The organism is Bacillus sp. FSL R10-2780 (assembly GCF_038006125.1).
In the GTDB taxonomy this organism is placed as follows: domain Bacteria; phylum Bacillota; class Bacilli; order Bacillales; family Bacillaceae_G; genus Bacillus_A; species Bacillus_A cereus_U.
Genome location: NZ_JBBOUQ010000001.1, coordinates 4749557 through 4806544 on the forward strand (window position 1 = coordinate 4749557; position 56988 = coordinate 4806544).

A 56988-nucleotide genomic window follows, 5' to 3' on the forward strand; every position below is an offset into this window, starting at 1 on the left:
CATTCTTTATTATCGTACCAACGATTTTATGTGCAACATGTTTATCTGCAAAATATAGATTTACGAGCATGGCATTAATACAACGTGTGAAGGAGATGCAAAAGCATGGAGCGTAAATTAGGAATTTCACTTTATCCAGAGCATTCAACGAAAGAAAAAGATATGGCATACATTTCAGCAGCGGCACGTCACGGGTTTTCAAGAATATTCACTTGTTTACTATCTGTTAATCGTCCGAAAGAGGAAATCGTAGCTGAATTTAAAGAAATTATTGGACATGCAAAAGAGCACGATATGGAAGTTATTTTAGATGTAGCTCCGGCTGTATTCGATCAACTTGGTATTAGTTATAGTGATCTATCATTCTTTGCAGAGTTAGGTGCAGATGGAATTCGTTTAGATGTAGGGTTTGACGGGTTAACAGAAGCGAAAATGACGAATAATCCATATGGCTTAAAAATTGAGCTGAATGTAAGTAATGATATTGCCTATTTAGAAAATATCCTTTCGCATCAAGCGAATAAATCAGCTTTAATTGGTTGTCACAATTTTTATCCGCAAAAATTCACTGGCCTTCCGTATGATTATTTCATTCGCTGTAGTGAACGCTTCAAAAAGCATGGTATTCGCAGTGCAGCCTTTATTACATCGCATGCAGCTGACATCGGTCCATGGGATATTAATGATGGATTATGTACATTAGAACAACATCGTAATTTACCAATTGAAGTACAAGCGAAACATTTATGGGCAACAGGGCTTATTGATGATGTTATTATCGGAAATGCTTATGCGAGCGAAGAAGAATTAGAGAAACTAGGAAACTTAAATCGTTACATGTTACAGCTAAAAGTACAATTTGTAGACGAAGCGACTGAAGTAGAGAAGAGAGCGACACTGCAAGAATTACACGTAAGACGCGGTGACATAACAGAATATATGGTACGTTCTACAGAAGTACGTAAAAAGTATAAAGGCTATGACTTCCCTATGCGCGAAAGTGTACCACAGGAAAGAGGGCAAGTGGTGATTGGTAATAACCTATTCGGAAAGTATAAAGGTGAACTACAAATCATCTTGAAAGAAATGCCGATAGATGAACGGAAAAATATTGTCGGTACAATTGCTGAAGAAGAACTATTCTTACTAGATTATGTAGGGGCTTGGACGCAGTTTACTTGTGTGGAATAGGGAAGAGAAGGAATGTAAGAATCATAAAAAAAGAGTCAGCCTCAACGTTGAGACTGACTCTTTTTTATATAGTAATTAGTTTAAAACTTTCACTGTAACTGTTTTACGTCCCCAGTTACTTGATGTACCTTTATCTGGCATTAAAACATCAATTTTATTTCCTTTAATAGCTCCACCAGTATCACCAGCGATTGCTACTCCGTAACCTTCAACCCATACTTTTGAACCTAATGGAATTACACTTGGATCAACTGCAATTAGTTTCATGTTTGGATTAGCTGTTAAGTTATGGCCCATAGCTGATTTTACTTGATCTCCGGCTTTGTAACCATTTTCAAGTGGATCTGCTGTGTAAGCTGTTGCTTCAACTCTTAATTCACGAGAAGAAGATGGTGCACTTGTTTCAGTTTCTTTCGCAACAGGTTGTTGTGTAGCTGGTTTTTGAGCTTTAGCCGCTTCACGAGCTTTAGCTGCCTCTTGAGCCTTAGCTGCTTCGCGAGCTTCAGCCGCCTCTTGAGCCTTAGCTGCTTCACGAGCTTCAGCCGCCTCTTGAGCCTTAGCTGCTTGAGCTTCAGCTGCTTCACGAGCTTTAGCTGCCTCTTGAGCTTTAGCTGCTGCTTGAGCTTCAGCCGCTTCTTGAGCTTTAGCTGCTTCACGAGCTTTAGCCACTTCTTGAGCTTTAGCTGCTTCACGAGCTTTAGCCACTTCTTGAGCTTTAGCTGCTGCTTGAGCTTCAGCCGCTTCTTGAGCTTTAGCTGTCTCTTGAGCTTTAGCTACTTCCCCGGCTTTAGCTGTTGCTTGAGCTTCAGCTGCCTCTTGAGCTTTAACTGCTTCACGAGCTTTAGCCGCTTCTTGAGCTTTAGTTTTTGCTTGAGCTTCAGCTGCCTCTTGAGCTTTAACTGCTTCACGAACTTTAGCAGTATCTTGAACGTTAGTTACTTTTTCAGCTTTAACTACTGGCTGAACTTTAACTGGCGCTTTCCCTGTTAAGTAAGGAACGTGTACATAAGCTGTTTGGCCGTTATATTCAAATTGAATCCAATCATTTTGTACTTGGTTTGTTGTTTCGATTACATCATCTTTTTTCAATTTACCAAGAATCTCTGAATCTGTATTTGCTCCAGCACGTACGTTTAATACGTTTGCTGTTACGTAGTAAGTATCTTTTGTGTAGTCAGCGCTTATGAAAGCCTCTTTACCACTATTTAATTTAACTTTTGACCATCCGTTTTCTGTATGTAAAACGTTAACTTTATATCCATCTAATAACTTTCCGACAACTTGTGATTCAGTAGTTGGGTTTTCTCGTACATTTAGTACATCAGTCGTTACGATTGTTTCTGCTTTAGCAGATGTTGTGAAAATCCCAAGACCAAAAACCGCTGCTGTTGCTATACCCATAAATTTTTTCATAATAGCCTCCATTGCATTTGTTTTCGTTGACCTCATTATAGCAACCATTATTTTCTTATTTGCGGAAAACACAAAACTACAAAGCATTCGTAACGAGGCATTAATATTCTGTAATAATTCCATTAATATCCTGATAGCGTTTTCTTCGCGTTTTTTAGGGGATTAGAACATAGTATTCATAAAATCAATACTATTTTAATTACTAATAGATTAATAATGTATCAGTAGAGTTACACTGTCATTTCTATAACGTTACGAAATAGGGGTATTTAACTGTTTAAATTGCAATTTAGTTATAAAAATATAATTTTTTTGTGTGTGAAGTCATATATATAGGGTTAATTTTAATGAAATAGAGATATAATTGTTACAAAATAAGTTGTAGTATGGAAAAAATTACGCCTTGAATTTGTTCTTTTACATATTATTTTTGTAATAATAGGATTGCTTGATGGCTTTCGCAAGAAATGAAAGTTTAAATGATAAAAAGATATTCGTAACATGAAACATATATAATAGAAGAAACATGATTTAAAGGGACGATATCGTTATGAATTGGTTCACGAATTACAGTAGAATTATCCCGCTATTTGTGGGCAGTAAAACTCCCACCTCAAAATTTGGCTGGAGCAAAGAAGTTAGGTGGGAGACTAACTGCCCGTAAACGCCCGATTGGTGCGGGCTAATACTCAGTGGGGGATGAACAAAACTCCCACTGAGTATAGTTTCACTTTATATAATAGAAGTTAGAGGTTCTTATTTTTGTCAAAACGTCGATAAAATTGCATTTGCCTTCAATAAAATAAAAAACGTAGGAGTGTAAACTCCTACGTTTTTTATTTACTCATATCGTAAACATTCAATTGGATCAAGTTTAGCAGCTTTGTTCGCTGGTAGTAAACCGAATGCAATACCGATTAGCATTGAGATACCTACTGAAAGAAGTCCAAGTTCTTTTGAGATAACGAGTGGCCATCCGGCAAAGATTGAGACGATCCAAGCGAAGAAGATACCGAGCATGAATCCGATGAAACCACCGAGTCCTGTTAAAATACAAGATTCAATTAAGAATTGCGTTAATACTTTACCGCGCGTTGCACCAAGTGCTTTACGAATACCGATCTCACGTGTACGTTCTGTTACAGATACAAGCATGATATTCATTACACCGATACCACCAACAAGTAAAGAAATAGCAGCAATACCACCGAATACCATTTTCATCATACCGATTGATTCATCTAATTGCTTCGTAAACTCACCCATATCTTGAGCTTCAAATTTATGCTCAAATTTAGGAGCTTTCATTTCATTTAAAACGGAAACGGCTTGTTTTTCTACACTTTTACGTTCTGTGGGAGAGGTCATTGTTAATTTTACAGAGTCATACTCATTTACTCCTGAAATGACAGGCGCGTTTTCAAGTGATGTATAACCTTCAGGCATAGCCATTCCAAACTCATTTTTCGTTTCGTACACACCGACTATTTTATATGGTTTTCCTTTTATATCAGTGTATAAATTTGATTCCCAACCGTTAAATAATTTATTGAAAGCTTCTTCATTTAATATAACAGCAGGAATTGCTTGGTTTAATTCGCTATCGTTTAATTCACGACCGTGAACTAATTTTATCTTCGAATCTGTCATAAAGGCGCCTGTTCCACCTTTTAAATCAAGAGAGACATCCTTTGAACCAGAAGATGCTTTTACTTTCATACTCACATCTGGATAAACATCTTTAACACCAGGCACAGTTTGAAGACGTTTTAACATATCAGGTGTGATTTTGGCACTATCTGTTCCATAATCAGGGTTGTTGTAGTAAATCGTTACTTCATTATCTTTTCCTTGGCCTAACTCTTTTTTAAACTTTGCGTTTGTACCATCACCCATTGAAATGATAGTAATAATGGCACTAATACCGATAATAATACCTAACATCGTTAAGATAGAACGCATTTTATGAGCAAAGATAGAGGAAAGGGCCATGCGTATATTTTCACTCGTGTTCAAAATTAACCTCTCCAATCTTGGACGATATTTCCGTCACGAATTACAATTTGACGTGCTGCCGCTTCCCCGATTTCACGATCGTGGGTAATCATAATGATTGTTGAGCCTTGTTTGTTTAATTCGTAAAAAAGATCCATAATTTGTGTACTCGTTTTCGTATCAAGTGCACCCGTTGGTTCATCGGCTAAAATGAATTTCGGGTTATTTACGATTGCACGGGCAACGGCAACACGCTGCTTTTGTCCACCTGACAATTCGTTTGGTAAGTGGGTAGCACGATCAGCTAAACCTACTTTTGTTAAAGCAGCTAATGAGCGTTCGCGTCTTTCTTTTTTATCGACTCCAGCGTAAATAAGAGGTAGCTCTACATTTTGAAGTGCTGTAAGTCTCGGTAATAACATGAAGTTTTGGAATATGAACCCGATCTCTTTATTACGAACGTGTGCAAGTTCGGTCTCAGACATGTTTGAAATGTTTTGACCAGCTAGTTCGTACGTACCTGTCGTTGGTTTATCTAAGCAACCGATAATGTTCATTAATGTTGATTTACCAGAACCAGATGGTCCCATAATAGAAGTGAATTCTCCTTGGTTCAGTGTTACGTCAATTCCGTGTAATATTTGAACGGATTCTGCACCGTTTTGGAAGGATTTCGTGATGCTTTTTAAGTTAATCATTCAACGACAACCTCCATACCATCTTTTAAGTCTTTTTCAGGTTTAGAGATAATTTGCTCTCCTTTTTTCACTCCAGAAACTTTTGCTTCGCTATCTGTCTCGAATTCAACAGTAATCGCTTGTTCTTTCGCTTTACCATCTTTTACAACGAAGACAACATTTTTGTCACCTTTTTTCACGATGCTGCTTTTCGGAACAATTGTACCAGTTGCTTCGCCAGATTTACTTGTTACGTAAACGTGGAAGCCGTTTTGTAATTCTTCACTATTATCTAATGTGACAGTGAATTGATAGTTAGAAACAGTTTTATTTTCGTCCATGCTCTTTAATGGTGTAGAACCGATTTCCGTTACTTTTCCTGTCCAAGTCTTACCAGCGACCGTTTTTGATGAAACAGTTACTTCTTGCCCAACTTTCATACTAGCAAGTTCATATTCAGAAAGTTGACCTTTTACTTTAAATTGACCAGCGTGACGAAGAGTAATGCCACTCATACCTGTTTTTTCATCAGCAGTTTTTACGATATCGTCAATTACACCATCAGCAGGGCTTGTTACAGAAAGTGTGTTTACTTTCTCTTTTGCTGCTTTAATCATTTCATCAGCTTTTTCTACTTCAAACTTTTTCATTTCAAGTTGTGATTCTAATTGTTGCACTTCGATTTCCGATGCTTTTAATGCTTCCTGAGGAAGGCCGGCATTTTTATCTTTTTGTAATTTTTGTTTCGCTGCATCAATTTGTTTTTGATACAATGTTACTTCTTTTTGTGCGATTTTCTTCTGCATTTCTGCTTCCGTTACACCTTGTTTAGCGGTAGGGTCATTATATTTAAACAGAAGCTGACCTTTTTTTACTTCATCACCTTTTTTAACAGCTAATTCATACGTACCTTTTGTTGGATCGAATGAAATTGTTTCAATTCCATTTGGAATAACTTCGCCGCCAAATTTTTGTGCATTTTCAATTTGTTTTTCCGTAACTTTATAACCGCCATATGCCATTGCTACTTCTGAACTACCGCCAGCTAAAGCAAAATATGATCCAGCTGCAATTCCGATTGCTACTACACTAGTAATTAACACTTTATTTTTCTTCTTCATCTATTTATCACCTTTTCGTTCGTTTTAGTATCTACATTAAGTATAGAAGAGGTGAAGAATCTGACAAATCGTTTTAGCTTACAATAACCTTACAGTTTTGTAAGGTATGGATATGCAAATGTAAGGTAGAGGTTGTCCTAGTGAAACTTATGCTTTAAGCAGATGAATTGACTCGTTGTTTCTTTCTTACAATAATATTGTATGAAGGAGAGGAGGAAGGAAGATGGAAGCTTATTTTAGTGCGTATCCATTAAAACCATTTATTCCATACTCAAGACAACATGCCATTATATTATTTATTGTGTTGGTGGGGATAATTTTTCTGTATCAATACCAAGATGTATTACGTCAAAGTGAGTGGAATATAACGGTTCGATATGCGATTGCATTTCTATTTGTAGGAAGTGAGATTGGACTTCATATGTGGGAATGGAAAGCGGGTATTTTTGAGCTAGGCACTTCATTACCGTTTGAGTTATGTACGATAAGTTTATTGTTAGCGTCGATTATGATTGTAACGAAAAGTTATCGAATATATGAGATTGTATTTTTCACAGGAATTATTGGTGCCTCACAAGCCATTTTAACGCCAAACGTGCAATATGCTTTTCCGCATTTTCGTTTCATTGAGTTTTTTATCGCACATATATTGCTCATTTGGGCACCGCTCTTTATGACTTGGGTGGAAGGATATCGTCCAACATTACAATCTATTAAGCGTACGATGATATTTTTAAACATCTTAATTCCTATCGTTTCGTTTGTGAATTTTAAAACAGGTGGTAATTATATGTTTTTAGCTCATAAGCCAGAAACTGCTTCATTACTTGATATGTTAGGTCCGCATCCTTACTATATTATTTCATTGGAGATTACGGCTTTGATTGGATGTTTTATTTTGTATATGCCGTTTGCGAAAAGAGAAAAGCATGTGCATACGGAATCGCTGGGATCATAACCTAGCGATTTTTTATGTTTGAATATTTACAATTCAGAAAATTGAGAATAAAATTGAAGGGTAAATCATAGAGAGAGAAGGGGAAAAATGGTCAAAAAAGTATTTTTGAATGGGATGGAAATGACGATTCAATTTATTATTTCGATTTTGGGGATTATTTGTTTAGGGGCACTGCCGAAATTATTTTATGGATTTGAGCTGCATGTATCAAAGTACATAAAGAGTTTAAAAGAAGTATTTTTGAACTTAATGGATCTCTCCAATTTGCAATATGTGAGAGATAAATTTTTATTCCCACAGTTGTTTGTCCATTATAAAGAAACGATTGTTATTTTTTTGGCCGCTTTTTTCATTTCATTATTTGTAGCATTTTGTATCGTTTATATGATTATGAGTAGTTCACCGCGTATACAACATCGAATTAAATCATTTCTTATCTTCCTAGAATCCATTCCAGACATTCTTCTTATTTTAGTGTCACAAATTTTAGTTATATGGTTTTTTAAACAAACAGGTTTTTTACCTTTTCAAATTGCGTCAATCGGAGGCGAGTCGATTAGAGGATTGCCAATATTTTGTTTGAGTATACCGACTACGATTATGTTTGTAAAAATGTTAGTGCTTCGTTTTGAAAATGAGCTGGAAAAAGATTATGTACTATTTGCTAAAGCGAAAGGGCTGGATCGCTTTCATATTTTAAATCGTCATATTTTACGAAATGTGTTGCTTAGTACACTTTTCTTTGCGAAAACGAATGTTTTTTTTATGTTATCTAATTTATATATTATAGAATGGATTTTTAATACGGGTGGTATTTTTATGTTTTTGAAATCGTATGAGGGTATTAGGGTTGAGGTTTTCATCGTTAGTGTGCTGCTTATTTATATTCCAATTTTTATTTTATTTAAATTGTTTCATTACCTCATTCCAGCTGCGATGAAGGAGAGATTATAATATGTGGACGTATATAAAACGCGATAAAAGGTTTTGGATAAGCATTGGGTTTCTTCTCATATTAGTTCTTTTGAGCATCGGAAATATGATATGGAATGATGGACAGATTAAAAAAGTTACACTGCAATATGATGCGTCAGGAAACCCAGAAGTGCCACCATTTTCACCTTCATTACAATTTTTACTCGGGACAGACCGGAAAGGATATGACCTTTTACATTTAGTCATTGAAGGCGCGAAGTGGACGATTGGTATATCTATTTTAATTGCGGCACTTAGAATGGTAATAGGTGTGTTTTTCGGTGTTGTACTCGGAACATATATAAAAAGAGGCTTTTCAAAGATTGAGGCTTTTTTTGATAGTTTCACAGTTATTCCGACGGTTATGATTGCGTATTTCTTTCTTCAATCTGTGAATAGATTTGGAAGTGGAGAGGAAACAACAACTTTTTTTGAAAGGGCTTCGTTTCAAGTTGTATTACTTGTAATGCTTGTGATGCCAGTTATTGCACTGTATGTTGCGAAGGAAGTTCGTAAATTACAAACGGAAGAATTTATTGATGCCGCGCGCATATTAGGTGGATCAAGAAGACATATTGTTATAAAGCATCTTTTTCCGCACCTATATATGACGTTTATACTTGTATTTCTTCAGCAGTTTACGCAGACTCTTACTATTTTACTGCACTTAGGGTTACTGGAAGTATTCTTTGGCGGAACTGTTAAGTTTTTAGGACCGGTAGAAGAAATAGACTCTTACACACATGAATGGTCAGGTTTAATTGGAGTTTATTTTAGATCATTAACAGTGCATCCGTGGATTCCTCTCGTTCCAATTACATTTTTTGGACTTACTATCTTTTCAGGAAATATGATTGTGAAAAGCATAGAAGAAGCGATGATGAAAGTAAGGTTAGGCGGTGAGATAAAGAAGACAGATGTAGAAAAGGAACAACCTGCTGTGCAGTCAAAAGAAGAGCTATTTACGTTTAAACATACGATGTGAAAATAAAAAAGAAGCAAGCATAATCAATGCTTGCTTCTTTCTATTTTGCAGAAACTTCACCTTCAGCTTCTGTTTGCGGAATAAAGTATCCGATTATACCACCGATTATTGCCGGAACGATCCAGCCGATTCCTAAGTTATAAAAAGGAATAGTGTGTACGATATTAGCGATAAAGTTTGGAATCATTCCCACATTATCAAGTGCATGAATACAGCTAATAATGAATGCCGCGATCATCGCTCCGATATAGACAGAAGGTTTACGTTTCGTATATTTATCAATAAATGATATGAAAATTAAAATGATGGTAATTGGATATAAAATAATTAATACAGGTAATGTAATTTTAATTAATAAGCTTAAGCCTAAGTTTGAAATGATGAAGCTAAAGATACAAACGTATAGTACCAGTTTCTTGTATGAAACATTCGTTAACACTGTTGCGAAATAGTTTGCGAATGCACTTACAACACCGATTGCAGTCGTTAAACAAGCAAAGATAATTGCGATACTTAATAAAACATTCCCGCTTGTCCCAAAGAATTGATACATAACAGTAGCTAATAGCTGACCGCCGTTTTCAAATTGTCCTAAGTTTCCGTTTGAAGCGCCAATATAACCGAGTAAGAAATAAACAATTGTTAAGAAAAGGGCAGCAATGCTTCCGCAAATAATTGTATATTTCGCAATGGATTTCTTATCTTGTATACCGTTTTGGCGAATTGCATTTACAACAATTGTTGATAATACGAGAGCCCCGATTGCATCTAATGTTAAAAAGCCTTCGAGAAATCCTTTGAAAAATGGGATTTCTTTATAGTCACCAACAGGTTCTGCGAACGATCCTGGTGAAAGAATCGCCTTTGTTGCCATAATTGCAATAATTCCAAGTAAAATTGGCGTTAATATTTTTCCGATATGATCTACTAGTTTGGATGGATTTAATGATAAGAAGTAGACGACTGTAAAGAAAATCGCACTAAAGACTAACATAGAGTACCATTGATCCGGGAAGAGTGGTGCGATTCCAATTTCGTAAGATACAGTTCCAGTTCGTGGAATAACAAATAGTGGGCCGATTGAAAGATAAATAATGATAGCGAATACTGCTGCGAATTTTGGATGAACACGGCTTGCTAAAGTATTAAAACTACCACCAGCAAGGGCAACAGCCACGATAGCTAGTAAAGATAAACCGACGTCCGTAATAATAAATCCTGTAATGGAAACCCACATATTTTCTCCGGAAGAAAGACCAAGAAGGGGCGGGAAAATCATATTACCAGCACCGAAGAAAACTGCGAATAGTAGTAAACTAATCGAAAGTATTTGCGCTGGTTTTAAAGTTGTACGCATATAAAGAAAATCCTCCTAATGAGTGTTTTTGTCGAAAATTCAAATAATTTGTCGAGTAACTGTTATTATTTTAAAGGTCTGATGACTAGAAAGCAAGAGGGAATTTTAAAAATATTTTAAAATAATGCGTAAAATTGAATAAATATACTATTTATATGTTAATGAAGGAAGGATTTGACTTTTAACGTAAAAAAACACATATCGCTAGGATATGTGTATTAAAAATAAATTTGCCTATCACGTTCTTCTTTTAAAATTTCTACAGCCTCTCGGAAACGTTGAGAATGGACAATTTCTCGTTCGCGTAAAAAGCGTAAGCTATCATTTATATCGGGATCGTCTGATAAATCAATTAGCCATTGATAAGTCGCTCGTGCTTTTTCTTCAGCTGCAATATCCTCGTATAAATCTGCGATAGGGTCTCCTTTTGCTTGAATGTAAGTAGCAGTAAAAGGAACACCACCTGCATTATGATAAAACAAAGCGCTGTCATGATTCGCATAATGCGCGTCTAATCCGGCAACTTTCATTTGTTCAGGTGTTGCATCTTTTGTTAATTTATAAATCATTGTAGCAATCATTTCTAAATGGGCGAACTCTTCTGTACCAATATCAGTTAGTAAGCCAACGACTTTGTCAGGAATAGTATAACGCTGATTTAAGTAGCGAAGAGCAGCAGCTAGTTCGCCGTCCGCACCACCGTACTGTTCAACTAATAATCTTGCGAGTGCTGGATTACAAGTACTCACTTTAACAGGATATTGTAATTTTTTTTCATAAATCCACATAGTTTCTCTCCTTTATCCCACTATTTGCGGGCAGTAAGACTCCCACCTCAAAATTCGGCTGGAGCAAAGAAGTTGGGTGGAAGCCCTGCTGCCCGTAAACGCTCGATTGGTGAAGGCTAATAATCAGTGGGGGATGAACAAAACCCCCACTGATTAAAGTTTCACTTTATATTTGCCATGGCCAAGGGCCTTTGCTCCATTCCCATGGAGCGTTAGAATAACTGTTTCCAAACTGCTGAAGTGGTCCGTATCTTTCTTCAATTTTTTGTTTTAATACTCTTCGTTTATAAGAAAAATCGTTGAATTGATTTATAGCTGCAGTATCGTCGGGATGCGTATCTAAATAGAGAGTAAGTTCAACTAATACAAAGTCTAATTCTTGCAGTTCTTCAATCCATTTGTAATATTCATCAGGCAATGTTTGTGTCACGTTTTTATTCACCGTCCTTTTTTGTAAGGATTTTCATAATAATCATAAAAAGCAGGCCATAAAGTCCCTTTTCTTAAAGCCTCTTTTGGTGTGAATTGGGGTAAATTAGTTGGTTGGAAACCCATATATAAGTGCGGGGGAGTTGAATAATATTTCTTTCCAATTGGAGGACAAGGATCGTTTGGACCATGATAAGGTATGTAGGATTTCATGAATTTATCCATGTTACACTCCTCCTTTATAAATGAAATATTCATCACTACGTATTATATTCGTACATAATTGCAAATTATGACTCATATAGAAAACTAAGAGGGACAGGGGGAGTACGGATGGAAAGTATTACAACATGCATTGTATTAGAATCCAAAAACTTAAAGGAAACATTATATTTTTATGAAGGAATTTTAGGTTTTAAACCGAGCGAGGAGAGACCACAATTACGTGTAACAGGTGTTTGGTATGATGTTGGTTCAACGAGAATTTGTTTTGTTGTAAACAGGGGACTGGGAGAGCATAGAGAGACTGTTATATCATCAGTGAAGGAACTATTGTTAAAAACTACAAATATCGAGCGGTTAAAGAAAAAGTTAGAGTTTTATCAAATATCATTTGTAGAAAAGCGCCGCGGTGAAGAAGTTAGAATAATATTTCATGATCCAGATGGTTATACACTCCAATTAATTTCAATAGAGAACATGGAAAAGAGCCTTTTACAATGTAATAATCTGAATAGCGAATGAAAAAAATATTGACAAGCCCCTCCAAATATCTTAATGTGATTGTATAAAATTGTGTATATAAAGGGGAGTAACTTATTACAGTAAAGTCGTCATTACAGGGAGAAACCCTCGGCTTTATTGGCAACGATTCGTTGTTAGTGAGACCTTTACCAGCAATGGTAAAGGCCCCTTATTGTCTTTTTAGGACCCTTACCATATTTGGTAGGGTCCTTTTTGTATACAAAGAGAGGAGATAGAAAATGAAAAAACTTATTAGTAGATTAAGAGTTGTATTTCATGTCCGCCGTTTTGTTCCGTTCCTATTTGACTTTTTTACTTCAAAAGAGGTTTCCATAAAGAAGAAAATTTTATCTATTGCTTTTTTAGTTGGGTATGTTGCTATGCCACTCGATTTAATTCCAGACTTCTTACCGTTTATCGGTATTTTAGATGATATTGGAATTGTGTTATTCATTTTGAATCGAATCGTAAAGATGGCGCCAGTTCAATTGCAAGAAAAGCATAATGTGAATATAGGATAGGGGTTAAAAGTATGGAGCAAATTATTTTAGATATAATTGAGTATTTAAAGCAGTTTTCTTATTTTGGAGTTGTGTTAGCTTTAACTTTTGAGTTTATTCCAGCAGAGGTAGTTTTGCCGCTTGTTGGGTATTGGGTGTACGAGGGAGATATGAATTTTTGGCTTGCGGTGTTAGCCGGAACACTTGGTGGAACGACAGGACCATTAACGTTATATGCGCTCGGTTATTACGGCGGGCGCCCTGTATTGGTGAAATACGGTAAATATTTCTTCATTAAAGAAGAACAAATTCAAAAAGCAGATGATTTCTTTGAGAAATATGGACCGGTTGTAGCATTTGTTGGACGCTTCGTCCCGGGAGTTCGAACGCTTATTTCCATTCCATGTGGTATGGCGAAAATGAACATATGGAAATTTAGCATATATACATTTGTAGCAATGTTCCCGTTAACGACTTTGTATATTTATTTTGGAATGAAATTAGGTCCGCATTGGGAAAAAGCAGCGGGTGTTGTTGGACAATATATGTTACCTATATTAGTGGTCGTTCTTATTGTTGTAGGTAGTATCTTTATCTATAAATTTATGAAAAAACGAAACAAAACGGAATCTATCTAGTTATTAGCACTGAGTTTTGATTAATTTTTGAAAATAGATGAATAGTACAGGCAAAAGACTCTAAAGGACATACACATATAGGGAATATTAAAAGAGAGAGGGGAAACAACTATGTCTTGTGAGTGCTCAGGGTCAGCGTTAACTTGCTGTCCAGATAAAAATTATGTGCAAGATAAAGTGTGTAGTCCGTGGTCTGCTACTGTAGTTGCAACAGCAATTGATAATGTTCTCTATACAAATAATATTAACCAAAACGTAATTGGTACTGGTTTTGTTAAATATGATGTTGGACCAGGCGCGATTACCGTAGAAGCACTTGATTCTGCTGGGAATACAATTGATACACAAACGTTAAACCCAGGAACGAGTATTGCTTTTACGTATCGCCGCTTTGATAGTATACAAGTTGTATTACCTGCAACACCTGCTGGAACGTATCAGGGAGAATTTTGTATTACGACACGCTATTCACTTTCGTAGAAGAATAGGAGAGGATCGAAATGGGAATGAGAAGCTCCAGTTTGTCTTGTTGTTCTAATAAAACACTTGTGCAAGATCAAGTATGTGCAGACTGGTCAATTACAGGTGCGGGTACTCAAATTGTATATACGAATAATCTTACACAAGAAATATACGGTTCAGGTTATGTAAAATATGATACAGGTGCGAATCCAATTACAGTGGATTTTTTAGTAGGTGCTACAGTAGTCGATACGATTACTGTACAACCGCAAAGTAGTGGTACTTTCACAGTGAGGCACTTTACTACTGTTCGAATTACAACGACGGGAACGACTGTTAATCAAGGAGAGTTTTGTATTACAGTACGTTACTCAATTTCATAAAAAGGCATACCTTAAATGGTATGCTTTTTTGAATAGAGGGAGTAATGAAATATTTATTTTATAAGCAACATGTAAATTGGCAACAGTACTTGCCTTCTAAATATAGAGAAGGATTACTTTGTATATTAATAATACTGACGGATTGTAAATCTTTACCCATATAAGATATTGTATTACCAGGAAATACAGTGAAAATATTGGTTACTGCTCCGACGATTTGAATTGTAATTACTTCGGTGCTACTAGTACTATTGTAAAACGAGACAGTACTTGATATAAGTAGTATCCCATCACTTTGCCACAGTATCATCGATTGTGATGCATCTTTAGTAGAGAGAATGGTGTCATTAGTTATGAGGAAGTTCCCAGCAAATTCATTTGTTACTAGTTCACAATGGGGATTCGGAGGAGGGGATGGTGGACAAGGGTCTGGGCAAATGATAGATAAGGGAGCGAAACAGCCGATATTTTTTTTGTTTTTCAAACGAACCCCTCCTTTGCAAGTTTTTCTTTTACTATTATTAAATGTAAAAGCATGGCCGATGTGTTAAGAATGGCCGAAAAAATTAAAAATTATGATTGTCTAATAAGCTTAAAACCTTATATTAGTTTTTATTATATAGAAAAGATTATATGTAAAGGGACATTAGAAAAGAATGATTATACTCTTTTAGACAAAATGTGGTTGTTTACAATAATACAAGTAATGTTGGAGTTAATAATTAATTAACTGTATATTTACAAAAGTCTAATAAAATTAATTTGTCATTCAAACGGAGTTAATATGTTTTCGTTACAATAACCCTTGTAATTAATCAATTATTATGAGGAGGATTTACGTGGAAAGAACTGCTTTAAGAAAAGTAAAAGGACTTATTGGATTATTAATGGTTTTTGTATTAGCATTCGTGTCATTTCCGTGGAGTGCGTCGGTTAAAGCGGAAGATAAAAAGCAAGAAAAGGCACCAAGTGAGAAGAAAATCGTTTTTCCAGTTGTAAGTGATGTGCATATTAAAGATAGTGGAACAGATGATACGTTCCGCTGGAAACGAGCGATTGAGCAATTTAATACGCTTGCACCAAAGCAAGATGCGTTTGTCATTGTAGGTGATTTTACTGATTCGGGTTCAGTAAAGCAATATGATCGTTTCATGCAAGTGTATAACGAAAATGCAAATAAAGATGCGGTACGAATGAATTCTCTTGGTAATCATGATTATTGGAACGGCTTATCTGTAGAGGGAGCACAGAAGCGTTTCTTAGAAAAGACAGGAATGGAATCGATTTATTATCATAAAGTGGTAAAAGGGTATCATTTCCTTGTTATGTCTCCAGAGGATGGTACAACACATGGCTATTATTCGGACAAGCAAATTAATTGGTTAAAAGAAGAAATGGCAAAGGCACAAAAAGATGATCCAGAAAAACCGATTTTTGTGTTTTTACATCAACATATTAAAGATACAGTGTACGGTAGTCAAGAATGGGGAACGAAAGATAGTGCAAAAATTAATGCGGTATTAAAAGAATACCCACAAGTAATTACGTTTTCAGGTCATTCACATTATCCGTTAGATGATCCGAGATCGATTCATCAAAAAGACTTTACGTCTGTTGGAACATCTTCTGTAAGCTATATGGAAGTTGAAGGCGGTAAAGTACAAGGGAATATCCCCCCAGGAGCTAGCACATTAAGTCAAGGTTTATTAGTAGAAGTAGATGATAAAGAAGTAACAATTAATCGCCGTGATTTCCATACAAATTCTTGGACAGGCGAGCCATGGAAAATTCAGTTGCCATCAAAGAAAGAAACATTTACGCATGTAGAAGATCGTGATAAAGAAAAGCCATCTTTTGCGAAAGATGCGAAATTGTCAGTATCAAATGTAACGGAAAACGCAGCAACAGTAACATTCCCACAAGCGGTGGACAACCTTCTTGTTCATTCTTATCGTGTACAAGCGAAGGATAAACAAACAGGTGAGATTAAAAATAAGTTATTAGCATTCTCAGAGTTTTATCGTGATCCAGTTCCAAAAGAACTTACATTTACACTTGCAGGATTAGATGGCGGGAAATCATATACACTTGAAGTAGTTGCGATTGATTCGTTTGGCAATGAAAGCGCGCAGCCGTTAACGGCTGAAATTACTACGAAAAAAGATAATATTGATCCGAATGTAAAAGTGCCAAAGGCAGACGTTTTTGATGTGAATTTCTTAGATGGTACATTTAAAGATAACTCACCGTTTGGAACAAAAGGTGATGTGAAAGGGAATGTATCTATTGAATATGATAAAGCGTTGAAAACAAATGTAATGAAATTAAATGGAAAAGCAAATACATTTGGGTATCTTCCATTTTCAGCAGCACAAAAAGAAAAAGTAGCAAATTCATTTACGTTAGAAACTGTATTTTCAATGAATGAAATTCGCGGACAAGGTATTTTGCAAAATACAGAGAGTGGTGGAATTGGTTTTGAGTCTACAGGAAGTGGCTATGTAGAATTATGGGCTCATATTGGCGGAAGCTATAAACGTGTTGGCGTTCAATTAGAAGCAAACAAAACGTATCATTTAACAGGAACGTATAACGGAAGTGAAGTAGCAATTTATGTAGATGGTAAAAAAGTAAATAGTCAGCCAGCTAGTGGGAAAGTGTATCATCCGAACGTGCCATTTGCACTTGGTGCAGATCCAGACAGCAACGGAAATGGCGGTATTCCGTTAAATGGACAAATTGCATTAGCAAAATTATATAGTAAAGCATTAAGTTCTTCAGAAGTAGTAGCAGCATATAACGAGTTTTCTAATCGTACAAAATTAGAGCAAGTAAATGCGTTATATGAAGAGATTGCGAAAGTGAAAGAAGTATTGGCAGGTACTTATGAATTTGGTGAAAAGCCAGGTCAATATTCACAAGAAGCTTTTAATGAATTACAAAAAAACTATGACAATGCTAAGAAAGTGTTTGGGAATATGACAAGTACAGGTGAGCAATTTGTTCAAATGTATAATGAATTAAAAACAGCAAACCAAACATTTGTACAATCAAAAGTGGCAGAAGAACAGCCAAAAACACCGAAAGAAAAATTACAAGTGAATGTTGAAGCTGCAAAAGCAGTAGTGAAAAAAGCACAAGCTGCAAATGTAACGGACGGTTCAGTGAGATCATTGAGCCAAAAAATTACAGTTGCAGAAGCTGTATTAAAAGATGTGAAAGTAAAAGATGCACAGGTAGAAACGATGAATCGTACGTTAGAGCACGCTATTTCACTTGTTGAAAAAAGCATCAACAAGTAAGGTATAAGAAAAAGAAGCTTATCATGATAGGCTTCTTTTTTGTTATACTAAAAGTAGTATAGAAAAAGGGAGCGAATAATTTGGAAGAGAAAAAGCTAAAAAGAATTCTTGAATATGTATGGATCGCCGTTGTGCTCCTTGTAGGATATTATTTATTAAAAGATAAAAGTATATGGGTTCTATTTTTAATGACATTTGTATTAGCGGGATTAGGAACGCTATTTATTAACTTTTTCTTTGATAGTTTGAATGCATGGAGAAAGAAAAAGAAAGAGGCGAAGTAAGGGAGAAGAAGTATACAAAAGTTGCAGGTTATGTACGAGCTTGCATCGGTATATTTTTCCCGCTATTAACGGGCAGTAAGACTCCCACCTCAAAATTTGGTGAATACGAGGAAGGTAGTGGGGAGACAACTGCCCGTAAGAGCCCGATTGGTGAGGGCTAATAATTAGTGGGGGATGGACAAAACCCCCCACTGATTAAAGTTTCACTTTATCGTTTTACAAGCGTTAACGAAAAAACATAATAGAACGTGAAAATAGCTCGCCTTTATTATAGGCGAGCTATTTTTTATGCTTCTTTTTTCTCATCATTTGTTTTTTCAGTAGCTAAATGACTATGTTTTCTAGAGTAGAAGAAGTAGACGCATAAACCGACTATAAGCCAGACTGCAAAGCTGATCCATGTCGTTTTAGACAAATTAAGCATTAAATATAAACAACAAATAATAGCGACAACTGGTAGTGCAGGTACGAGTGGTGTACGAAAGCCTCGTTTTAAATCAGGATGAGTTTTCCGTAAAATAAGTACAGCAAAGCAAACGAATGTGAAGGCTGTTAACGTACCGATGTTTACTAAATTTGCTAGTAAATGTAGGTCTAAAAGTCCTGCTAATAAAGCTGCAAATACCCCAGTAATCCATGTGTTTAGTAAAGGGATTTTTACTTTTTTATTTACGCGTGATAACGCTTTCGGGAGTAAGCCGTCTCGGCTCATTGCATAAGAAACACGAACTTGTCCATACATAACGACCAAAAGAACGGTTGTCATTCCTGTCATCGCACCAACTGCAAGCAGCCCCGCAATAGTATCTTCGCCAACGAAATGTAGTGCAAATGCAACTGGATCAGAAACATCTAATTGCGTATAAGGAACCATACCTGTTAAAACGAAAGATACGATCATGTATAAAACTGTACAAATAAGAAGGGAACCGATAATGCCAATTGGTAAATCACGCTGCGGTTTTTTCGTTTCTTCTGCCGCAGTTGCGATTGCATCAAAACCTAAAAAGGCGAAGAAGACAGTGGCAGCACCAGTAATAATACCGTCGTACCCGAATGGAATGAACGGTGTCCAATTTTCAGGCTTTACATATTTTGCGCCTGCTATGATAAAGGCGATAATAACTGCTAATTTTATAAGGACCATAATATTATTAATGCGTGCGCTTTCGCGTATACCAAAACTTAAAAGCCCAGTAATGAGAAGTAAAATACAAACAGCCGGTAAATCAATGAGACCACCTTTTCCTGTTCCGGGGGCCGAGGAAATAATGGCGGGAAGGTGTATATTGAACCCTTGAAGCAATGATTGTAAATATCCAGACCAGCCAACAGCTACGGCTGCAACTGCGAGTAAATATTCGAGCATTAAACACCAACCAACGATGAAGGCGACAACTTCTCCTACGGTCATGTATGCATAAGTATAAACACTTCCTGAGACTGGTATAGAAGAAGCGAATTCGGCATAACAAAAAGCTACACAAGCACAAGTAAATGCAGCAATAAGGAATGATAGCATAATACCAGGACCAGAATGTTTTGCTGCTACAATACCTGTTAATACAAAAATCCCTGTCCCAATTACGGCGCCGATTCCTAAAAACGTTAAATCGAGTGCCGTTAATGTTCTATCTAGCTGCCGTGGTGATTCAGTACTAAGCGCTTTTTTTCGTAATAATGACTTCACTTTGAACTCTCCTCCTTTAGTTTTCATCTCCATAACTGCGAATATAGTACGAGCCCATCGGAAAAGAGTACGTAAGTGAATGTAGGTACAGTTATGGTATGTAGTTTTTTGAAATTTCTGGATTAATTTTATTACAATTCAGAATATTTTGTCAAATAAAACTTTAACAAATAAAATGCCGGTTGTAAGGAGAAACTATGTGCAGAAATAGATGCAGGTTAACAAAAAGGTTTACTTTATCCCGCTATTTGCGGGCAGTAAAACTCCCCCTCAAAATTCGGCTGAAGCAAAGAAGTTAGGTGGGAGTCGGGCTGCCCGTAAAAGCCCGATTGGTGAGGGCTGATAATCAGTGGGGGGATGAACAAAACCCCCACTGATTAAAGTTTCACTTTATATAGTAGGAGAAGATGCTATGTTATTTTATTTTGAACTTGTCGTCATTTTACTTTGTACGAAATTAGCTGGTGACATTAGCGTTAGACTCGGTCAGCCTTCTGTGCTCGGTAAATTAATTGTTGGTATTATTATCGGTCCTGCTGTGCTAGGTATTATAAATAGTTCTGAACTTATCGATGAACTTAGTGAAATAGGTGTTTTGCTACTGATGTTTATGGCGGGACTTGAAACAGATTTAGAAGAGTTAAATCGGAATTTAAAATCTGCATTCGCAGTAGCGATGGGAGGAATTATTTTCCCATTCCTTGGTGGGTATTTAGCAGGACTTGCGTTTGGAATGTTACAGTCGCATGCGATCTTTTTAGGTTTATTACTTTGTGCCACTTCGGTTAGTATTTCTGTTCAAACACTAAGAGATTTAGGAAAAATGAATACGAGAGAAAGTACGACGATTTTAGGGGCAGCTGTATTTGATGATGTAATTGTTGTTATTTTATTAGCATTTGTGATGAGTTTTTTAGGTACACAAGATGTAAATGTAACGCTTGTCATTGCAAAGAAAATTATCTTTTTTGTAAGTATTGTTTTCATCTCTTGGAAAGTTGTTCCATGGATTATGAAAATGCTCGTACCACTTCGCGTAACAGAAGCGTTAATTAGTGCGGCTCTTATTATTTGTTTCTCTTTTTCGTATTACAGTGAAATGATGGGAATCGCAGGTATTATTGGAGCATTTGCAGCAGGGATTGCGATTTCGCAAACAGAGTATAAGCATGAAGTGGAACATAAAATTGAACCGATTGCTTATGCGATATTTGTACCGGTGTTCTTCGTAAGTATTGGAATGGAAATTACATTTCAAGGTATCGGAAGCCAGCTTTGGTTCATTATCATCATGACGCTTATTGCGATTTTCACAAAGTTAATCGGCTCAGGTTTAGGAGCAAGATTAACAGGGTTTAATTTACAATCTTCTATTAGTATTGGTGCAGGGATGGTGTCGCGCGGAGAAGTAGCGCTTATTATCGCAGCAAATGGACTTACGGCGAATTTATTAGCGAAAGAAAATTTCACAGCTATTGTTATTGTTGTTATATTGACAACGATTATTACGCCGCCACTTTTGAAGAAGTATTTTGTATAGAGAGAAAAGGCTTATCTGATGTAGGTAAGCTCTTTTTTTATCGCAAAAAAGCAATGGTCATGTAGCGTGAATAGGTTGTAATTATGGTGAAATTTACGCATATGTTAGGGGAAGGAGAGAAATAGATGGAGAGTACGAGGGGGAAAGTTATAGGTGTAGTTATACTTTTTTTACTGTGCATACTATTTATCGTAGGAAAAAAATCAAAAGTGAAAGATTTTCCGGTTTCTATTTTTTTCCTATTCGGTATGGGAAGCTTGAAAGCATTTAAGCTAGTGATCGTTCATGAATTAACAATTGTTGATTATTATATTAATGATTTTTCAGTGGTGAATAAAGAAGATGAATCGTATGAATTGTTTAAGAAGGTGACAATATGTTAGAAAATTTATCTACAGAACATCGCAATGAAAAGACGATGAATTTAGATGAGATGAGCATAAAAGAAGTTTTACAAAGTATGAATCAAGAAGATCGAACTGTTGCGTTAGCAGTTGAAAATGAAATAGAAGAAATTGAAAAGGTTGTACAAATTGTTATTAAGTCTTTTGAAGAAGATGGACGATTAATTTATATTGGGGCTGGTACGAGTGGTCGTTTAGGCATTTTAGACGCAGTGGAATGTCCCCCGACATTTGGAACAGATGACAAAATGGTTCAGGGATTTATAGCAGGTGGATTGAAAGCGTTTACCAAGGCGGTAGAAGGTGCTGAAGATCGTGAAGAGTTAGCGGAAGAAGATTTAAAAAGTATTGGATTAAACGAGAAAGATACGGTTATTGGAATTGCAGCAAGTGGCAGAACACCTTATGTAATTGGCGGATTGAAATACGCAAATAGTGTGGGAGCGAGTACGGCGAGTATTTCCTGTAATAAAAATGCTGAAATAAGTAAATATGCAAAACTAAATGTGGAAGTGGAAACAGGCGCAGAAATATTAACAGGCTCAACGCGTTTGAAGGCTGGAACAGCGCAAAAACTAGTACTGAATATGATTTCTACAGCGTCTATGATTGGTGTAGGGAAAGTATATAAAAACTTAATGGTAGATGTTCAATCTACAAATGAAAAATTGGTAGAACGCTCAAAACGAATTATTGTTGAAGCGACCGGCGCTAGTTATGAAGTAGCTACAGAGTATTATGAAAGAGCAGATCGAAATGTGAAAGCTGCAATCGTTATGATATTGCTACAGTGTGAGTATGGGGAAGCACTGGAGAAATTAAAAGAAGCGAAAGGATTTGTGAAGAAGGCACTTTAAACTCTGGGGAGGGGGATTCTATTATGAAGAAAGAAGAGATAATGGCGAGTAGGATTACGGAGCAACTTGGGGGAGTAAAAAATATTCGTGGCATTGCTCATTGTATGACGAGGTTACGATTAACGCTTCATGATGAAAGTAAAGTGAACATGGACCTTTTGAAAAAGGTTGAAGGCGTTATGGGTGTGATTGAAGATGAAACACTTCAAGTTGTCGTTGGTCCAGGAACGGTAAATAAAGTAGCAGCTGAAATGGAAGTTTTAACAGGACTCAGAATTGGTGAAGTGGCAGATCATCACCTTGAAGATCTCGGCCGGGAGATAAAGTCAGATATGAAGAAGAAAAATAATACACCAGTGAAAAACTTTTTAAGAAAAATAGGAAGTATTTTCATTCCGTTAATACCTGGTCTTGTCGCATCAGGAATTATAAACGGGGTTGCTAACTTTGCGAAAAATGCAGGTGCTGACCCGAATGCAACATGGCTGCAAATGTTACTTTTAATTGGCGGCGGTATCTTTACATTCTTAGGTATTTTAGTCGGCTGGAATACAGCGAAAGAATTTGGAGGGACACCAGTTCTTGGGGCAATTGCAGGTATTTTAATTTTCAACCCAGCGATGGCGAATGTAAAATTATTCGGTGAAGCGCTCGTACCCGGACGGGGCGGATTATTTGCAGTTATTTTTGCAGCATGGCTTATGGTTGTAGTTGAAAGACAAGTTCGAAAAGCAGTGCCAAATGCAGTTGATATTATCTTGACACCACTCATTACTGTATTAGTGGTAAGTATAGTAACGATGTTAGCAATTCAGCCAGTTGCAGGTTTCTTATCTGAAGGAATTACAAGTGGAATTAATGCTATCTTAAATATTGGCGGAGCATTTGCCGGAGCTGTGCTTGCCGGAACATTTTTACCTCTCGTTATGGTCGGATTGCATCACGGTTTAACACCGATTCATATGGAATTTATTAATCAAACGCACGTAACGCCTTTATTACCAGTACTAGCAATGGCTGGCGCTGGGCAAGTAGGAGCAGCGATTGCGATTTATGTAAAAACAAAAAATAAACGCCTTCGTAATGTGATTAAAGGTGGATTACCAGTAGGATTTTTAGGAATTGGCGAACCGTTATTATACGGGGTTACATTGCCACTTGGGAAACCGTTTCTTACTGCTTGTTTAGGAGCGGCTGTCGGTGGTGCATTCCAAGCAGTTATGAAAACAGCCGCACTCGGAATCGGCGTATCAGGATTATCATTAATTCCGTTAATTGCTGATAATAAATATTTATTATATTTCCTTGGATTAGTAGTTGCATATACTTTCGGATTCATCTTTACGTACTTCTTCGGCTTTAAAGAAGAAATGGCAGAAAACATATAGAGAAAGGGATTCCTTTCTCTTTTTTTATATTAATAGAAGGAGAGATTTATATGATAGGAATTTCAATTTATCTTTCAAAAGAGCGAGTAGAGAAACAAGAAGCATGGGTAAAACTAGCGAAAGAAAACGGATTTTCATCTATTTTTACATCTCTTCACATTCCAGAAGATGATCCGAATACGTATCAGGAGTTAATTCAAATACTTGGGAAACAAGCTCTCGAAAATGAAATGGAATTAATGGTTGATGTCTCTCCAAAATCGTTAAACCATTTAGGAATAACATATGAAAATGTGGAAGAATTATTGGAGTGGGGCATTACTGGTTTACGAATGGACTACGGCATTGCGCCAAAAGAAATTGCACGCGTATCTCATAAGATGAAAGTGGCTTTAAATGCGAGTACGATTACAGAATCATTTTGGAAAGAGTTACTTGCAGAAAATATACAAGTAGAGAATATAGAAGCATGGCATAATTTTTACCCGCGTCCAGAAACAGGACTAGCAAAGTCATTTTTACAAAAACAAAATAAGTATTTACATGATTGCGGAATAAAAACGATGGCATTTATTCCGGGAGATGGTGAAAAACGAGGTCCTTTATATGGAGGTTTACCAACGTTAGAAAAGCACCGCAATATGCGGCCACTTGAAGCGTATTTAGAACTTGTTCAAGAGTGTGACGTCGATAAAGTGCTAATTGGAGACATAAGCACGAGTCTAGAAAGTGTACAAGAAATCGCGATGGCGCGTAATGGGATTATTCCAGTGCGATATGAGCCATTTACAAATGAAATGGAAGTATTGAAAGTGGTAGAGAAAGTACATATGAACCGGCTTGATCCAGCACGTGATGTCATTCGCTCTGTCGAATCAAGAGAAGGAAATAAAGTTGTATTACAACCGATGAATACAATTTCAAGAAAGAAAGGTAGTATTACAATTGATAATGAATTGTACGGTAGATATGCTGGGGAGATGCAAATTGTTATAAGTGATTTACCTGAAGATGGGAAAGTGAATGTTGTTGGAATGGTGATTGAAGAAGATGTGTCTTTATTGTCTTATATAGGCGCTGGGAAAAATTTTCAACTTATTCTAAGTAATAGAGCGAAAGCTTGAATTAGCACTATTTTGTAAAAAACATTATCCGCAAAAGGGGTAATGTTTTTTGGTTTCTTTAAAAAAGTATTTGACGAATGAAAAGAAATACCGTATTGTTTTGTCTTGTGAATAAATGTTCACCATAACAAAACAAAAAAAGGAGAGTTCAGAATGAATCAATATATTGGTAATTTAATTATTCGTATCGTGTTAGGAGTTACGTTTTTTGCACACGGTTTAGCAAAGTTTCAATCAGGTATCGATAACGTAGCAGGATGGTTTACAAGCATCGGCTTACCAGGTGGTCTTGCATACGGCGTAGCAACAGTTGAATTAGTTGGTGGTATATTATTGATTATCGGTTTAGGCGTGAGGTATGTAGGATTGTTATTCGCTCTTATTTTGGCTGGAGCTATCGTAAAGGTAAATGGAGCAGCAGGCTTATTAGGAGATGGAAAGAATCCGGGATATGAATTAGATCTTGCATTATTATCAATGGGTGCGTATTTATTCGTTGTAAAAGCAGAAGGATATGTAGATCGTTTCTTAAAAGAGAAAGTAATGAAAACGAAGTAAATTTCATTTTTTAAGTGTTGACTTGACGACTTGGTGTAACTATAATGATTACATCAAGTCGATTAGTAATAAAATGATTCGTATATTTTTTTATTCAAGTTGTAACTAAATTAGTTACAACTTGAATAAAGCTTAAAGAATAAAGGAATATAAAAGAGTAAATAAAAGTGGAGGAAATAACATGTCAAAATTACATTTAGAGGTTTTTACAGGATCTGAGCAAGCATTTCAAGTTACATCCACAATTGTATACGGAGAAAAAGATGCAATTCTTATCGATGCACAATTTTTATTAAGTGATGCACATCGTTTAGCAGCTCAAATTATTGAAACAGGAAAGAATTTAGCTCATATTTATGTAACTCATTTCCATCCAGATCATTATTTTGGATTAAATGTATTACATGAAGCATTTCCAGAAGCAAAGATTGTAGCGTTGCGAAATACAGTAGAAGATATTCGCAATACGTTTGAAAAGAAAGTGGAACAATGGAAACCATCTATTGGGCATAATGTTCCTCATCAGCCAATTGTTCCAGAAGTGTTAGAGGGAGATAAGCTTACGTTAGAGGGAAATGACTTAATCATTAAAGGTGGTCTACAAGGTGATACACCTAATAATAGTTACGTATGGATTCCGTCATTAAAGGCAGTAGTTACAGGAGATATCGTGTATAACAATACTTTCGCATGGACGTTAGAAACAGATGCTGAAGCTCGTCATAAATGGTTAGAAACATTAAGTGAAATTGAAAATCTTCATCCTGAAATTGTTGTAGCTGGACATCGTGATTATGATGCACCAAATACAGCAGATGCGATTAAGCATACTCGTAAATATTTAGTAGCATTTGATGAAGTTCTTGCAGGAAATCTTTCAAGTGAAGAAATTCAAACGGCAATAAAGGAACGATTCCCGCACGTTAAAGCGTTAGAAATTGGACTTGTTTTAGCGGCAAACGCATTTGGGGTGAAAAAATAATGGTACAAAAAACAAATTTAGAAATTGTTCGAAGCACATATGAAGGACCATCTTCTTCAAATGCAAAACATTTAGCGGAAGCTCTCTCTGAAAAAGTAGAGTGGACAGAGGCAGCCGGTTTTCCGTACGGTGGAACGTATATTGGTGTAGACGCAGTAATGGAAAATGTATTTAGTCGTTTAGGATCAGAATGGGATAATTATAAAGCGAGTGTAAATACGTACCATGAAGTAAACGGAAAAGATGTAATCATTGCTGAAGGTATGTATTCTGGAGTTTATAAAGAAACGGGAAAATCATTTGAAGCAGAATTCGTTCATATATGGCAGCTTGAAAATGGAAAAATCATAAAATTCAAGCAATATGTGGATAGTTATATTGTGCGAGCAGCGATGAAGGTTTAAAATGAAATAAGGAAACAAATGGAATCGGCTGTGCGCAGGCGATTCCATTTGTTTATGTGATTATTAGGGGAATGGGGAATACATAATATGAAAAAATGGATTATAGGGACAATTACAATGATTGTAATTGCGATAGGAGCTGTATTCGGTGTTACTAAACTGCTTAATTATATAGAAGAAGAGGAGAAGAGTCTTAAAGCACAAAATGTAATGGGGCAACAAGGGAAGAAAGCAAAGGAAGAGAAGCAACAAGCTAGTGAAGATGAAATTATTTCTACAATGCATAGGATGGTACATCAAAAAGTGAAATCCTCTGAAAAATGGGGATTTATTGAAATGACAAATAAGGAAATTCGTAGTGCGAAGAACGCAGTAGAAAGCAGTACGAATTTTAAACATAAATCAAAGCTACTTTCTACTTTGGAGCGTTGGGAGAAAGGAGACTTTTCACAAACGGTTGAGGAGCATAACTTTTTGTGGGAAATTCAAGGTGGTGATACCGGAAAGGCAACAGAACGCTTATCGCCAGAAGAAGAAAAACAGTATGTGAAAGAAATGAAAGGTAAATAAAAACATCGCCACTCTGGTGGCGATGCTTTTTCATTAAGAATGCTTTCGCACTAAAGTTCTAGTTGGCTGAGAAGCAACGGTTTTAAAATGAGAAAATAAATAACATCCTGTCACGACGATAATTGTCCCGGAAATTTGAATCCATGTTAGTTCTTCTCCAAGGAAAATAAATGCTAAAATAGCTGTGAAAATTGGATTGAAATTTAGAAAAATACCCGATGTAGTAGCTCCTAATTTCTGTACACCAATGTTCCAAAATACCATACAAAGGACCGTTGAAACGAGTCCTGTATATAAAAGTGATGTTATGAAGGAAGAATTAATATTGGAAACAGTGAAGTTGCCTATGTTAAATGGAAGCAATAAAATGACGCCGAAAATACCAGAATATAACGTCGCCATTAGCGGTGTAACTGTTTTTGTCGCCCATTTACTGCAAACAGAGTAAATACCCCAAATACATACTGCCGCCATCATCCATAAATCTCCGCTATTAAAATGTAGTGAAAATAAAAGTGCGAAATTTCCTTTTAAAAGGACGAGCATAACCCCGAAAAATGAAAGAATCATAGAAAGAATTTGAAGTGTATTTACTTTTTCTTTTAGAAATAGCACAGAAAATAATGCAATCGAAATAGCGTTCAATGTAGAAATAAGACCTACATTCGTTGCGGATGTTTTTTCTAGTGCTAAAAATTGAAAAATGTTAAAAAGAACGACTCCTGAAATTCCCATAAGTATTAACGGAAGTATTGCAGAGCGTGGTGGAATGATTTTCTTCTCTTTAAACCATACCATTGGTAATAAACAAATGATCGCAATTAGCCATCTTAAACTTGTCAGTGTCATCGGAGATGCATGATCGACGAGTGATTTCCCAACGACGAAATTTCCTCCCCATAATAAGCTTGTTAATAATAGTAAAAAGACATAAAAATAAGGCATGCTAAAAACCCCTTTGTTGAAATAAGAATGAACTGTAAATAATTTTAGCATTTTTCTTTATTGTCTAATATATTCTTTTGTATAATGGTGAAAATCCGATAAAATATTTCGTTAGAAATCTCATTTACAGAAAAATATTCAGTTTTATATAAGTTATGAGATGTTTCTTCGAATAATCATCGGTAAGAAAAAAGGAGGAATTTTGATGGAGTCATCTGTTATTAAAGTGCTTGATGATTTGGATGTGAAAATTTTAGATATATTGCAGAAAGAGTCACAAGTAAGTAATGCAGAGTTAGCACGCCGCGTTAATTTATCACCAGCTGCTATGCATGCAAGAATAAAAAGATTAGACGGGGAAGGATTCATTGATAAGCAAGTAGCAATTTTAAATCAAGAAAAGCTTGGATTTGATTTATTATGTTTCATTTTTATGAGCACGAATATTCATCAGTCGGAAAAACTTGAAGTGTTAGAACGAGAATTAGAATCTATGCCTGAAGTGTTAGAATGTCACTGTTTAACAGGCGAATATGATTATTTATTAAAAGTTGCGAATCGTGATCGTAAGGAGTTAGAGCAATTTATTAGAAAGTTAAATAAGCTAGGCATTACACGTATACAAACGAGTTTAGCACTTCGTGAAATTAAATATTCTACGGTATTGCCGATACGGAATGAGGAACCGAGCATCGATTAAGTTGCTTGGTTTTTTGTTTATATAAAATTCAGAAAAGTGATTGACGGAGAGAAAAGAGAGATGTATTATTATATGAAATTATGAATTAAAATTCATCTAATGTTATAAATATTAACACTGGGGCAAGGGGATATAATATGAAAATCTTTAATGCGGTTACAAGTGATGTGAAAGAAATTTATAATCTCATTGAAATGTATGCAAAAGAAGGAGTTGTTTTGCCGCGTGCTCTTTTGTCTCTCTATCAATATTTACAATGTTTATATGTTATGAAAGAAGGAGAGGAAGTCGTTGGAGTTGCTGGTTTACATGTGTTAGGAGAGGATCTTGCAGAAGTACGATCGTTAGTAGTTTCGCATACATATGCAGGAAAAGGGATAGGGCGTAAGTTAGTGAATCATGTAATGAATGAGGCGGCAAAGATAAAAGTGAACAGGGTAATTTCTTTAACATATGAAACGGAATTTTTTCAAAAGTGCGGGTTTGATTTTGTGAATAGAGAAGCATTACCAGAAAAAGTGTGGATTGATTGTAGACATTGTCCAAAAGTTGATTATTGTGATGAGGTGGCGATGATACGGTATGTTGGGTGAAATTTTTAGAGAGAAAAAAGGCCCACTATTATTTAAGAAATAGTGGGTATCTATATTTTAGTCAGAAATGAGATGTTGTTAAGAATTTGAATTCGTTTGTCTTACTGTAAAATTATAAAGCGGATCTCTAAGCTCAAAATTATACGTAGAACCATCGACAAGTCCTACAACTTTATCGTTATCATAAAGGTCAAGCATAAATTGTGCCATTTGTTTTGCAGTATGAAATTTCGGTACAACACCATCATATTGGAACTCATCAATATTAAATGAACGTTTCGCAAATTCTGTTTCAGTTGCAGCAGGAGCTAAAACTTTTGCTTGTAGTTTTGCACCTTGTTCTTTCAGTTCGTGAGATAGTCCTTCTGTAAATGCACTTACATAAAATTTCGTAGCACAGTACGTAACAGCATTAGCCACAATCGTGTATCCACCGCCCGATGAAACGTTAATAAGCTGTGTTCCATCAACCATTGAATAATCTCGAACGAAAAGAGAAGAGAGTATTGTTAGTGCTTCTATATTTACATGCAACATCGTCTCTATTTTATTTAAATTTTGTTCAGCAATTGAGGCGAAATTACCAAAACCTGCGTTGTTAATCCACGTTTCAATTTGAAAACTTTGTAGACTTTCATAAAATTTATAAACTTCTTCAGTGACGGATAAATCAGTTCTTCGAATGACAACATCCAACTCTGGATGCATTTCGTTAATTTTTAATTTTAATCCGTCTAATTCTTCTTGTCTTCGAGCTACAAGTACTAAATTTTTTCCGCGAGATGCAAAGGCTAAAGCTGATTCATAGCCAATTCCGGAACTTGCACCAGTAATAACAGTATATTTCATATAAAATCCCCCTAAGTTCAAATTAATTTAGTATGGTTAGATTCTATTTGTTAGAGTATACTCTAAGTCAAATGTTTTTTATAAAGCAGTTAAATATATGATGATAAATGGCGTGCGGAGGGAGTATGGTTATGTACACAATTAGCGAGGTAGCTAAATTATTAGGAGTGAGCACACATACATTACGTTATTATGAAAAGGAGAATATATTAATTGCAAATCGCGATGCAAATGGGAATAGATTGTATGAAGAGTCACATATAAAGTGGTTGCAGTTTGTAATGAAGTTAAAACAAACACAAATGCCGATAGCGAAAATAAGAGAATACGCTAGATTATATACAGAAGGGGAGCATACAACCGAAGCTCGTTTACAACTTTTAGAAAATCATAAAAAATCTATTCAAACTCAAAGAGAAAACTTAGTAATTACAGAGAAGATGCTTGAAAATAAAATTATTGCATACAAAGACTCGTTGGAAAGTAAATAGCGTACAAAATATTTCGTTCTTTATTGCATGTCGAAAAGGGAGTACAGGTCTTTGTTTTGGAATTTATCTATGAGTATTTTATTATACTGTGCCGATAAATTAAAAAAGAGCAGTTAGCTAAAGGCAACTGCTCGATTCAAAGGGATCTCCAAGGGGGGAATGGAGAAAATATTTTGTTACTACCATTATTGACAGATTATTAAGAAATATACACGTGGATTTAAGAAATCTAAAATATTTTTTGGTTAAGAGAATCCGGGTGTTGACACTTTATCAATTGGTCATGTAGAATATTTATGAATGACATTCAGTCATTTTTTATGTGAAAGGGTGTAGATAAGCAACTTTTATATGTAGTTAGCTTAATGACGGAACAAATATAAGGATAAATGAGGATGATATTGGCTTTTTAAATAGTAGTTAGCGTGAGATTATATTTTTTTAATCAAAAATGACTGACGGTCAGTCAGTGTATAATAGAAGGTGAGAGATATGAAAAATAAAGCTTGGTTATATGTCATATTAACATGTATTTTTGAAGTCTTTTGGGTGTTTGGTTTTAATACAGCTCATACTTGGTGGCATTGGTTCATTATTGTAGGAGTTATCGCTGTTGATTTTCACTTCCTTTCTAAAGCGTGTGAACATCTTGCGACAGGGACAGTATATGCGGTGTTTGCTGGGGCTGGTACTGTAGGAACTTTCTTAATGGATGTTTTTCTTTTCGGTGGAAGTTTTAGTTTAGGGAAATTATTCTTCATTGTGATGGTTGTAGCAGGCGTTATCGGTTTAAAATTGGCTGATAATAAAGCAGAGACTGTGGAAGAAACTATGGAAGGAGCTGCTTAAAAATGGGTTGGTTTTTCGTATTTTGTGCTGCAATTAGTGAAATAGTCGGTGTGATAGGCCTTAAGATGTATAGTAAAGATAAGACGTTAGCAAATGGAGCGATTTATATAGGTGGATTTGCAACTTCCTTCGCATTTTTATACACATCTTTCTTGTTCTTACAAGTAAGTGTGGCTTATGCGGTTTGGATTGGCATTGGAACAGCAGGCGCAGTTTTATTAAATATGTTTCTGTTTGGTGAATCGAAAAGTAAGGCACGTTTGATTAGTGTAGCTCTTATCGTATGTGGAGTTACGGGATTAAAGGCTCTTTCATAAGAAATTGATATGAAAGTTGAATCTCCTAACGATTTGTTGGGAGATTTTTATTATGAAAAGTGCACTATAATTGACAGTACAGCTAGTTATTTTATAAAATGAGTGACAGTCATTCAATACGCGTGTGAAAGGGTTTAGATGATGAATAAAAAAGAGAAAATTGTCTATGCAGCTATTGAAGTGTTTCAGGAAAAGGGCGTTGAAAAAACGAAGATTTCTGATATCGTAAAATTGGCTGGCATTGCACAAGGAACTTTCTATTTATATTTTCCTTCTAAGTTATCTGTTATGCCTGCAATAGCAGAAGTGATGGTTGAGAAGATGATACTTGCAGTGAAAGAAAAAGTACAGAACGATGCACCTTTTTCAAGTAAAGTTGCGCAAGTAATAGATGCAGTGTTTAACTTTATAGCTGAATATCGTGAAATACAAGCATTAATGTATGCGGGCCTTGCATCTACTGAACATATAAAAGAATGGGAAGCTGTATATGAGCCTCTTTATATGTGGCTAAGTGAATTTTTAAGTGAAGCAAAAGAAGCTGGTGAAATTCGTGATTCGGTTCATGCAGAGAGAACAGCGAAGTTATTTATTGCTCTTGTTGAATCAGCAGCGGAACAAGTTTATTTATATGATCATAAAGATGATGAGCAAGTCGAGCTACAAAAGGCAGAAGTACTAGATTTTTTAACACATGCACTACATATAAAGAAATAGTAAGATGAACCTGTCTGAAAAGATAGGTTCATTTCTGCGGGAAACTGAATGATAGTCATTCACCCTGTATTTATGTATGTGTGGAAGGATAGAGTGAAATTCTAATGAGTAGGGGCATCTTCACTCATTATTAGCCCACAAATAGCAGGATAAAGAAAAAGTTTCTTGGGCATTATTTTTGAGAGGAACTTACGGGAAGAGGTGTTAAAAATTGAAGAAACCGATAAAAGAACAAAAGATGGTATTGATCATTCTTTTGAGTAATATATTTATCGCTTTTTTAGGGATTGGATTAATCATTCCGGTTATGCCATCCTTTATGAATGATATGAATTTAACAGGAAAGACGATGGGCTATCTCGTTGCAGTATTTGCAATGGCTCAGCTTATTACTTCACCTATTACGGGTCGTTGGGTCGATCTTTACGGTAGGAAGAAAATGATAATCATTGGATTATTTATTTTTGGTGTTTCAGAGCTTCTTTTTGGATTAGGAAAAGATGTGTGGATGCTTTATGCAGCGAGGGTGTTAGGCGGGATTAGTGCTGCGTTTATTATGCCGGGTGTTACGGCATATGTTGCTGATATTACCTCTATTCAGGAACGTCCAAAAGCGATGGGATATCTTTCAGCCGCTATTAGTACCGGATTTATTATAGGACCTGGAATTGGTGGGTTTATTGCAGAATATGGTATACGTGTACCATTCTTTGTCGCAGCCATTATTGCCTTTATAGCATGCGTTATGTCTATATTTATTTTGAAAGAGCCTTTAACGAAAGAGGAGCTTGCAGAGATTTCTGTTAATACGAAAGACTCAAGTTTTATCGGGGATTTAAAGAAATCTTTAAATCCAATGTATGCAATTGCATTTATTATTGTATTTGTACTCGCTTTCGGTTTATCGGCATATGAAACTGTTTTTAGTCTGTTCTCGGATCATAAATTTGGTTTTACACCGAAAGATATTGCTGCAATTATTACAATTAGTTCAATCTTTGGGGTAGTTGTGCAAGTATTTATGTTTGGTAAATTGGTCGACATATTCGGCGAAAAAGTGTTAATTCAAATATGTTTAATTGTAGGCGCAGTGTTAGCATTTGTTTCAACTATAGTCTTTAATTATTGGATTGTACTTCTTGTTACTTGTTTTATTTTCCTCGCATTTGATTTACTCCGTCCAGCTTTAACGACGTTTTTATCAAAAGCGGCTGGGAAAGAGCAAGGATTTGTTGCTGGAATGAACTCAACTTATACGAGCTTAGGGAATATTGTAGGGCCGGCGATGGGCGGAATATTATTTGATGTAAATATTAATTATCCATATGCTTTCTCAGGAGTTGTTTTAATCGTTGGTCTCGGCATTACATTTATGTGGAGAGAGAAGCAGTTAGCTGAAAGTTTAGCAAAATAATTTAATAAGTAATGAAAAATCCCTTACCGTTGTAAGGGGTTTTTGTTTTATCCCGCTATTTGCGGGCTAATAATCATTGGGGGATGGACAAAACCCCCAATGATTAAAGTTTCACTTTACAAACTTAATCCAAATCGCTTTAATTCAATAAATATCCCCTCTAATTGCTTTCCTTTATCCGTTAATGTGTACTCTACACGAGGCGGAACTTCTGGATATACTTTTCTCGTTATAATCCCTTGTGCTTCTAATTCTTTTAGTCGAAGCGATAATGTTTTCGGACTAATCCCATCCATTGATTTTTGTAAATCACTAAATCGTAACGTTCCTTCGATAAGAAGGTCTCGAATAATTAAAAATGTCCATTTTGTACTAATTACGTCAAGCGTTTTAGCGATAGGGCATGGAATACCAGGTAAACCTTTCGTTAATACAACTGGATCTATGTTGTTCATGGAAATAGCCTCCATAAAATTTTTTGAATGAATTTGCTTTATCGTATCACAAAACTATCTTTTCGGTAACTATATGAAAAAAATATCACTACTTCCATAAAGGAAGTTAGTGCATATACAATAGCAATAGGAAATACAAAGGGTTTGTATGAGGAGGAGGTGATTTCCATGGTTATAAAAAAGTTGTTTACGTTCCTTAGTTTTTTTGTCATTTGCATTGTGCTTGCAGCGTGCAGTGGGGAGCAAAAAACTGAAATTCAGTTATTAAAGGAAATGCCGAAGCCAAAAGCAATGACAATGGATCCTTCATTAAGTAAAAAAGAAGCGACAGAAATTGTTCATGCTGCTCAGCGTTTTTACGCATTTTGGGATACAGGTAAGGAGGAACTTATTCCGCATACTGTTACTGAAAAATTTTTCGATAATACATTGCCGAAAGGCCGTCCACAAGGTACTGAAGGCTTAAAATTTGCGGCGCAAAATTTTCGTAAAGTCGTTCCTGATATACATTGTGAGATTGAAGATTTATTGGTGGTTGGTGATAAAGTAACAGCTCGTCTTTCTTTTACAGGAACTCATAATGGTAAAAACATTCGTTTTTTTGCAATTGATATTTTGCATGTGAAAGACGGAAAGATAACGGAAGATTGGCATTTAGAAGATAATCTTACGCTGAAACAGCAACTGGGCTTAATAGCTGAAGAGTAGATCATATAAGGGAGAGAAAAGCGATGGGAAATATATTGATTATAAATGGACATGAAAAATACGGTTCAAAGGAAGGACGATTAAATAAAACGTTAGTTGATTATATGGTAACTGTATTAAGCGAAAATCATCATGTGAAAACAACAACGATTCAAGATGGATATAGTATTAAAGAAGAACAAGAGAAGTTTTTATGGGCCGGTGTTGTGGTTTATCAAACACCAATTTATTGGTTTAGTGTCCCGGGATTATTTAAAACGTATATGGATGAAATATATGAATACGGCTTGTTCTTTAAAGGTGCAGATGAATACGGAACAGGTGGTTTATTAAAAGAGAAGCAGTATATGTTTTCCACAACTTGGAATGCACCTGAAAAAGCATTTGGAGATAAGACGAAGTTCTTTGAAGGAGAAAGTTTAGAATCAACGCTTAGTCATTTACATCGTGTGCAGAAGTTTCTCGGTATGAGTCCATTAAAGAGTTTTGCTTGTTATGATGTGGTGAAGAATCCGGATATAGAGCAATACTTATTAAACTTGAAAAATCATTTGGATGAAGTAATTAAATAATAGTTTGCATCTTTGTGTGCAAGAAGGTTCCTCTTTAAAAATGTAAAAGAAGGTATTACTAAGGATGTAATACCTTCTTTTGCATTCGTGAAAATTACTTAATTCTTATTGGCTTAAAGTCTTCATAAGCGGAATCTAATATTTTATCCCACATACCCCCACTGATTATAGTTTCACTTTATGAAATACGTTGAAAATCTTTACTCATACAGGACTGTTTTAGTTTTTTTGATTTAATCAAATATTTAATATCAGAGATGTTATCATATGAAAGCTGAATATGATAATAGTTTATATACTCAAATAATGCAAAAACATAAACAAATAGTGCGAATGATAGCCCTACTAAAGGTAATTGAGGATACCAAATTACAAAATCAATAGTAAACATAATAAGTCCTGTGATAATCAATCCAATATTTATCTTTTTTAGCATTTTTAAATATTGAATAATCACAATAGGTGTAACAGATGTTTTCTCTTTTTTTAGTCGTTTCCACTTTACGTACCAGTAAACAGTTCCTTGTAGTAAGAGAAACTCTAAAAGAAGAAATGAGATCCAAAAAGAGTATAGGGAATATAAATATAATGTAGGATAAGCATAATTAATTAAGTAACTTGTAAAAATAAAAGTAATGACTGAAAATAACTCACCTGTGTATAGATAGGAAAGCCTTTTTTCTAGGTTGCTTTTCATGGTTCTTCTCCTTTTATAAAAAACGTCACATTTTAACGCGGGGATGGCTGTATCCATAACTTCGCAAAATTCGCCCAACCGAATGAATCAATTGTTACGTTTTTTAAAGAAGAGGGATAGGTTTTTCTTTTTAAAACGTGATAGTTAAATAAAATAATGTACTCAGTTTGTAAAAACTCTTCAATCTCATACATGAGTTCATAGCGCTTTTCTTTACTTTCTTCTAATAGAAATGTATCTAGTAAGCAATTAATTTGTTTTTCATAGTGCGGATCCATGAATCGACTTATAAAACAACTTTTATTTTTAAATACATTTAAAAATGCAATTTCATGCTCGGTAGCAAAAACTTCTCCCATGAAAATAATATCAGCGTGTTTATCGATAGAACGATCCATATAATCTGAAACGAGAAATGGATGGAGTTCTACTTGTATACCTAAACTATTACAACATTCTTTTAGGAAGTCAGCGTCGTTTGCACTATCTTTAAATGCGAAGAAGTAAATATGTATCGTTTCGCCATTATAGGTGCTCTTTTTCAAATACTCTTTCGCTTTTTCTAAAGAGTAGGACCTATTAGGAGCTTGGCGGCTTCTTTCAGGAAAGAAGCTTGATGCTGTGATTGTTCGATTTCCTTCTAAATCACGGAGGATCGTTTCAACATCATATATTTCTCTCCAAGCTTTACGAAAGTAAATATCGTGATGTGGACCAGGTTTTGTAAAGTTGAAGCTAGCGTAAATACAACCTATTTCTTCTATTTGTATATTGTGTCTTTCGTTTTCCTTTTCATTTGGTAGTTCATAATCAGCATCAATTTGAACATGATCTGGAATACGCCAAAACTCAATGCGGTCTAGTAACGCACGTTCTTTAAAATAATGGGTAAAAGCTTCAAGCACGATATTATCTTCAGAGTAATGAGTAAGTTTGAAAGGCCCAGTACCTATGTAATGATAATTTTGGATACTCGCATCATGCGGTAAAATTGCGAGTTGCATGGAACTTACATAATGTAAGAAAAATAAATTCGGTTTTGCTAAATGGAATCGTATTTGTAGTGGTGATGGTGTTTCAATTTGAACAATTTCTTCTGTTAACCATTCGAAAGGAGATTGAATTTGCTTTAATCTTTCAAATGAAAATTGCACATCTGTAGAAGTTAAAACCGTTTCATTATGAAAATGTATATCTTTTCGTAAATAGAACGTCCATGTAAGCTGGTCTTCACTTAATTCCCACGTATGAGCAATGTGCGGTTCCATTTTTTCGGTAACATCGTTATAAACGACTAATGTATCAAAAATTTGACTAGTAAGATGGCTCTCTGTTGTGACAGCCGCAAAAGCCGGATCTAGCGGCATTACTTTTCGTGATATGGGGATTTTTAATATATCGTACATATCATTTGAAGGTTCATAGCCAAAATGATGATGGAGTTTATTTTCTATCTTTTTTTGAAGTGCAAGAGGAAGGGGTTCTTTTAAAAGAAGAAAGATATCTTTTAATTTTTCTTGCGCTAACAGTTCATCTGTATAGCATTCAATTGATTCTACTAAACTATGTACAAATATAATTTCAGTTTTATTCCCGCGGCCTCGCCCTGGAGTCCAGTAAATTAGTTGTTCTTCGCTCATTTTCTTTAATAAAATCTTCACGTTTTTCGTACTGCAATATAAAACATCCGCTAATTCTTGTAAGCTATTTCGCATATGTTGCTGATCTTGTGAATGTAACCTTAAACGAATGTAATAGTCCATAATTTTCATATGTGTACACTTCCTTCTATATAAAAGGGGAAACTCTTTAGAATATTCTAACCTTTTTCCTCCTCTTTTTCAAAGTAAAATGAATAAGCATAAGGAGGGGAAAACGATGGGGTTTTGGAGTATGCATCGAAATATAAAAATTAGAATTATAACATCATTTTTAACACGAGCTGTATCAACGATGATTTTTCCGTTTATGGCAATTTATTTTTCAATAAAGTTAGGTAGTGCGGTTGCTGGTGCTTTACTATTAATTAATGTAATAGCTTCATTAATAATTGGTTTATACGGTGGGTATATTGGAGATCGGCTCGGTCGTAAAAAAGTAATGATTATCGGCCAAAGTATACAAGTCGTTTCCATTGCTTGTATGGGAATTGCGAACTCAGACTATGTAGATTCACCGTGGTTAACGTTTTTATTTATGCTCGTGAACAGCTTAGGATCTGGACTTATGAATCCAGCGACGGAAGCGATGTTAATCGATGTGAGTACACCTGAAAATCGAAAAGTGATGTACAGCATTAACTACTGGGCTATTAACTTATCGATTGCAATTGGAGCGATATTTGGTGGATTACTATTTGAAAACTATAGATTACAATTGTTTATCGTATTAACGGCTGTGGCGGTCATTACTTTATATGTGATGGCTATATATATGGAAGAAGTGTATGTGGCGCGAAAAACTGTAGAGAAGAAAAATGTATTAAAGGATATGGCGGATAGTTATAAAGTTGTGATGAAAGACCGAGCGTTTTTAATTTTTTGTGCAGCAAGTATATGTACATTATCTTTAGAGTTTCAAATTAATAATTATTTAGGGATACGTTTGCAGAAGGAATTTGAAACGATTCACTTTTTCTTCGGAAATGGTTTTACGTTTGATTTAACAGGTATTCGAATGCTGAGCTGGATATCTACAGAGAATACAATTTTAATTGTATTATTTTCGGCGCTTGTTATTAAAATGTTGAAGAGCTTCAACGATTTAAAAATCTTATATGTAGGCTTATTCATTTATACAATTGGATTCACCATACTTGGAACGAGCAATAGCTTATGGATTTTATTAATTGCGGGGCTTTTCCAAACTGTAGGAGAGATGATGTATGTACCGGTTCGTCAATCTATAATGGCGGATATGGTGCCAAGTGAGGCGCGAGGTTCTTATATGGCGATTAACGGAATGGTCTTTCAAGTGGCGAAAATGAACGGTGCATTAGGTGTTATGTTAGGTTCATTTATTGCATCTTGGGGAATGAGTGCGCTGTATTTTATCGTTGGTATGAGCAGTATTTTATTATTTATGAAGGCGATTGGAAAAGAGAAGTATCAAGATGAACGAAACGTTTCTAAGATTGGATAAAGCTATCTAAAAAGCGAACTGGTTATGCTGGGACTCGCTTTTTAGATAGCTTCTAAAACGGATCAACTTCAGCTAAATTAGGATTGGCATTTGGATTTGTTAATAAGGTTTTTAGTTCACCCACTTCTGAGAGAGCGACGAGAATATAACCACTAATGAGGACGATGAGTCCGATGACTCGTAATGTTTGCAATTTAATGTCACGGCTATTTTCCTCTGAGGTGTTTTGGGGCGTTGCAGGCGGATTGTTGTTCATAATAGAGCTCCTATCTTTTTTATTTATATGTGCGAAATCATTATTAACGTATGGATAGGAATTGTATAGTCATTTTCACTATATGAGAAATGCCTATGAAAAGTGATTATAAATTTTAGGACGAGAAAAGAGGCTGCTATGTGCAGCCTCTATTTTAGTTATAAAGAAGAAATACGTTTCTTCGTTTTTGGTACAACAATAAACTTTAACCAAAGTACGCCGATTAACATAATAATCAAAGCATATAGTAATTGTCCTGTAGCAACGAGTATAACACTTGAAAATACAATGAGTTGAATACTTAGTAATGTGAGAATTAAGCTGAGAAATTGATTCATTCTTTCTTCAGTAGCAATTGGATATAATGCCACGATAATATTTCCTGAAAAATATTTCCACAGCGAACGAAGCTGCATAGAGATCATGTATAGGACGATGTAAGCAATAGCGCCTTTTACATATAGATTCGGTACGAAATATACGATAAAGGAACCGATTAACCCCAAGCGAATATATATACCAAAATAATCATTCCCACGTAAAAACGATAGTGTATGTAAATAGAAGAAAGTAGCTTGTTTTTTATGTAGTAAAGGTTCGATCCAATTTGTAAGCCATTTTCTGCCGTTTACTTGTTTTTTTAGCTGCGGAACATCAGTGAAGATGCTAGCGAATTGATAAAAGCGTATGTCCATTTTTTCTTCTTGTTCAATTATGTATTCCCACGGTATTCGCTTTGTGGGCTGCTTTTTTGTATATAGGAGTAGGAAGGCAAGAAGTAATAGTAAGCCACCTAGCACAATGATATTTGCAACATAAAACAGCATGTAAATGATAAGTGCATTACAAGCAATACGAATGATAAGCCATATGTTTTTTTCATAACTATCACGCCATATCCAATGTATGTATATGTTCCAGCCCTTTAGAATCATTAAAATTATAAAGATTGTACATAGAAAAGGTACGGTTAATTGTAATGATTGCATGGCAAGCGGTACGATAATAAGGAACATAAATACAAGCGGGAAAAGCTGAATGATGTAATTATATAGAAGAGATTTTTTAAAATAAGATGTTAATTTCTCTTCTAGCGCTAGTAAATAGACAGCATCAGGTTTTTGAATAAATGTGCGAATTGGGCATCTCGTTATAATGAGTGTAAGTACGATTGTGATGAGTAATAAAGATATTCCTTTAGAAGGATCCGTTTTAAGAAACTTGGCGTAATAATATGCACCTACACATGAGACGAAGATGAAGCTATATAGCAAACCGTTAATCATACGTGCAAAGTATGTGATGGCATTTTGAATATGTTGTTGAAAGCGAGAGCTCCATAGTGATTCGATTGACATGTTTTTCACCTCTTTTTTCTATTATATATGTTTTATTAAGCAAAAAACGAGCAAATTGCGTTATGCAACTTGCTCGTTTTTCTTTTCGTTATTTTTTTTCTGATCACGATTCATTAATGGATAGAAGGCAAAGCCAATTACGAATAAACCAATCCCGAGAAGGAATGTTTTTATATCGGATGCGCCTGTTTTAATAACCCATAGTGCATAGCAAAGTGCGATCGCTGCGACTATGCCATCTGTAATTCTTGCCCGCATTTCATTTTTGTATGTTTCACCAGTTGCGACTAGCTTTAACTGGAAGATTGGTGAAACGAGATATGGAATGAGGTAGGCTAAAGTTGATACTGTAATAACGAATGTATAAGCTTCCGCAATTGTTCCTGATAATGTTGAGAATAAGAACACTTGCGACATAATGTTTGTTAATCGTAGTGAATGAATTGGACTTCCTTTTTTATTTGTTTTTGCGAAGAAGGAAGGGAAGAAACCTTCTTTTGCTGCTTGATAAGGCACTTCTGAGCTTAATAAAATCCAGCCTAATATGGAACCGAATAGGGAAGTAAGAGCAAGTAATGCCATAAGTTTCCCGCCGCCGTGCCCCATTGCAGCGTTTAATGCATCTGCTAATGGACGTTCAGAAGCTTGTAATTTATCAACGTGAAGTACACCCATTGTTAAAATTGTAATTCCTAAGTAAATTGCAACTGTTATTAGTAAACCGGCAACTGTTGCACGTTTTACCGTTTTGGGAGAAGTAGCTCGGTTTGATAAAAGAACGGCTGATTCAATCCCGATAAATGCCCAAAGTGTTGTAAGAGCAGCTAAGTTTACTTGTGAAAGGAGACCGTGTGATACGCCTTCTTTATCGATCATTGGTGTATACCATTGTCCAAATTTTGAAGCTTCGAACGCAAATAACGTAACAATGATGAATAGAAGGAATCCAGTTACTTTCGTTGTTGTTGCTAAGAAGTTAAGCTTCCCAGCTCCGCTTACACCGTTTGTTAAAATTAAATGTGTGCCCCATAGTAAGACAGAACAAATAGTAAATGTAAGTAGTTTTCCAACTTCTATATTGAAAGAGCCGATTGAAAACAATAGTCGTGTATCTTTCATAATCGGGAAGAAGAGCGATAAATATCCCGCGAAAGATGTAATGATGGCAACGTTACTTGCCCAGTTTGCAACCCAATATCCCCATACTATGCTGAAACCAGCCATTTTTTTCTTTTTTGGTGATGAGAATAAGGCATATGCATGACTTTGTGGTCCTGTCGTTAAATCAGGACGACGAATTGCTAAATTACCGAAAACAAGAGCTAGCATTAAAACACCAAACCCTGTTGTTAACCAAGCTAAAGTGACACCGAGAGGGCTAGCTGTTTGTGCCAACGTACTTGGCACCATGAAAATACCAGCGCCAACCATGTTACCGACAACGAAAGCTGTTAGTACCCAAAAGCCCCATTTTTTTTGTTGCATAGAAAATACCTCCAAAGTTAGTATAACCAAGTCAAGCGAGGAGATATGTATGTCTTCCTAAGTAAGGAAGAGAAGTCCCAAACAAAACAAAAAAAGCACGTAATTTGCCGCTACATGCTTTCTATCTTATAAGAAACCCACGACATACCTCTCGATAGCTCTCCACAAACGAAACGTTTGTGACAGTTCTGCACTTATTAAATGCAGACCCAGCAAGCGCGCATGGTGGGCACGTCTTACTTCGGCAACCATTCCTTTCTCATTCCTTCATCAATGCCACTACATCTCCTGAAATGATACTTTTAATGATTGCAACCTCTACCTCACCGAGATACGAATGAGGATTTAAATATTAAATTAACGTATTTAAGAGTAACAAATGTATTTTTATACGTCAATGGATATGGTAATAATCAGATTATGGAGAAGAGTTTGTGATTAAAAGCGAGAGGGATTGTTATACAATATTTGAATTTTCGTAATATAATACATGTTATTAGCGCTAGAAGATTGAGAAGGGGATGAAGTATATGTCTGTATGTAATAAAAATTCCGTAATAGGTGTACTAGATTCAGGGGTCGGGGGATTAACAGTTGCTAGTGAGATTATGCGTCAATTACCTAAAGAGAGCATTTACTATATTGGTGATAATGAGCGTTGTCCGTATGGGCCAAGAAGTGTAGAGGAGGTACAATCTTTCATATTTGAAATGGTTGAGTTCCTCAAACAGTTTCCATTAAAAGCTCTAGTGGTAGCATGTAATACTGGTGCAGCTGCTGCATTGACTGATTTGCAAGAAGCACTTTCCATTCCAGTTATTGGCGTTATACATCCGGGAGCAAGAGCTGCAATTAAAGTGACAAAGAAAGGGAAAATAGGGGTAATTGGAACTGTAGGTACGATAAAATCTAACATGTACGAAAAAGCATTGCACGAGCTTGATACATATTTGGAAGTGCATAGTCATGCGTGTCCGACTTTAGCTACAGTTGTAGAAAATCACTTAGAAGATACAGCATATGTAACGCAGCAAGTGAAACAAGCTTTACTGCCATTAACGAAAGAAGATATAGATACGTTAATTCTTGGGTGTACGCATTATCCACTTTTAGAGTCCTATATAAAAAAGGAGTTAGGAGAGGCTGTGACAATTATTAGCTCTGCAGAAGAAACAGCGATAGAGTTAAGTACCATTTTACAGCACAAAGGAATTTTGTCTGACAATCTTAATCCGAAGCATCGATTTTTTACAACAGGCTCTGTTTTATCGTTTGAACATATTGCTGAGCGTTGGCTAGGGTATCAAATTTCTGTAGAATGTGTGAATTTACCTATGGAAAAACAACTCGTGAACTAAATTGTATAAAAAGAAGCTGATCTAAAACTAGATCAGCTTCCACATATAAGATTAAACTAAGTTTAATACAGTTACTTTTTCACGTGTCATAGACTCAAGGCTCTTATGAATACCTTGTGCGCCCATACCTGAACCTTTTATACCGATGAATGGGAAGTGGTCAGGGCCGCGCTCTGTGCGTCCGTTAATTTGAACAGAACCAGTGTCGATTTTGTTAGCAATTGCAAACGCTTTGTTAATGTCTTTTGTGAAGACACTTGCTTGTAGGCCGAAGTCTGATTTGTTAGCAATTTCAATCGCTTGTTCATCAGAAGAAACACGGATGATTGGAAGGATTGGGCCGAATGGCTCTTCCCAAGCAACTTTCATTTCTTCTGTTACGTTGTCAATTAATGTTGGGTAAATTAAGTTGCGCTCACGTTTGTTACCGATAACGATTGTTGCACCTTTTTCTACAGCATCATCAACTAAGCCTTGAACGAAGTCAGCAGATTTGTCGTCGATTAATGGGACGATTGTGCTGTCTTGTTCTGGAGATCCAACTGATAATTTAGCTACTTGCTCTTTTAATAAGTCAACAAGCTCGTCTGCTACATTTTCGTGTACAAGTACACGTTTAATAGCTGTACAACGTTGACCAGAGTAAGAGAATGCACCGCTTACGATATGATTTGCAGCATCTTGTAAGTCAGCATCTTCACGAACGATACCAGGGTCTTTACCACCAAGTTCTAATACAAGTGGAATCATTGCAGCTTTTTTCGCTAAGTGCTTACCTGTGTTTGTACCACCTGTGAACGATACCATATTGATGCCAGGATGTTCTACTAAGTAGTCACCAATTACAGAACCGCGTCCTGTAGCTACGTTTACAAGACCTTTTGGAAGGCCAGCTTTATGAAGTGCTTCAACCATTTTAACACCGCTAATTGCACCTTGAGTTGCTGGTTTGAAGATAACAGCGTTACCCATAATAAGTGCTGGTGCAAGTTTTGCAGCAGATAAGTTTACTGGGTAGTTAAATGGTGCGATTGCTAATACAACACCAAGTGGTGCGCGTTGGATAATCGCAAGTTTAGATTTGGTTCCGCCAGGGAAGCTATCGCCCATCATGCTTTCTCCGTGCATATGAAGAGCTTCTTCAATAGTGTAACGAATGAAGTCAGCTGTACGAACAACTTCTTTTTTCGCATCTTTATATCCTTTACCGACTTCTTTCATAATGATATCGGCAATTTCATCTTGCATATTTACGAGTTCATCAGCCCATTTATATAAATATTTTGCGCGATCTTGTAGAGAAGCTTCAGCCCATGATTTTTGAGCTTCTTTTGCAGATGCAATTGCTTCATCCACTTCTCCTTGAGTAATTGCTTGTACTTGCCCAATTACTTCGTGTAAGTATGGAGATGGAATGTCGATTGTTTGACCAGAAGAGCTTTCTCTCCATTCTCCGTTTAAATAAAATTTGTACGTATTGCTAGTTGTCATGATTAGTCCTCCTAAAATAGCAACTTGTAAGAGTGAGTATAAGGTGATTGTAGGTGGTTTGATAATATTTTTCAAATGAAATGTTTGTGAAAACGATTTCTTATTATTTTTTTATTTTGTATGCCCTTTCTTACAGAAGATTCTCTTATTTCAAACTGAATTATAAGTAGAATGCATCACTTTCATTTTTTGTGATAAAAGATTATTTTATTCTAAACCGAAAAAAATAATTGACAGAATACTCAATAAAGTTGTAAGATTATAAATGGAAAATAAATGAAGGGGGTGTGCGTAATGATTGTAATCGTAAATGTAATGGGCTTAGCTCTGTTAAATGGCGGAAAACATTCATATCATTACGCAACCCGTGCGGATATATAGGACCTTTTTGTCTTATGAGAAGCGTACGTTGCGTATATCGTAACGTACGCTTTTATGCATTCTATTGCATATCGTCAAGCGGCGGTATGCTTTTTTTTGTTTATTTTCCTCGTTACTATAAAAAATCAGAATTTGGAAGGTGGAAAAATGTGATGAAATACTGTGGTTTTCAAAATGTAAATGTGATGGATTTGGATAGCGGATAAAGAAATGTGAATCAAATGAGAACGAGAAAGGAGAGGTTATATTGTTTTCAGTATTACTAAAGTTAAGCTGGTTTTTTAGGGAGCATTGGAAAAGGTATAGTATCGCAATTGGGGTACTTTTAATTGTAAACGTGATCGAGGTAATTCCTCCGAAAGTGTTAGGAATTACAATTGATAATATTAAAACAGGAGCCTTAACGAACGAGGCAATTATGCAATATATTTTTATTTTATTTGGGGTAACGATTGGTGGGTATGTGCTTACTTTCATTTGGCAGCACCAACTATTTGGCGGTGCGTTCGTACTGGAGAAAACAATGCGTTCAAAATTTATGGGGCATTTACTCAAGATGACACCGACGTTTTATCAAAAAAACCGTACTGGCGATTTAATGGCGAGAGCGACAAATGATTTAAAAGCAATCTCCATGACAGCTGGTTTTGGTATATTAACGCTCGTTGATTCTAGTCTATATATGCTTACAATCGTTTGTATGATGGGCTTTTCAATTAGTTGGCAGTTAACATTTGCTGCGCTTATACCGCTTCCGATTATGGCGTATGCGATGAATAGATACGGAAAGAAATTGCATGAAAGATTTACTGTCGCACAAGATGCGTTCGGAGATATGAACGATAAAGTGCTGGAATCAATTGCGGGTGTACGCGTGATTCGTGCGTACGTACAGGAGAATGCTGATCAAGAAAGGTTCCATCATTTAGGAGATGACGTATACGAGAAAAATATGAGAGTAGCAAGAATCGATGCATTATTCCAGCCGACTGTGAAAATGCTCGTCGGTCTTAGTTATTTAATTGGTTTAGTGTACGGTGCATATCTCGTATTCCAATCAAAGGTGACACTTGGTGAGCTCGTTTCTTTTAACGTCTATTTAGGGATGATGATTTGGCCGATGTTTGCAATTGGTGAATTGATTAATGTTATGCAAAGAGGAAATGCTTCGCTCGATCGTGTAAATGAAACGTTAGCTTATGAACCGGATGTAAAGAATCCGAAAGATCCAAAGGTTGTACAAGAGCCAGATTACATTCAATTTGATAACGTTACTTTTTCATATCCTTCATCAATTGAAACAAATTTAAAAAATGTTTCGTTCTCATTAAAACAAGGAGAGACACTTGGAGTTGTTGGGAAAACAGGAAGCGGGAAAACGACGCTTGTACGTCAGCTTCTTCGTCAATATCCACTTGGAGAAGGGGATATTGCAGTTTCTGATGTGAAGCTAGATAAAATTCCGAATGATAACGTACTTGGCTGGATTGGGTACGTACCTCAGGAACACATTTTATTTTCAAAAACAGCGAAGGAAAATATTTTATTCGGAAACAGAGAAGCGACTGAAGAAGAACTTGAAAAAGCGATTGAAATAGCTGCGTTTAAAAAGGATTTAGAGTTTTTACCAGAAGGTTTAGAAACGCTCGTTGGGGAAAAAGGTGTTTCTTTATCAGGTGGGCAAAAGCAAAGGATTTCGATTGCGAGGGCTGTTATTCAAAATCCGGAAATTTTAATTTTGGACGATTCTTTATCAGCTGTTGATGCTCGTACGGAAGCGGCAATTATTGAAAACATACGAACAGAAAGAAGCGGGAAGACGACGATTATAACGACGCATCGCTTGTCAGCTGTGCAGCACGCGGATTGGATTCTCGTTATGGATAACGGTGAAGTTATTGAAGAAGGTTCGCATGAAGCGCTCATTCGAAATGGGGGCTGGTATGCAGAGCAGTTCGACAGACAACAAGGTGAAAGTGAAAGTGCGGATAGCGGGGTGAAAATATGAGTGTTTCAAAACGATTGTTTCAATATGCGATGAAAGTGAAGGGGCCGATTTTTGCAGCGATGGCGATGCTATTTGTTTTCGTTATTGCAGAACTCGCGGGTCCTTTCGTCGCAAAAACGATGATTGATGAGCATATCGTTGGAATAGAGAGACCTTGGTATGAAACAGAAAAGAGTGAGGATGCTGTTTCATATAATGGTGCCTTGTATAAGCGAAGTGATCGCTTTGAACAAGGTGAGAAAAAAGGGAAAGAAGTCCGAGTGATTCAAGTTGGTTTTCAGTACTATTTTGTGCCGAATAAAATAACGCTTGAAGGAAGTCGTTCTGTTAAGGGTGATGTGCTTACAGTACAAAGTGGTAAGGCTGTGCAAGTGTATAAAACGAAAGCCTTAACGAAAGAAGAAGTATTTGCGTTTTATAAACCGGAAATAAATCGTTTACTATTACTTGGCGGTGGTTATTTCGCTTTATTAGTAGTCGTATCATTATTTGCATACGGAAAGCAGTTCTTCTTACAGAAGGCGGCAAACAAAATTATTCAAATTATGAGGGAAGACGTCTTTTCCCATATTCAAACGTTGCCAATTCGTTATTTCGATCATTTACCAGCAGGGAAAATTGTATCGCGTGTAACGAATGATACAGAAGCGATTCGTGATTTATATGTAACAGTGCTTGCGACATTCGTCTCTAGTATCATCTATATTATCGGGATTTTCGCTGCACTATTTTTACTTGATGTAAAACTGGCGGCACTATGCTTACTTATCATCCCAATTTTAATTGTTTGGGCGATTATGTATAGAAAGTATGCGTCTGTATACAATCATAAAATGCGTTCGCGTTTATCGGATATTAACGGAACAGTGAATGAATCGATTCAAGGGATGCCAATTATTCAAGCATTTCGTCAAGAGCGTGAAACGAAGAAGGAATTTGAAGAACTCAATGGCGATTATTTTAAATATCAAAATAAAATTTTAAATTTAAATGCAGCAACGTCGCATAATTTAGTGTCTGTATTAAGAAACATCGCTTTTACAGGTGTAATTTGGTATTTCGGTGGTGCTTCATTAAGTGCTTCTGGCCTCCTTTCTCTAGGGATACTATATGCTTTCGTCGATTATTTAACGAGATTATTCTCGCCAATTACGAATATGGTGAACCAACTTGCTAACTTAGAGCAATCGCGTGTTGCATCAGAGCGTGTCTTTGAATTGCTAGAGGAAAAGGGAGAGGTAGTAGAAGAAGAACGTATGCCTCGCTTAACCGGAAATGTGAAATTCGATAATGTTTCGTTTTCTTACAATGGAAAAGATGAAGTGTTAAAAAATATTTCTTTTGAAGCGAAACAAGGGGAGACAGTGGCACTTGTCGGCCATACTGGATCAGGAAAAAGTTCCATTATGAATGTGCTCTTTCAGTTTTATGAATTTCAAAAAGGGAAGCTTACGATTGATGGTCACGATGTAACAGAGATGCCGAAACAAGCAACGCGTGAACATATGGGAATTGTATTGCAAGATCCGTTTTTATTTAGCGGGACAGTGGCATCCAATGTAAGCTTAGAAAATGAAAAAATTTCAAAAGACCGTATCATAAAGGCGTTACGTGATGTTGGTGCTGAAAGGTTTGCAAACAATATAGATGAAAAAATTACGGAGAAAGGAAGTACACTTTCAACTGGAGAGCGTCAGCTTATATCGTTTGCTAGGGCACTTGCTTTTGATCCGGCGATTTTAATTTTAGATGAAGCGACTTCTAGTATTGATACAGAGACAGAAGCGATGATTCAACAAGCGCTAGAAGTTGTGAAGAAAGGACGAACGACGTTTATTATCGCTCATCGCCTTTCAACAATTAAGAGCGCTGATCAAATTATTGTGCTTGATAGAGGAACGATTTTGGAAAAAGGATCGCATGATGAATTAATGAAAAAGCGCGGGCGTTATTATGATATGTACAAAACGCAAATGGAAGGAAACCAGAGCGCTTAATTTTTAGAAGAACTTGCGATTTTCGCAAGTTCTTTTTTGATTGGATTGTCCGCTCAGAAGTTAATATATTTCACCGGCTGAAAAACTTATAAATAAGTAAGTATTGTTTTACCTTTTTCTTTATAAATGCTATATTAAAAAATGTTACTTATTTTTTGTATGTAGCGGTATTTTTCCATTTTGTTTGATTATGAAGAAAAAGGATAAACTAAATAAGAACATTTTCATTGAAAAATTGTTCGAAATTGCATACAATCAATATAGTTTTTAAATTCCTATCAGAATACTTGGAGGACTACTATCATGAAAAAAATATTTTCAGTGCTTGCAGTAACTACATTAGCGATTGGGATTGTAGCGGGTTGCGGCAAAGAAGAGAAAAAAGATACAGCTAGTCAAGATGCGTTACAGAAGATAAAACAAAGCGGTGAGCTTGTAATTGGTACAGAAGGTACATATCCACCATTTACGTTCCACGATTCAAAGGATAAATTAACTGGATTTGACGTTGAATTAGCAGAAGAAGTTGCAAAACGTTTAGGTGTAAAACCTGTATTTAAAGAAACACAATGGGATAGTTTACTTGCAGGAGTAGATGCAAAACGTTTCGATATGGTTGCGAACGAAGTTGGTATTCGTGAAGATCGCCAAAAGAAATATGACTTCTCTAGTCCATATATTTCTTCTTCAGCAGCATTAGTTATCGCAAAAGATAAAGATAAGCCTGCTACATTTGCTGATGTAAAAGGATTAAAAGGAGCACAATCTTTAACGAGTAACTACGCAGATATCGCTAAGAAAAACGGTGCGAACATCGAGGGTGTAGAAGGATTTAGCCAAGCAGCTGAATTATTAAGTTCTGGCCGCGTTGATTTCACAATCAATGATAAATTATCAGTGTTAAACTATTTAGAAATGAAAAAAGATGCAAAAATTAAAATTGTAGATACAGAAAAAGAAGCATCACAAAGTGGATTCTTATTCCGTAAAGGTAGCGACAAACTTGTACAAGAAGTAAATAAAGCGTTAGAAGATATGAAAAAAGATGGTACGTACGACAAAATAACGAAAAAATGGTTCGGTGAAAATGTTTCTAAGTAGTGCAGTGGTCTCAGATCGATTGTCTACATGGATAGATATTATGCAGACTTCCTTCTCGCCTATGCTGAAGGAAGCTGTCTTTACGACAATTCCGTTAACGCTTATTACATTTATTATCGGTATTATACTTGCGACGTTAACAGCGCTCGCGCGTATTTCAGGTAGTCGTATTTTACAATGGATTGCTCGTATCTATGTATCTATCATTCGCGGAACGCCACTTCTTGTACAGTTATTTATTATTTTCTATGGTCTTCCAACTCTTAATATTGAGGTTGAGCCATATACAGCAGCAATTGTTGGTTTTTCATTAAATGTCGGTGCATATGCATCTGAAATTATTCGTGCGTCTATTCTTTCTATTCCGAAAGGACAGTGGGAAGCAGCTTATACAATTGGGATGACATATCCGCAAGCATTAAAACGTGTTATTTTACCGCAAGCAACGCGTGTATCTATTCCGCCGCTTTCGAATACATTTATTAGTTTATTGAAGGATACGTCATTAGCGTCGTTAATTTTAGTAACAGAAATGTTCCGAAAAGCGCAGGAAATTGCGGCAATGAACTATGAGTTTTTAATTGTTTATTTTGAAGCAGGTCTAATTTATTGGGTAATTTGCTTCTTATTATCTATCGTGCAACAAATATTAGAAAAACGTTCAGAACGTTATACTCTAAAATAACCCTTTCATAAAAGGAGTTTTTGTTTTTATGATTTCAATTCAACATTTACAAAAAAGTTTCGGAGATAATACCGTACTAAAACATATAGACTTATCAGTTGAGAAGGGTGAAGTAGTTGTTATTATCGGGCCATCTGGATCTGGTAAAACGACATTCTTACGTTGCCTCAACGTGTTAGAAACGCCGAACGCTGGTAGCATTCGCATCGGTAATAAAGAGCTCGATTTCTCTCAAAAAGTATCGAAGAAAGATATTGTAAATCTTCGTACGCAAACAGGTATGGTATTCCAGCACCATAATCTATTCCCACATTTAACAGCAATTCACAATGTAATGGAAGGGCTCGTTACAGTGAAAAAGATGGGGAAAGAAGAAGCGAAGAAAAAAGCGAACTACTTCCTTGAAAAAGTTGGTCTTGCGGATAAAGTGGATTTATATCCGTTCCAATTATCAGGCGGACAACAACAGCGCGTCGGGATCGCTCGTGCGCTTGCGATGGAGCCGGAAGTATTACTATTTGATGAGCCAACGTCAGCTCTTGATCCTGAACTAGTTCAAGAAGTTTTAAAGGTTATGAAAGAACTTGCTAAAGAAGGAATGACGATGGTCATTGTAACGCATGAAATGCGCTTTGCTCATCAAATTGCGAACCGTGTTATTTTCATGGATGGCGGTGTCGTTGTCGAACAAGGTACACCGGAAGATGTATTTATAAATCCAAAAGAAGAACGAACGAAGAAGTTTTTACAAATGTTGCAGTAAATTAAGGAAGGTCTCAGGGCATATGCCCTGAGACCTTTTTGCCATATATATTTATTTTTGGAATCCGCCAAGGCTTTGCTCAGCCATTGCAACTAGACGTTTTGTAATTTCTCCACCAACAGAACCGTTAGCGCGAGCCGTAGAATCTGCTCCTAATTGTACACCAAATTCTTGAGCGATTTCGTACTTCATTTGATCGATTGCTGCTGTTGCACCTGGTACTACTAATTGATTGTAAGAACTTTGGTTTGCCATAGGAATATATCCTCCTTAGAGTTATAAAAGTTTTTTTGGTTGGACTAGCTGGAGTTGAACCAGATTATCGCCCCGTTGGCGCTAATCCATCGGTAATTAAGTTTGTACTCATAGTATGGATGTTACCTAGAAAGATATACAAAATAATAATTTGTAAATTTTGTAAAAAATATTTCATCATTTCGTAAATTATGAAATAAGAGTAATCGTTGTATTTTTAAGAAAGAAGGCTAAACTAAGAGCGAAATCATATGCGTTTTTTCATTGTATAACCAGCTTGGCTTACTTAACTTATGATTTGTTAAAGTAAGAAAAATTCCAGCTTAGTAAAATGAAAATTAAATCGGTATCAACTGTATAGTTCTGTTTTAGCCCGGGATGGGGCAGAAAAAGGAACTAACCGCTCCTATGCAAGGCTAGATGCTCTCTCCAATCCAAAAAAGAGAGGCTTTTTAATTGTTTTTAAACGATAACGTATGGAGGAATAACGATGGGAATTTGCCCGCTTTGCAACGCGCTAGAATCACAAACATATTCTTGTCAAAATTGCCAAGGAATACTCCAAGATTATGGGAAAGCTGTAGATTACATAGATGATTACAGTGCATATATGGATCAGGAATTATTAAGTGCGGTAGACGGTTTAACACATAATAATTCAAATGAGTACTGCAATCATATTTTTTATTGCGGAGTATGTAATGTGGAAACGGAAGTTGTAGTGAAGTTTGTATAAATAGAAAACTTCCACCTTATGAGTGAGGTGGAAGTTTTTGTTTTTGTATTTGCGAGTTAATCATAGGGGACGGGATATTTCCGGTGTTAGGTGCAGTATTCGATTGGATTTGAGATATTTTTTCTTTCGGACCGCACAAAGAATGTTCAGTTAAATAGATGGCATATTCATAAAATAATTGACGCGTAAGTTCACTTTGTTCTTTTAACTTTTCATCTTGGAATACAGTTCGCCCCGGTTTAGAATTTGCTTCAAATAGCCACGGATTTTCCGCGGTGTCTAAACCAATGTCAAAACCAATTTCTCCAATGTTTCCGGTTACTTGTTGGTCGAGTGCATAACTGATTTGTAAGGCTGTTTGTTTTAGTTTATTTTCAATTTGAACTTGCTTTGTTGAATCAGGAAACAGTTCCTGAAGTAATTTCGTATCACCACCGCTATTTACATGAGTTGTTAAGCTACCTTTGCCGGCGATTTTTGCGACGATTGCACTGACGACCCAATTACCAAAATGATTTTTATTTGTATGAATGCGAAAATCGACGTGTTGCCCTTCGAAGCGGAGCAGTGAGATACCTTGTTGTACGATAAACTTTTTTAAATCATGTCCTTTTAACACATGGTTAAGAAGTGCTTCTAATGATTGATACTTTCTTAGTTTATTTTGTTCATTTTCACGATAACGACAATAGTAGCAATTATCAGTTTGAGAATAGAGTATTTGATGAATATTTCTTCCGAAGCTACCGTGTATTGGTTTCATATAAATGTACTTATACGTACCGAGAAGTCGTTCTACTTGTTCAAAATGTTGAAATACTTCTGTATTTGGTAAGAATGGTTTAATTGAATCTTCTTTCATTAAAAGTTGATGCACTTCCCATTTATTGAAAAATCCCGGATTAAACCACGGAATCGCATAGTCGCTTTCTAATCGTTTCTTTGCTCTTACGATAGGTTTGTAATTTTCTGATTGGCGATTTGGTAAACGGTCGTAAATGACATTTGGTAAAGGGACTTTGTTTTTTACCCATTTCTCTTCTTGATAGAAGTACCCTTCAATTGTTTCCTCTTCCCAGTTTATATGTTGAATGCCAAAGACAAATACAAATGGCTGCAATGTGAATGGTGGTGTTAGTAGCTCACCGAGAGAGAGGGAACGATTTCCTAAAGGAGAATTAGAATCATCGTTAAAGCCAGTTGTGAAAATCCCGATTAATGGACCGAAAACAATGGTTTGATTTTGTATGAAGGCATGGATTGTTGCTGAATGCGGTAGTAAAAGTTTAGCTGCAATTTGTTCTCCAATAATGATTTCTCGAGTGAATGAATAATGAATTTTAATATTCTCACATGTAATATAACGTAAGCCAAAGGAAAGGGATGTAATTGGCGGTGTAATAGAAAAAACGTAAGGTAAAGTAATACTATTTGGATTCTCATCTGAAATACTTAATGTATATATGTGCTCTTTCAACGGGGATTTCCTCCTTTCGTTATGGTGTAAATCGGCTAAACTTTAATGGACCATGAAAAATTTGTTCAGCCAGTTCGTCGTTGTACCTAGTATAAACTTCATAAGACGGCATCGTATTGACGTACATAAGCCAAATGGCACCTTTTTGATCCATAATGGTAGAAAGCTCTAACTCAAATAATGACGAATAGGACTGATCGAGTGTTTTAAACACTTCATTTACAACATCATGTAAAGCATCTTTCAATAATTGAACACCAGTTGAAGAAAGCAAATATTTAATTTTGGAAAATGGATGTAACATGGACCGCTCTGTTACTGAAAGTAAAAATTGCGATGGGAATGAAGACTTTTGTATGAATTGACCAAGTACTTCCCAATTCTGTTCTTTGTTTTTTTGCATAATGGTTCGAATATGAATTGGATATGATAGTTGATTTGGAGGTTGTAACATTGGATGGATCATATAATGGGATGAGTGTACGTTCGATTTGCACCATGATATAAAGTCATCTGTCCGTTTGAACTTAGTAGAAGTACAATGCTGTTCATTTATTGTATCGATATGAAATGTTTTATGTTTGTAAGTGACTCGATATAAATTTTCATTAGAGTGTATATTGATAGGACGTATAACAATATCTCTTGTTTCTAGTAGTAATTTGAAAATTCCTTGGACCGTTCCTTTTTTTATTTTTGGAATGTAAGGAGAAAGACGTTTATTAGTAAGAAAAAGATTGTGTAAATCACTTGGATTAATAAGAGTGTTATTTAAAAAAGTAGTCGAGGAACGTTTGCGTAATGAATGAATAATCGATTTTGCTTGTTGGAATGCTTTATCCTCCTTGAAATGACAGCGATCATATATATATGAAGGAATGGGAAAGGTTTGATCTATCCAATTTCCTGTATCTGTATCGTAAATAAGACCAGAAACAAGATCTGTCTTTGAATCAATGCTAAACGGTGTGAATTGGGCAACGACGTTATGATAAAGACGAGCTCGCTTAGCGATTTCGGTGTAATACATTTGCTCGTGATGAAATTTAGAAGTTAAAAGACCAAGAACCAACGAAACCACTCCTTTATTAACAGGATGTTTGCATAATAGGCGAAGCTATATATTGCAAATACATTTTTATACCATTATACTTTTGTCCGTATGATGATATGCTATAGTTTTGGAGAAGTGAAAGGTTGATTATGATGAATATATGGTTGAATATGCTAACAACGACAGGACTCGGGGCGATTATTGGAGGGTACACGAATCATTTAGCAATAAAAATGTTATTCCGTCCTCATCGTCCGATTTATATTGGGAAGTTTCAAGTTCCATTTACGCCAGGGTTAATTCCGAAGCGTCGTGATGAGCTTGCTGTTCAATTAGGGAAAATGGTTGTAGAACATTTGTTAACACCAGAAGGAATCGGAAAGAAATTAACAAATGAAGAGTTTCAAGCCAGTTTA

At 36.0% G+C, this 56988-nt stretch carries 62 protein-coding genes and 1 riboswitch (2 of these 63 only partly in view); of the genes, 40 read left to right on the plus strand and 22 right to left on the minus strand.

The features are described 5' to 3' along the window. Positions 1-116, plus strand: the final stretch of a protein-coding gene (locus tag NSQ47_RS24695) for a hypothetical protein (RefSeq protein ID WP_002150399.1). It extends 163 nt beyond the left edge of the window; 116 of the gene's 279 nt are visible here — the last part of the coding sequence; the start codon falls outside the window, past its left edge; the stop codon is at positions 114-116. After that, positions 106-1191, plus strand: coding sequence for a DUF871 domain-containing protein (locus tag NSQ47_RS24700; protein WP_341038164.1), 1086 nt, complete (start codon positions 106-108; stop codon positions 1189-1191). Before NSQ47_RS24695 ends, NSQ47_RS24700 begins: the two co-directional genes overlap by 11 nt. 75 nt (positions 1192-1266) lie before the next feature. On the opposite strand, the gene entC is transcribed toward NSQ47_RS24700, so the two are convergent. The 4 genes from entC to NSQ47_RS24720 all read right to left on the minus strand — a co-directional run bounded on the left by entC (position 1267) and on the right by NSQ47_RS24720 (position 6397). Continuing rightward, positions 1267-2727, minus strand: coding sequence for a cell wall-binding protein EntC (entC, locus tag NSQ47_RS24705; RefSeq protein ID WP_341038165.1), 1461 nt, complete (start codon positions 2725-2727; stop codon positions 1267-1269). Positions 2728-3444: 717 nt separating this feature from the next. Continuing rightward, positions 3445-4620 (minus strand): ABC transporter permease, encoded by a 1176-nt coding sequence (locus NSQ47_RS24710; RefSeq protein ID WP_002159178.1) that lies wholly within the window; start codon positions 4618-4620, stop codon positions 3445-3447. A gap of 2 nt (positions 4621-4622) precedes the next feature. Next, positions 4623-5297 (minus strand): ABC transporter ATP-binding protein, encoded by a 675-nt coding sequence (locus NSQ47_RS24715; protein ID WP_002159177.1) that lies wholly within the window; start codon positions 5295-5297, stop codon positions 4623-4625. Beyond that, positions 5294-6397 carry an efflux RND transporter periplasmic adaptor subunit gene (locus NSQ47_RS24720; protein ID WP_002159176.1) on the minus strand — a complete coding sequence of 368 codons (1104 nt, stop codon included), beginning with the start codon at positions 6395-6397 and terminating at the stop codon, positions 5294-5296. Before NSQ47_RS24720 ends, NSQ47_RS24715 begins: the two co-directional genes overlap by 4 nt. A 223-nt stretch (positions 6398-6620) precedes the next feature. Between NSQ47_RS24720 and NSQ47_RS24725 the strand changes: the two genes are divergently transcribed. The 3 genes from NSQ47_RS24725 (at position 6621) to NSQ47_RS24735 (ending at position 9315) form a co-directional block, all read left to right on the plus strand. Beyond that, a complete protein-coding gene (locus tag NSQ47_RS24725) occupies positions 6621-7355 on the plus strand; it encodes a YwaF family protein (RefSeq protein WP_002159175.1) in 735 nt (244 codons plus the stop codon). 87 nt (positions 7356-7442) lie between these two features. After that, on the plus strand, positions 7443-8309 hold the full coding sequence (locus NSQ47_RS24730; RefSeq protein ID WP_131232347.1) for an ABC transporter permease subunit: 867 nt from the start codon (positions 7443-7445) through the stop codon (positions 8307-8309). A 1-nt stretch (position 8310) separates the two neighbouring features. After that, positions 8311-9315 carry an ABC transporter permease gene (locus NSQ47_RS24735; protein ID WP_016103806.1) on the plus strand — a complete coding sequence of 335 codons (1005 nt, stop codon included), beginning with the start codon at positions 8311-8313 and terminating at the stop codon, positions 9313-9315. A 40-nt stretch (positions 9316-9355) separates the two neighbouring features. Here NSQ47_RS24735 and brnQ2 read toward each other — a convergent pair whose 3' ends face one another. The 4 genes from brnQ2 to NSQ47_RS24755 all read right to left on the minus strand — a co-directional run bounded on the left by brnQ2 (position 9356) and on the right by NSQ47_RS24755 (position 12114). Further along, the gene (gene brnQ2 / locus NSQ47_RS24740; protein WP_341038168.1) at positions 9356-10672 is read right to left on the minus strand and encodes a branched-chain amino acid transport system II carrier protein BrnQ2; all 1317 of its coding nucleotides are present in this window, start codon (positions 10670-10672) and stop codon (positions 9356-9358) included. Positions 10673-10890: 218 nt separating this feature from the next. Continuing rightward, positions 10891-11460 carry a spore coat protein CotJC gene (cotJC, locus tag NSQ47_RS24745; RefSeq protein ID WP_199692872.1) on the minus strand — a complete coding sequence of 190 codons (570 nt, stop codon included), beginning with the start codon at positions 11458-11460 and terminating at the stop codon, positions 10891-10893. 166 nt (positions 11461-11626) lie between these two features. Continuing rightward, positions 11627-11890 carry a spore coat protein CotJB gene (locus NSQ47_RS24750; RefSeq protein WP_000194952.1) on the minus strand — a complete coding sequence of 88 codons (264 nt, stop codon included), beginning with the start codon at positions 11888-11890 and terminating at the stop codon, positions 11627-11629. 8 nt (positions 11891-11898) lie between these two features. After that, positions 11899-12114: a spore coat associated protein CotJA gene (locus NSQ47_RS24755; RefSeq protein WP_000357172.1), complete on the minus strand. Its 216-nt coding sequence runs from the start codon at positions 12112-12114 to the stop codon at positions 11899-11901. 108 nt (positions 12115-12222) lie between these two features. Here NSQ47_RS24755 and NSQ47_RS24760 point away from each other — a divergent pair, with 108 nt between their 5' ends. The 5 genes from NSQ47_RS24760 to NSQ47_RS24780 all read left to right on the plus strand — a co-directional run bounded on the left by NSQ47_RS24760 (position 12223) and on the right by NSQ47_RS24780 (position 14616). After that, positions 12223-12633 (plus strand): VOC family protein, encoded by a 411-nt coding sequence (locus tag NSQ47_RS24760; protein ID WP_341038169.1) that lies wholly within the window; start codon positions 12223-12225, stop codon positions 12631-12633. A 239-nt stretch (positions 12634-12872) separates the two neighbouring features. Beyond that, positions 12873-13154 (plus strand): YkvA family protein, encoded by a 282-nt coding sequence (locus tag NSQ47_RS24765; protein WP_000733843.1) that lies wholly within the window; start codon positions 12873-12875, stop codon positions 13152-13154. An 11-nt stretch (positions 13155-13165) separates the two neighbouring features. Next, a complete protein-coding gene (locus tag NSQ47_RS24770) occupies positions 13166-13771 on the plus strand; it encodes a DedA family protein (RefSeq protein WP_002203339.1) in 606 nt (201 codons plus the stop codon). Positions 13772-13882: 111 nt separating this feature from the next. Further along, complete coding sequence (locus NSQ47_RS24775) at positions 13883-14251, plus strand: DUF3992 domain-containing protein (RefSeq protein WP_078179854.1); 369 nt, start codon at positions 13883-13885, stop codon at positions 14249-14251. Between the two features lie 20 nt (positions 14252-14271). Further along, positions 14272-14616: a DUF3992 domain-containing protein gene (locus NSQ47_RS24780; protein WP_002169096.1), complete on the plus strand. Its 345-nt coding sequence runs from the start codon at positions 14272-14274 to the stop codon at positions 14614-14616. A gap of 58 nt (positions 14617-14674) precedes the next feature. On the opposite strand, the gene NSQ47_RS24785 is transcribed toward NSQ47_RS24780, so the two are convergent. Then, positions 14675-15058, minus strand: coding sequence for an S-Ena type endospore appendage (locus NSQ47_RS24785; protein ID WP_341038259.1), 384 nt, complete (start codon positions 15056-15058; stop codon positions 14675-14677). Here NSQ47_RS24785 and NSQ47_RS24790 point away from each other — a divergent pair. The 3 genes from NSQ47_RS24790 (at position 14970) to NSQ47_RS24800 (ending at position 18202) form a co-directional block, all read left to right on the plus strand. Continuing rightward, positions 14970-15167: a hypothetical protein gene (locus tag NSQ47_RS24790; RefSeq protein WP_254866011.1), complete on the plus strand. Its 198-nt coding sequence runs from the start codon at positions 14970-14972 to the stop codon at positions 15165-15167. The genes NSQ47_RS24785 and NSQ47_RS24790 overlap by 89 nt on opposite strands. A 288-nt stretch (positions 15168-15455) precedes the next feature. After that, positions 15456-17918 (plus strand): FN3 and LamG domain-containing metallophosphoesterase family protein, encoded by a 2463-nt coding sequence (locus NSQ47_RS24795; RefSeq protein WP_341038170.1) that lies wholly within the window; start codon positions 15456-15458, stop codon positions 17916-17918. A gap of 80 nt (positions 17919-17998) precedes the next feature. After that, entirely contained in the window at positions 17999-18202 is a 204-nt protein-coding gene (locus NSQ47_RS24800) for a hypothetical protein (RefSeq protein ID WP_002159163.1), read from the plus strand. Between the two features lie 286 nt (positions 18203-18488). Here NSQ47_RS24800 and NSQ47_RS24805 read toward each other — a convergent pair whose 3' ends face one another. Further along, positions 18489-19892 (minus strand): amino acid permease, encoded by a 1404-nt coding sequence (locus tag NSQ47_RS24805; RefSeq protein ID WP_199692868.1) that lies wholly within the window; start codon positions 19890-19892, stop codon positions 18489-18491. Between the two features lie 412 nt (positions 19893-20304). Here NSQ47_RS24805 and NSQ47_RS24810 point away from each other — a divergent pair, with 412 nt between their 5' ends. The 9 genes from NSQ47_RS24810 to NSQ47_RS24850 all read left to right on the plus strand — a co-directional run bounded on the left by NSQ47_RS24810 (position 20305) and on the right by NSQ47_RS24850 (position 27719). Beyond that, the gene (locus tag NSQ47_RS24810; protein WP_088062062.1) at positions 20305-21432 is read left to right on the plus strand and encodes a cation:proton antiporter; all 1128 of its coding nucleotides are present in this window, start codon (positions 20305-20307) and stop codon (positions 21430-21432) included. 125 nt (positions 21433-21557) lie between these two features. Next, positions 21558-21815 (plus strand): hypothetical protein, encoded by a 258-nt coding sequence (locus NSQ47_RS24815; RefSeq protein WP_341038172.1) that lies wholly within the window; start codon positions 21558-21560, stop codon positions 21813-21815. Beyond that, entirely contained in the window at positions 21809-22693 is an 885-nt protein-coding gene (gene murQ / locus NSQ47_RS24820) for an N-acetylmuramic acid 6-phosphate etherase (protein ID WP_341038173.1), read from the plus strand. The genes NSQ47_RS24815 and murQ overlap by 7 nt, the downstream gene beginning before the upstream one ends. A gap of 23 nt (positions 22694-22716) precedes the next feature. Continuing rightward, positions 22717-24081 (plus strand): PTS transporter subunit EIIC, encoded by a 1365-nt coding sequence (locus NSQ47_RS24825; RefSeq protein ID WP_341038174.1) that lies wholly within the window; start codon positions 22717-22719, stop codon positions 24079-24081. A 50-nt stretch (positions 24082-24131) separates the two neighbouring features. Beyond that, entirely contained in the window at positions 24132-25205 is a 1074-nt protein-coding gene (locus NSQ47_RS24830) for a DUF871 domain-containing protein (RefSeq protein WP_341038175.1), read from the plus strand. Positions 25206-25358: 153 nt separating this feature from the next. Then, on the plus strand, positions 25359-25763 hold the full coding sequence (locus NSQ47_RS24835) for a DoxX family protein (RefSeq protein WP_001077751.1): 405 nt from the start codon (positions 25359-25361) through the stop codon (positions 25761-25763). A gap of 181 nt (positions 25764-25944) precedes the next feature. Then, positions 25945-26745 carry an MBL fold metallo-hydrolase gene (locus NSQ47_RS24840; protein WP_341038176.1) on the plus strand — a complete coding sequence of 267 codons (801 nt, stop codon included), beginning with the start codon at positions 25945-25947 and terminating at the stop codon, positions 26743-26745. Next, positions 26745-27149, plus strand: coding sequence for a nuclear transport factor 2 family protein (locus NSQ47_RS24845; protein ID WP_341038178.1), 405 nt, complete (start codon positions 26745-26747; stop codon positions 27147-27149). Before NSQ47_RS24840 ends, NSQ47_RS24845 begins: the two co-directional genes overlap by 1 nt. An 87-nt stretch (positions 27150-27236) precedes the next feature. Beyond that, a complete protein-coding gene (locus NSQ47_RS24850) occupies positions 27237-27719 on the plus strand; it encodes a PRK06770 family protein (protein ID WP_002159153.1) in 483 nt (160 codons plus the stop codon). A gap of 33 nt (positions 27720-27752) precedes the next feature. Here the strand turns inward: NSQ47_RS24850 and NSQ47_RS24855 are convergent, their stop codons facing one another. Beyond that, positions 27753-28664 (minus strand): DMT family transporter, encoded by a 912-nt coding sequence (locus tag NSQ47_RS24855; protein ID WP_070127966.1) that lies wholly within the window; start codon positions 28662-28664, stop codon positions 27753-27755. Positions 28665-28869: 205 nt separating this feature from the next. Between NSQ47_RS24855 and NSQ47_RS24860 the strand changes: the two genes are divergently transcribed. Continuing rightward, positions 28870-29364 (plus strand): Lrp/AsnC family transcriptional regulator, encoded by a 495-nt coding sequence (locus tag NSQ47_RS24860; RefSeq protein ID WP_016103820.1) that lies wholly within the window; start codon positions 28870-28872, stop codon positions 29362-29364. Between the two features lie 137 nt (positions 29365-29501). Beyond that, a complete protein-coding gene (locus NSQ47_RS24865) occupies positions 29502-29957 on the plus strand; it encodes an N-acetyltransferase (RefSeq protein WP_002114911.1) in 456 nt (151 codons plus the stop codon). Positions 29958-30035: 78 nt separating this feature from the next. On the opposite strand, the gene NSQ47_RS24870 is transcribed toward NSQ47_RS24865, so the two are convergent. Next, a complete protein-coding gene (locus NSQ47_RS24870) occupies positions 30036-30806 on the minus strand; it encodes an SDR family NAD(P)-dependent oxidoreductase (RefSeq protein WP_002159149.1) in 771 nt (256 codons plus the stop codon). Positions 30807-30937: 131 nt separating this feature from the next. Here NSQ47_RS24870 and NSQ47_RS24875 point away from each other — a divergent pair, with 131 nt between their 5' ends. The 5 genes from NSQ47_RS24875 (at position 30938) to NSQ47_RS24895 (ending at position 34594) form a co-directional block, all read left to right on the plus strand. Further along, positions 30938-31297 carry a MerR family transcriptional regulator gene (locus NSQ47_RS24875; protein WP_131232381.1) on the plus strand — a complete coding sequence of 120 codons (360 nt, stop codon included), beginning with the start codon at positions 30938-30940 and terminating at the stop codon, positions 31295-31297. 492 nt (positions 31298-31789) lie between these two features. Continuing rightward, positions 31790-32146: a DMT family transporter gene (locus tag NSQ47_RS24880; protein WP_002114907.1), complete on the plus strand. Its 357-nt coding sequence runs from the start codon at positions 31790-31792 to the stop codon at positions 32144-32146. A 2-nt stretch (positions 32147-32148) separates the two neighbouring features. Beyond that, entirely contained in the window at positions 32149-32463 is a 315-nt protein-coding gene (locus tag NSQ47_RS24885) for a DMT family transporter (protein ID WP_000539672.1), read from the plus strand. 138 nt (positions 32464-32601) lie between these two features. Then, entirely contained in the window at positions 32602-33180 is a 579-nt protein-coding gene (locus NSQ47_RS24890) for a TetR family transcriptional regulator (RefSeq protein WP_002010815.1), read from the plus strand. A 211-nt stretch (positions 33181-33391) separates the two neighbouring features. Further along, a complete protein-coding gene (locus NSQ47_RS24895) occupies positions 33392-34594 on the plus strand; it encodes an MFS transporter (RefSeq protein ID WP_002159145.1) in 1203 nt (400 codons plus the stop codon). A gap of 116 nt (positions 34595-34710) precedes the next feature. Here NSQ47_RS24895 and NSQ47_RS24900 read toward each other — a convergent pair whose 3' ends face one another. Next, positions 34711-35049, minus strand: coding sequence for a winged helix-turn-helix transcriptional regulator (locus NSQ47_RS24900; RefSeq protein WP_001059473.1), 339 nt, complete (start codon positions 35047-35049; stop codon positions 34711-34713). A gap of 168 nt (positions 35050-35217) precedes the next feature. On the opposite strand from NSQ47_RS24900, the gene NSQ47_RS24905 reads away from it, so the two are divergent. Together NSQ47_RS24905 and NSQ47_RS24910 are read left to right on the plus strand one after the other, a co-directional pair. After that, on the plus strand, positions 35218-35757 hold the full coding sequence (locus NSQ47_RS24905) for an ester cyclase (protein WP_341038180.1): 540 nt from the start codon (positions 35218-35220) through the stop codon (positions 35755-35757). A gap of 23 nt (positions 35758-35780) precedes the next feature. Further along, entirely contained in the window at positions 35781-36329 is a 549-nt protein-coding gene (locus NSQ47_RS24910; protein ID WP_078174018.1) for an NAD(P)H-dependent oxidoreductase, read from the plus strand. Between the two features lie 178 nt (positions 36330-36507). Here NSQ47_RS24910 and NSQ47_RS24915 read toward each other — a convergent pair whose 3' ends face one another. Both NSQ47_RS24915 and NSQ47_RS24920 read right to left on the minus strand, forming a co-directional pair. Then, positions 36508-37026, minus strand: coding sequence for a general stress protein (locus tag NSQ47_RS24915; RefSeq protein ID WP_341038181.1), 519 nt, complete (start codon positions 37024-37026; stop codon positions 36508-36510). A 32-nt stretch (positions 37027-37058) separates the two neighbouring features. Then, positions 37059-38798: an SgrR family transcriptional regulator gene (locus tag NSQ47_RS24920; RefSeq protein ID WP_341038182.1), complete on the minus strand. Its 1740-nt coding sequence runs from the start codon at positions 38796-38798 to the stop codon at positions 37059-37061. Positions 38799-38904: 106 nt separating this feature from the next. Between NSQ47_RS24920 and NSQ47_RS24925 the strand changes: the two genes are divergently transcribed. Then, on the plus strand, positions 38905-40167 hold the full coding sequence (locus NSQ47_RS24925; RefSeq protein ID WP_341038183.1) for an MDR family MFS transporter: 1263 nt from the start codon (positions 38905-38907) through the stop codon (positions 40165-40167). A 52-nt stretch (positions 40168-40219) separates the two neighbouring features. Here the strand turns inward: NSQ47_RS24925 and NSQ47_RS24930 are convergent, their stop codons facing one another. From NSQ47_RS24930 to NSQ47_RS24940, 3 genes are all read right to left on the minus strand, one after another. After that, entirely contained in the window at positions 40220-40423 is a 204-nt protein-coding gene (locus tag NSQ47_RS24930; protein ID WP_002114883.1) for a hypothetical protein, read from the minus strand. Positions 40424-40581: 158 nt separating this feature from the next. Further along, complete coding sequence (locus NSQ47_RS24935; protein WP_341038184.1) at positions 40582-41781, minus strand: ABC transporter permease; 1200 nt, start codon at positions 41779-41781, stop codon at positions 40582-40584. A 60-nt stretch (positions 41782-41841) separates the two neighbouring features. Then, positions 41842-43266 (minus strand): amino acid permease, encoded by a 1425-nt coding sequence (locus NSQ47_RS24940; RefSeq protein ID WP_002114879.1) that lies wholly within the window; start codon positions 43264-43266, stop codon positions 41842-41844. A gap of 147 nt (positions 43267-43413) precedes the next feature. Further along, a riboswitch (Lysine riboswitch) is annotated at positions 43414-43595 on the minus strand. Positions 43596-43796: 201 nt separating this feature from the next. On the opposite strand from NSQ47_RS24940, the gene racE reads away from it, so the two are divergent. Then, positions 43797-44624: a glutamate racemase gene (racE, locus tag NSQ47_RS24945; RefSeq protein WP_070138802.1), complete on the plus strand. Its 828-nt coding sequence runs from the start codon at positions 43797-43799 to the stop codon at positions 44622-44624. Positions 44625-44675: 51 nt separating this feature from the next. Here racE and gapN read toward each other — a convergent pair whose 3' ends face one another. Then, a complete protein-coding gene (gene gapN, locus NSQ47_RS24950; RefSeq protein ID WP_283750773.1) occupies positions 44676-46115 on the minus strand; it encodes an NADP-dependent glyceraldehyde-3-phosphate dehydrogenase in 1440 nt (479 codons plus the stop codon). A gap of 628 nt (positions 46116-46743) precedes the next feature. Between gapN and NSQ47_RS24955 the strand changes: the two genes are divergently transcribed. The 5 genes from NSQ47_RS24955 to NSQ47_RS24975 all read left to right on the plus strand — a co-directional run bounded on the left by NSQ47_RS24955 (position 46744) and on the right by NSQ47_RS24975 (position 53050). Continuing rightward, entirely contained in the window at positions 46744-48504 is a 1761-nt protein-coding gene (locus NSQ47_RS24955; RefSeq protein WP_002159136.1) for an ABC transporter ATP-binding protein, read from the plus strand. Further along, positions 48501-50501, plus strand: coding sequence for an ABC transporter ATP-binding protein (locus NSQ47_RS24960; RefSeq protein WP_341038185.1), 2001 nt, complete (start codon positions 48501-48503; stop codon positions 50499-50501). Before NSQ47_RS24955 ends, NSQ47_RS24960 begins: the two co-directional genes overlap by 4 nt. A gap of 303 nt (positions 50502-50804) precedes the next feature. Beyond that, positions 50805-51602 (plus strand): amino acid ABC transporter substrate-binding protein, encoded by a 798-nt coding sequence (locus NSQ47_RS24965; protein ID WP_070127976.1) that lies wholly within the window; start codon positions 50805-50807, stop codon positions 51600-51602. After that, the gene (locus NSQ47_RS24970; RefSeq protein ID WP_002114865.1) at positions 51589-52287 is read left to right on the plus strand and encodes an amino acid ABC transporter permease; all 699 of its coding nucleotides are present in this window, start codon (positions 51589-51591) and stop codon (positions 52285-52287) included. Before NSQ47_RS24965 ends, NSQ47_RS24970 begins: the two co-directional genes overlap by 14 nt. 28 nt (positions 52288-52315) lie before the next feature. Then, a complete protein-coding gene (locus tag NSQ47_RS24975; protein ID WP_341038186.1) occupies positions 52316-53050 on the plus strand; it encodes an amino acid ABC transporter ATP-binding protein in 735 nt (244 codons plus the stop codon). Between the two features lie 51 nt (positions 53051-53101). On the opposite strand, the gene sasP is transcribed toward NSQ47_RS24975, so the two are convergent. After that, the gene (gene sasP, locus NSQ47_RS24980) at positions 53102-53305 is read right to left on the minus strand and encodes a small acid-soluble spore protein, SasP family (protein ID WP_000013349.1); all 204 of its coding nucleotides are present in this window, start codon (positions 53303-53305) and stop codon (positions 53102-53104) included. Between the two features lie 490 nt (positions 53306-53795). Here sasP and NSQ47_RS24985 point away from each other — a divergent pair, with 490 nt between their 5' ends. Further along, a complete protein-coding gene (locus NSQ47_RS24985; RefSeq protein ID WP_002159132.1) occupies positions 53796-54041 on the plus strand; it encodes a hypothetical protein in 246 nt (81 codons plus the stop codon). 16 nt (positions 54042-54057) lie between these two features. Here the strand turns inward: NSQ47_RS24985 and NSQ47_RS24990 are convergent, their stop codons facing one another. Together NSQ47_RS24990 and NSQ47_RS24995 are read right to left on the minus strand one after the other, a co-directional pair. After that, complete coding sequence (locus tag NSQ47_RS24990; RefSeq protein WP_002159131.1) at positions 54058-55518, minus strand: YheC/YheD family endospore coat-associated protein; 1461 nt, start codon at positions 55516-55518, stop codon at positions 54058-54060. 19 nt (positions 55519-55537) lie between these two features. Further along, on the minus strand, positions 55538-56590 hold the full coding sequence (locus NSQ47_RS24995; RefSeq protein WP_002159130.1) for a YheC/YheD family protein: 1053 nt from the start codon (positions 56588-56590) through the stop codon (positions 55538-55540). A 125-nt stretch (positions 56591-56715) separates the two neighbouring features. Between NSQ47_RS24995 and NSQ47_RS25000 the strand changes: the two genes are divergently transcribed. Beyond that, a protein-coding gene (locus NSQ47_RS25000) for a DUF445 domain-containing protein (RefSeq protein ID WP_341038188.1) crosses the window boundary here: on the plus strand, positions 56716-56988 show its 5' portion. Its footprint extends 873 nt past the window's final position; only the first 273 of its 1146 coding nucleotides appear in the window; the start codon lies at positions 56716-56718; its stop codon lies off the right edge, out of view.

What these genes read in the sequence shown, in the direction of transcription:
- NSQ47_RS24700 (WP_341038164.1), top strand. Translation starts at nt 106, where the DNA reads ATGGAGCGTAAATTAGGAATTTCACTTTATCCAGAGCATTCAACGAAA.
- entC (WP_341038165.1), bottom strand. Translation starts at nt 2,727, where the DNA reads ATGGAATTATTACAGAATATTAATGCCTCGTTACGAATGCTTTGTAGT.
- NSQ47_RS24715 (WP_002159177.1), bottom strand. Translation starts at nt 5,297, where the DNA reads ATGATTAACTTAAAAAGCATCACGAAATCCTTCCAAAACGGTGCAGAA.
- NSQ47_RS24720 (WP_002159176.1), bottom strand. Translation starts at nt 6,397, where the DNA reads ATGAAGAAGAAAAATAAAGTGTTAATTACTAGTGTAGTAGCAATCGGA.
- NSQ47_RS24725 (WP_002159175.1), top strand. Translation starts at nt 6,621, where the DNA reads ATGGAAGCTTATTTTAGTGCGTATCCATTAAAACCATTTATTCCATAC.
- NSQ47_RS24730 (WP_131232347.1), top strand. Translation starts at nt 7,443, where the DNA reads ATGGTCAAAAAAGTATTTTTGAATGGGATGGAAATGACGATTCAATTT.
- NSQ47_RS24735 (WP_016103806.1), top strand. Translation starts at nt 8,311, where the DNA reads ATGTGGACGTATATAAAACGCGATAAAAGGTTTTGGATAAGCATTGGG.
- brnQ2 (WP_341038168.1), bottom strand. Translation starts at nt 10,672, where the DNA reads ATGCGTACAACTTTAAAACCAGCGCAAATACTTTCGATTAGTTTACTA.
- cotJC (WP_199692872.1), bottom strand. Translation starts at nt 11,460, where the DNA reads ATGTGGATTTATGAAAAAAAATTACAATATCCTGTTAAAGTGAGTACT.
- NSQ47_RS24755 (WP_000357172.1), bottom strand. Translation starts at nt 12,114, where the DNA reads ATGGATAAATTCATGAAATCCTACATACCTTATCATGGTCCAAACGAT.
- NSQ47_RS24760 (WP_341038169.1), top strand. Translation starts at nt 12,223, where the DNA reads ATGGAAAGTATTACAACATGCATTGTATTAGAATCCAAAAACTTAAAG.
- NSQ47_RS24765 (WP_000733843.1), top strand. Translation starts at nt 12,873, where the DNA reads ATGAAAAAACTTATTAGTAGATTAAGAGTTGTATTTCATGTCCGCCGT.
- NSQ47_RS24770 (WP_002203339.1), top strand. Translation starts at nt 13,166, where the DNA reads ATGGAGCAAATTATTTTAGATATAATTGAGTATTTAAAGCAGTTTTCT.
- NSQ47_RS24775 (WP_078179854.1), top strand. Translation starts at nt 13,883, where the DNA reads ATGTCTTGTGAGTGCTCAGGGTCAGCGTTAACTTGCTGTCCAGATAAA.
- NSQ47_RS24780 (WP_002169096.1), top strand. Translation starts at nt 14,272, where the DNA reads ATGGGAATGAGAAGCTCCAGTTTGTCTTGTTGTTCTAATAAAACACTT.
- NSQ47_RS24790 (WP_254866011.1), top strand. Translation starts at nt 14,970, where the DNA reads ATGAGGAAGTTCCCAGCAAATTCATTTGTTACTAGTTCACAATGGGGA.
- NSQ47_RS24810 (WP_088062062.1), top strand. Translation starts at nt 20,305, where the DNA reads ATGTTATTTTATTTTGAACTTGTCGTCATTTTACTTTGTACGAAATTA.
- NSQ47_RS24815 (WP_341038172.1), top strand. Translation starts at nt 21,558, where the DNA reads ATGGAGAGTACGAGGGGGAAAGTTATAGGTGTAGTTATACTTTTTTTA.
- murQ (WP_341038173.1), top strand. Translation starts at nt 21,809, where the DNA reads ATGTTAGAAAATTTATCTACAGAACATCGCAATGAAAAGACGATGAAT.
- NSQ47_RS24825 (WP_341038174.1), top strand. Translation starts at nt 22,717, where the DNA reads ATGAAGAAAGAAGAGATAATGGCGAGTAGGATTACGGAGCAACTTGGG.
- NSQ47_RS24830 (WP_341038175.1), top strand. Translation starts at nt 24,132, where the DNA reads ATGATAGGAATTTCAATTTATCTTTCAAAAGAGCGAGTAGAGAAACAA.
- NSQ47_RS24835 (WP_001077751.1), top strand. Translation starts at nt 25,359, where the DNA reads ATGAATCAATATATTGGTAATTTAATTATTCGTATCGTGTTAGGAGTT.
- NSQ47_RS24840 (WP_341038176.1), top strand. Translation starts at nt 25,945, where the DNA reads ATGTCAAAATTACATTTAGAGGTTTTTACAGGATCTGAGCAAGCATTT.
- NSQ47_RS24845 (WP_341038178.1), top strand. Translation starts at nt 26,745, where the DNA reads ATGGTACAAAAAACAAATTTAGAAATTGTTCGAAGCACATATGAAGGA.
- NSQ47_RS24850 (WP_002159153.1), top strand. Translation starts at nt 27,237, where the DNA reads ATGAAAAAATGGATTATAGGGACAATTACAATGATTGTAATTGCGATA.
- NSQ47_RS24855 (WP_070127966.1), bottom strand. Translation starts at nt 28,664, where the DNA reads ATGCCTTATTTTTATGTCTTTTTACTATTATTAACAAGCTTATTATGG.
- NSQ47_RS24860 (WP_016103820.1), top strand. Translation starts at nt 28,870, where the DNA reads ATGGAGTCATCTGTTATTAAAGTGCTTGATGATTTGGATGTGAAAATT.
- NSQ47_RS24865 (WP_002114911.1), top strand. Translation starts at nt 29,502, where the DNA reads ATGAAAATCTTTAATGCGGTTACAAGTGATGTGAAAGAAATTTATAAT.
- NSQ47_RS24870 (WP_002159149.1), bottom strand. Translation starts at nt 30,806, where the DNA reads ATGAAATATACTGTTATTACTGGTGCAAGTTCCGGAATTGGCTATGAA.
- NSQ47_RS24875 (WP_131232381.1), top strand. Translation starts at nt 30,938, where the DNA reads ATGTACACAATTAGCGAGGTAGCTAAATTATTAGGAGTGAGCACACAT.
- NSQ47_RS24880 (WP_002114907.1), top strand. Translation starts at nt 31,790, where the DNA reads ATGAAAAATAAAGCTTGGTTATATGTCATATTAACATGTATTTTTGAA.
- NSQ47_RS24885 (WP_000539672.1), top strand. Translation starts at nt 32,149, where the DNA reads ATGGGTTGGTTTTTCGTATTTTGTGCTGCAATTAGTGAAATAGTCGGT.
- NSQ47_RS24890 (WP_002010815.1), top strand. Translation starts at nt 32,602, where the DNA reads ATGATGAATAAAAAAGAGAAAATTGTCTATGCAGCTATTGAAGTGTTT.
- NSQ47_RS24900 (WP_001059473.1), bottom strand. Translation starts at nt 35,049, where the DNA reads ATGAACAACATAGATCCAGTTGTATTAACGAAAGGTTTACCTGGTATT.
- NSQ47_RS24905 (WP_341038180.1), top strand. Translation starts at nt 35,218, where the DNA reads ATGGTTATAAAAAAGTTGTTTACGTTCCTTAGTTTTTTTGTCATTTGC.
- NSQ47_RS24910 (WP_078174018.1), top strand. Translation starts at nt 35,781, where the DNA reads ATGGGAAATATATTGATTATAAATGGACATGAAAAATACGGTTCAAAG.
- NSQ47_RS24915 (WP_341038181.1), bottom strand. Translation starts at nt 37,026, where the DNA reads ATGAAAAGCAACCTAGAAAAAAGGCTTTCCTATCTATACACAGGTGAG.
- NSQ47_RS24920 (WP_341038182.1), bottom strand. Translation starts at nt 38,798, where the DNA reads ATGAAAATTATGGACTATTACATTCGTTTAAGGTTACATTCACAAGAT.
- NSQ47_RS24925 (WP_341038183.1), top strand. Translation starts at nt 38,905, where the DNA reads ATGGGGTTTTGGAGTATGCATCGAAATATAAAAATTAGAATTATAACA.
- NSQ47_RS24930 (WP_002114883.1), bottom strand. Translation starts at nt 40,423, where the DNA reads ATGAACAACAATCCGCCTGCAACGCCCCAAAACACCTCAGAGGAAAAT.
- NSQ47_RS24935 (WP_341038184.1), bottom strand. Translation starts at nt 41,781, where the DNA reads ATGTCAATCGAATCACTATGGAGCTCTCGCTTTCAACAACATATTCAA.
- NSQ47_RS24940 (WP_002114879.1), bottom strand. Translation starts at nt 43,266, where the DNA reads ATGCAACAAAAAAAATGGGGCTTTTGGGTACTAACAGCTTTCGTTGTC.
- racE (WP_070138802.1), top strand. Translation starts at nt 43,797, where the DNA reads ATGTCTGTATGTAATAAAAATTCCGTAATAGGTGTACTAGATTCAGGG.
- gapN (WP_283750773.1), bottom strand. Translation starts at nt 46,115, where the DNA reads ATGACAACTAGCAATACGTACAAATTTTATTTAAACGGAGAATGGAGA.
- NSQ47_RS24960 (WP_341038185.1), top strand. Translation starts at nt 48,501, where the DNA reads ATGAGTGTTTCAAAACGATTGTTTCAATATGCGATGAAAGTGAAGGGG.
- NSQ47_RS24965 (WP_070127976.1), top strand. Translation starts at nt 50,805, where the DNA reads ATGAAAAAAATATTTTCAGTGCTTGCAGTAACTACATTAGCGATTGGG.
- NSQ47_RS24970 (WP_002114865.1), top strand. Translation starts at nt 51,589, where the DNA reads ATGTTTCTAAGTAGTGCAGTGGTCTCAGATCGATTGTCTACATGGATA.
- NSQ47_RS24975 (WP_341038186.1), top strand. Translation starts at nt 52,316, where the DNA reads ATGATTTCAATTCAACATTTACAAAAAAGTTTCGGAGATAATACCGTA.
- sasP (WP_000013349.1), bottom strand. Translation starts at nt 53,305, where the DNA reads ATGGCAAACCAAAGTTCTTACAATCAATTAGTAGTACCAGGTGCAACA.
- NSQ47_RS24985 (WP_002159132.1), top strand. Translation starts at nt 53,796, where the DNA reads ATGGGAATTTGCCCGCTTTGCAACGCGCTAGAATCACAAACATATTCT.